Origin of the sequence: Kocuria sp. CPCC 204721 (assembly GCF_040980945.1) — a bacterium.
GTDB classification, from domain to species: Bacteria; Actinomycetota; Actinomycetes; order Actinomycetales; family Micrococcaceae; genus Kocuria; species Kocuria marina.
In genome coordinates this window covers 1-57,671 of record NZ_JAVKPO010000010.1, presented here as the reverse complement: position 1 = coordinate 57,671, position 57,671 = coordinate 1, and the positions used below count along the sequence as shown (strand labels likewise).

Below are 57,671 nucleotides of genomic sequence, written 5' to 3'. Positions count from 1 at the left end.
CCCTTGGCCTCGATGCGGGCCAGGATCTGCCCGGTCAGGCCGCGCTGGACGCCGTCCGGCTTCACGAGGACGAGGGTGCGTTGCGTCATGTGCTTCTCCTTGCTGTGGACCCACGCGGAGTCCTCGGTCGATCAGGTTCCGCTCCGAGCCTAACGGCCTGTGGTCCCCGCGCGGCTACGCCCGGGGACCGCGGCCGGGAGACGGTGATCACGTCAGGGGGTTCTCGACCTCCCAGCGGCGTTGTTCCTCCGCGCGCCGCACGTTCTCACGATCCATCGCGCCACCCTTGACCACGGCGTACCACCAGGCCAGGGCGCACAACACGCCGATCACGAACATTGAGGGCACGAGCACTCCCGTGGCGATGAGCACGACCTGCAGCACCCACCCGAGGGTGTACCCCCACGGCTTGCGCAGGAGGCCGCACGCCAGCAGGAACACCAGGGCGAGCACCACCGATCCGCCCATGAGCCACAGTTTCCCGGCCGTGCTCCAGTCCCGCGCCGTGAGTCCGAACGCCGCGAGGGCGGCGAAGAACACGATGAACGCCTCGATGGAGAGCACGCTCGAGGCGAACATCGTCTTGATCGAGCGTGGCTTCTTGGGTTGGCCAGGGCGCCATTCGCGCTGGGCCTTGGTCAGGCGGGCCATCGGGCTCCTTCCATGGTCGGGGCGGCGGGCTCAGAGTCCGAGCAGCACACGGGCCTCACCCACCACGGTGATGGACCCGGTGACGAGCACCGCGCCGTCGAACTGCTCGCGGGCCGCGGCGTCCTGGATGGCCGCGGCACACGCATCGTCCAGTCGCTCGCTCACGTGCACGGCGTCCTCGTCGAAGCCCATCTCCTCGGCGATCTCCGCGAGTTCCTCGGGTGCCACAGCGCGCGGGGACTGGGAGCGGGTGCACCACAGTTCGAGCTCGAACTCGTGGTACTCGTCCACGAGCACGCGCATCATCTCCGCAGCGTCCTTGTCTCGCAGCACGCCCACCACCAGGTTGAGCTTGGTGAACGTGAAGGCCTCGCGCACCGCGGTCGCCGAGGCCAGCAGACCGTGCGGGTTGTGGGCCGCATCCAGGATCACCGGCGGTGCCTTGCGGGCGAGCTCGAGCCGGCCCGGCGAGGAGACCGCACCCAGTCCCGTGGCCACGAGCTCGGGGTTCAGGGGCTTGTCCCCTCCCCCCACGAACGCCTCGACGGCGGCCACGGCCACCGCGGCGTTCTGGGCCTGATGGGCCCCGAACAGCGGCAACATGAGATCCGGGTACTCCCCCGCGAGCCCCTGCACGGTGATGACCTGGCCGCCCACCGCGGTGGAACGCCCGGTCACGGCGAACTCCACGCCCTCGAACCGGAACGGGTCACCGAGTTCCCGGGCCCGGTCCAGCAGGACCTGCGCGGCCTCGGGTTGCTGCGCCGCGCTCACGAGGAAGCCCTGGGGCTTGATGATCCCGGCCTTCTCCCGGGCGATCTGCCCCACGGTGTCCCCGAGCATGGTTGTGTGGTCCAGCCCGATCGGGGTCACCACGGACACCGCGGCGTCCGCCACATTGGTCGCGTCCCACGTGCCACCGATGCCGACTTCAAGGACCATGACGTCCACGGGTTCGTCCGCGAAGACCGCGAACGCCAGGACCGTAAGGGTCTCGAAGTACGTGAGGCGGGGAGCGCCGTCGGCCTCGAGCTTTCGGTCCACGAGCTCGAGGTACGGGGCGATCTCCGAGTAGATCCGCACGAACGTCTCGTCCGGGACGGGTTCGCCGTCGATGCTGATCCGCTCCGTGACGCGCTCGAGGTGCGGGCTCGTGTACCGGCCCACGCGCAGGTCGTGGGCGAGCAACAGCGACTCGATCATCCGGGCCGTGGACGTCTTGCCGTTGGTCCCGGTCACGTGCACCACGGGTGCGCTGCGGTGCGGATCCCCGAGCGCGGCGACCGCGGCGGCCACGGCGTCCAGCCGCGGCGCCATCCTGTCCTCCGGCGCCCGACTCAGCAGGTGCTGGTAGATATTCTCGACCGATGCGAAGTCCTCGTGCTCCTGGGCCCCGCTCACGCGTCGATCACCGCCACGGTCACGGACGGCTCGTCCGCTTCCAAGAGCTCGACCTCGCGGGACAGGGTCTCGGACTGCACGAGCTCGCGGTTCGCGGCCACGGCGGCCACGGTCTGCGCGTCCGCGGCGACGTGGGTGCGGATCCGGTCCGAGACCTGCAGGTCCGCGTCCTTCCGGGCCTGCTGAATCGCACGGATCATGTCCCGCGCCACGCCCTCGGCGCGCAGTTCATCCGTCAGTTCGGTGTCCAGGACAAGGAACCCGCCGCCGGGCAGAACGGTCACGGCGCGCGCGGAGTCCGCCGCGGCGTCGTCAACGACCGTGACGAGTTCGTACTCGCCCTCCTGCAGGGGCACGGAGCCGGCGACGACGACGCCGTCCGCGGAGACCGACCAGTCACCGTTCTTGGTGGCCTTGATGACCTGCTGGACCTGCTTGCCCAGGCGCGGGCCCGCCGCGCGGGCGTTGACCTTCAACTCCTGGGAGATACCGTGGTCCGCGGCGCTGACCTGCTCCGAGTCCTCGAGCGTGACGGACCTGAGGTTCAACTCATCGGCGATGATCTCCTGGAACGTGCCCTCGAGGGCATGCGCCCCGGGCACGGCCACGGTCATCCCCGCGAGCGGTTGCCGCACGCGCAGGTTGTGGGTCTTGCGCAGACCGGACCCGGCCGAGCAGATGGCGCGCGTGCGCTCCATGGCCGTGAGTAGGGCCTCGTCCCGGGGGAACAGGGAGGCATCCGGCCAGTCGGTCAGGTGCACGGAGCGCCCACCCGTAAGACCGCGCCAGATCTCCTCCGTGACGAGCGGCAGCAGCGGGGCGGCCACGCGGCACACCGTCTCGAGGCACGTGTACAGCACGTCGAAGGCCTGGGTGTCCTCCTCGAAGAACCGCTCGCGGGAACGGCGCACGTACCAGTTGGTGAGGGTGTCCATGTAGGAGCGCAACCGCTCGGCACCGGCCCAGATGTCGTAGTCGTCGAACAACCGCTTGACGTCCGTGACGAGCGCGCCGGTCTCCGCGAGGATGTAGCGGTCCATCACGTGATCGGCGTCGTGGCGCAACTGGGCGTCGTAGCCGGCTCCCCCGTTCGCGGCGTTCGTGTACAGACCGAAGAAGTGGTACACGTTCCACAGCGGCAACATCATCTGGCGCACGCCGTCGCGGATGCCCTGCTCGGTGACGATCAGGTTGCCGCCGCGCAGGATGGGCGAGGACATCAGGAACCAGCGCATGGCGTCCGAACCGTCCCGGTCCAGGACCTCGTTGACGTCCGGGTAGTTCTGCAGCGACTTGGACATCTTCTGCCCGTCCGAACCCAGCACGATCCCGTGGGAGATCACGTTGCGGAACGCGGGGCGGTCGAACAGCGCGGTGGCCAGGATGTGCAGCGTGTAGAACCAGCCGCGGGTCTGACCGATGTACTCCACGATGAAGTCACCCGGGTTGTGGGTCTCGAACCACTCCCGGTTCTCCATGGGGTAGTGCACCTGGGCGTACGGCATGGACCCGGAGTCGAACCACACGTCCAGCACCTCGGGCACGCGGCGCATCACGGACTCGCCCGTGGGGTCGTCCGGGTTGGGCCGGGTCAGGTCGTCGATCCACGGCCGGTGCAGGTCCACCTCGCCCTGGGCGTTGCGCGGAAGTCGGCCGAAGTCCCGCTCCAGCTCCGCGAGGGAACCGTAGACGTCCCGGCGCGGGTAATGGGGGTCGCTCGATTCCCACACCGGGATGGGTGAACCCCAGTAGCGATTGCGGGAGATGGACCAGTCACGGGCGTTCTCGAGCCACTTGCCGAACTGGCCGTCCTTGACGTTCTCGGGGATCCAGTTGATCTGCTGGTTCAACTCGACCATCCGGTCCTTGAACACGGTCACGCTCACGAACCATGAGGACACCGCGCGGTAGATCAGAGGGTTACGGCAGCGCCAGCAGTGCGGGTACGAGTGCTCGTAGGAGGCCTCCCGCAGCAGCGCGCCGCGGGCTCGGAGGTCCCGGACCACGGTGCGGGCCACGTCCTTGTCGAACACGTTGTGCCCGGCGAGTTCCGCGAGCGGCGCGCCCTGCGCGAGGGACTCGTCCGTGAAGAAATCGTAGAACCGTCCGCTCTCGTCCACGGAGAGCACCACGGGGATGTCGTGGGCGGCGCACACCATCTGATCGTCCTCGCCGTACGCGGGGGCCTGGTGCACGATGCCCGTGCCGTCCGTGGTGGACACGTACTCGGCCACGAGGATCTGCCACGCGTTCTGCGTCCCGAAGCGCTCGGCGTCCGTGAAGTAGTCCCACAGCGGCCGATACCGGATCCCGCCCAGCTGCTCACCCTTGCAGTGGGCGGTGACGGCATCCGCGACGGCCGCGGCGTCGTCGTACCCGAACTCCTTGGCGTACCCGCCCGCGAGCTCCGCGGCCACGAGGAAGCGGCGCCCGGCCAGGTCGCCGACACCGGGGACCAGGACGTAGTCGATGTGCGGACCGACCGCGAGCGCCTCGTTGGTGGGCAGGGTCCAGGGGGTCGTGGTCCAGGCGATGGCCTCCGCGCCGGCGAGTTCGGCGGCCACGGCGGGATCGGTGGCCCACGAGGTGTCCTCGGAGAGCGTGAACGCCACGGTCACGGAGGGGTCCTGGCGGTTCTTGTAGACGTCGTCGTCCATGCGCAACTCGTGGTTGGACAGGGGCGTCTCGTCCTTCCAGCAGTACGGCAGCACGCGGTAGCCGGAGTAGACCAGGCCCTTGTCGTCCAGGGCCTTGAACGCGCCGATCACGGACTCCATGTAGTCCACGTCCAGGGTCTTGTAGTCGTTGTCGAAGTCCACCCAGCGGGCCTGGCGGGTCACGTAGTCCTGCCACTCGGACGCGTACTTCAACACGGAGGCGCGGCAGGCGTCGTTGAACTTGTCGATGCCCATGGCCTCGATGTCCTGCTTGTCGGTCATCCCGAGCTGCTTCATGGCCTCGAGTTCGGCCGGCAGTCCGTGGGTGTCCCACCCGAAGCGGCGCTCCACGCGCCGGCCCTGCTGCGTCTGGTAGCGGGCCACGAGGTCCTTGACGTAGCCGGTCAGCAAGTGGCCGTAGTGGGGCAGGCCGTTGGCGAAGGGCGGGCCGTCGTAGAACACGAACTCGTTGGACCCGTGGTCCCCGCGGTCGCGCTGGTCGATGCTCGCCTGGAAGGTGTGGTCCTGTTTCCAGTAATCCAAGACGCGCTCCTCGACCGCGGGGAAACGCGGCGCGGAGGGCACTCCGTGTGCGCTGGGGTCGGTGCTCGCCTTGGGATACACGAAGGATTCGGTCACGGTGCTCCATCCTGAGGGGTGTGTGGTTCAGGATGCGAGGACGCTCGGGCGCGCGGGGCGCCGGTGGCGCGGTACCACCTCGCTTACCCGCGGTGGCATCGGCACAGCCGACGACGCCGCGAGTCGCTCGTTGGGGGCTGTCACGGGCCCGAGTCGTCCGGTTCTACTGGGGCGCGGTGCCTGTTCTTCCGGAAGGGCTCCCCGGTGATGGCCGGATCGACACCCGTGCGCGCAGGGCGCACCCCGCCATGATACCCCGACGGGAGGGACTACTCGCCCTGCTCGCCGCCGCCCTGCTCGCCGCCGCCCTGCTCGCCGCCGCCCTGTTCGTCTCCCCCGGACACCACCACCAGGACCCGGCCGTCCTGCACGCGCACCGGGTGGACGGGCAGCGTGTACTCCGCGCCGGACACGCACCGCCCGGTCGCGAGGTCGTAGGTCTCCTTGTACAGGGGTGAGGCCACCGTGTGGTACTGCCCCGTGCGCCCCACGATCCCGCGCATCCCCGGGGGCGAGATCACTCCCGAGAAGCTGGGCGTGCTGGCCCGGGTGGGTCAGGAGTACGGGCTGTACACCAGGATTACGGGTGCCCAGCGCATCGGGCTCTACGGGGCCCGCCTGGAGCAGCTGCCGCCGATTTGGAAGGAACTCGTGGACGCCGGATTCGAGTCCGGTTCCGCGTACGGCAAGGCGCTGCGCAATGTGAAGTCGTGCATCGGCAGTTCGTGGTGCCGCTTCGGGGTGCAGGACTCGGTGGCGCTCGCCGTGGGCCTGGAGAACCGCTACCGCGGGATGCGCTCACCCCGCAAGTCCAAGTTCGGGGTCTCGGGCTGCAGCCGCGAGTAGGCCGCGACCCTCGCGGATCCCGACCGGTTGTGCCGCTTCCGGGTGTTCGTGAACCACCCCGAGAGTGCGCCGGAGGACGTGGACGCGCGCATGTACGTGCTCGAGCGCGAACAGATCCGCCCGGCCACCCCCGAGGAGATCGCCCGGTCCGAGGCCGGTGAGGGGCACAAGCTGTTGGTGTCCGGGGCGAGGATCCCGGTGGGTCAGCCCTCCTGATCCGACTCCTGGGGGCCGGGGATCGCGGATGACTCGTGCGCGAGCGCGGCGACCCGACCCACCACGATCACCGCGGGAGCAGTGACCTCGCGCGCGCGGGCCACGTAGGCGATCGTGTCCAGCTGCGCCACGGTCGTGCGCTGGGTTGGGGTCCAGCCCCGCTCCACGACCGCGACCGGGGTGTCTGCGGGGTAGCCCGCGGCCATGAGCAGCTCGGCGTTACGTTCGAGACCCCGCACGCCCATCATGAGGATCAACGTGTGCCCGTCCATGTAGGGCACCTGACGCAACTGTTGGTGCGCGGTGATCACCGTGAACCCGTGTGTCATGTCCCGGTGGGTCACGGGGATCCCCGCCGCGGCGGGGACGGAAATCGCCGAGGTCACACCCGGCACCACTTGGGTGGCCACACCATGGGCCCGGCAGAACTCGACTTCCTCGCCACCGCGGCCGAACACGTACGGATCCCCACCCTTGAGCCGCACGACCCGCAGTCCGTGTTTCGCCTGGTCCACGAGGGTCTCGTTGATCCGGTCCTGCGTGTACTTGTGGTACCCGGCGCGCTTGCCCACGTCGATGATGCGGGCGTGCCGGGCGAGCTCTGGTAGGAGGTCCGTGGGGCCGAGCCGGTCCGCGACGATCACGTCCGCGTCCGCCAACAGTTGTCGTCCGCGCACCGTGAGCAGTCCGGGGTCGCCGGGTCCTCCGCCCACCAGCGCCACTGTCCCGGGTTCCTGAGTGACCGGGGCCTGAGAGACCCGATCCTGAGCAACCCGTGTTTCGGTAACCGGCACCTGAGTGACCGGTGCCCGAGTGTCGGCTGCGCGATCGGGCCTGGGCGCGGCGTCGTCCGCGACGCACAGGACCCGACGCTCTTCCGCCGCGAGCACCACCCGCTCCCGTTCCCCGGAGTCCGAGACGTGGAGGAAGACGAGCCACGCGCCGCCGAGGTCGTCGGGGCGGAACGCGCGCTCGTGCCACGTGAGACCGGGTGAGCTCGTGAGGTCCCGCAACGTGTCATGCAGATCAGGTGCCACGAGGTCCACAAGGGCGCCCTCGGCGAGCAGGGACCGCGTCCGACGCGCGGCGTCCGGTCCCCCACCGACCACCAGCACGGCGCGTCCGGCGAGGTTCAGCCCCAGGGGGTAGGTCATGGTCGAGAGCTCTCCTCGGGTGCGGGCGGATCATCGCCATGCTACGCCGCGGGCCGCCTCTCCTGACCTCGGACGTCACATCCGCGGGGTCACTCCGTGGCCGCTCCCTGTTTCCAGTAGCCCATGAACGAGATGTCCGTCTTGGGCACTCCCCCGCTCACGCACATCCGGCGCAGCGACTTGACCGTGGCGGATTCCGCCGCGAAGAACCAGTAGGTACCGCGGCCCTCCGGGCGGGCGACGTCCCATACGAAGTCCGCCTCCTCCGACGGGGCGGCCTCGGGCTCGCCGTGACCGACCTCCCAGTAGCGGCGGGCGCGCTCGGACAACCTGTGCCACAGCCATAGTTCCAGGTCTAGTCCGCGCGGGCGTCCCCGCCGGGGCAGCCACGTCCAGTGCAGTTCGGTGCCGCCGCGCAGCGTCACGGTCAGGGTGTGCCCGTCGGACGACGTCGCCCGGGCGAGGGCGCGCGGGCCGGCCGTGGCCACAGCGTCGTCCTCGGAAGGGACCTCCACCGCGATCGTCACGCTGCGGGGCGGGGCGGAAGGGGCAGGCGCACCCACGTGCACCCCCCGCTCGATGCCGTCGATGATCGCGGCGAGCGCGGGCAGGGCAGTCTCGTCCCCAGCGAGCACGACGTCCTGGTCCGCCGCACGCCGTTCGTCCCACGCGGCCCACCAGGGGGACCCGCCCGAGGGCACGAGCAGCTGCACGTCCTGACCCTCGCGCACGGTGTCACCCCACGCGGCCCCGGGGCCCATCCCATGCTCGGGGTCGTCGTGGAGCACCACGTCGATGGCCAGCTCCGGGACCGTGTGCCCGGCCAGCTCCACCTCGGCCGCATCGCGCACCGTGTACGTGCGCAGCCAACCCCGGCGTTCGGGCGGGGCGGCCATGAACTCGCGCCGCCACCGGGTCATGTCGCTCACGTCCACCGCCACGGTGGCCCCGGGGGTGGGTGGGATCAGCACCTTGAGGTAGGCGTCCGTGCGGGGGCCCGGTCCCTGGTCACCCCACGGCATGATCCGCAGTTCCTGCCCCGCCACACGTACGCGCACGAGGTGTTCGCTGAGCTTCGTGCGTCCCGTGACGGTGGCCGTCACACATGCGAGTTCCGTCATGGTAGTACCTCCTCGGGTGATCCTGGAGTGCTCGGCGGGGTATTCGCCGGTCCCGTCCACGGGATCACGAGCCGGGCGTCCGTGGGGGCGTCGTGGAGCACCCGCGCGGACATGTCGAAGACGTCGCTGACCACCTCATCGGTCATGACCTGCTCGGCCGAACCGGTCGCGGCGACCGCCCCGTCCTTGAGTGCCACGAGCACGTCCGCGTACCGCGCCGCGAGCGAGAGTTCATGCAGCACCATGACCAGGGTGATCCCTCGGGAGCGCTGCAGTGCGGTGAGGATGTCCAGGATCTCGGCCTGGCGCGCGATGTCCAGATACGTCGTCGGTTCGTCGAGCAACAGTACGTCCGTGTGCTGCGCGAGCGCGAGGGCGATCCATACGCGTTGGCGTTGACCGCCGGACAAGTCCCCCACGCGGCGTTCGAGCAGTTCCCCCAGCCCGGTGAGTTCGACCGCTTCCGCCACGGCGTCGTCGTCCTGGGCACGCCACCGTCCGAAGGCGCCGCGGTACGGGTGCCGTCCGCGCGCCACGAGCTCCTGCACGGTCACGCCCTCGGGTGCCACGGGGTCCTGTGGGAGGAAACCCACGGTGCGCGCGAACCGGGTGCGGTGCCACCGACTCACGTCCGCCCCGCTCACGAGGATCTCTCCGGCGGACGGGGTGAGCTGGCGCGCGCACGCCTTGAGCAGCGTGGACTTCCCGCAACCGTTGGCCCCCACGAGCGCGGTCACGGCCCCCGCGGGGAATGTCACGTTCACGTCCCGCAGCACCGGCGTCTCGCCGTAGCCCGCGGTCAGCCCACGCACCGCGAGCTCGGACGGCGACGCCGCGTCCTCGCCGTGCTCGGTCCCCCCGGCCCGGTTCGGATCGGTCCTGGACGTCATGCTTCCGCCTTTCCTCGCCCGATCAACAACCACAGCAGCACGGGCGCGCCGGCCGCCGCGGTGACCACACCCACGGGCAGGGCCAGCCCGGGGATCGTCTCCGCGGCCACGTAGTCTGAGACCACCATGAGCACCGCGCCCACGAGCGCGGCGTGCCGGGCGTGACCCGCACCGCCGCCCAGCCCCCTCGCAATGGGTGCGGCCATGAACGACACGAACGCCACGGGCCCCACGGCGGAGGCCGCCACGGCCACGAGCACCACGGCGAGCCCGAGGGCCGCGAGCCGCGTGGCCCGCACGTGCACCCCGAGCCCGGCGGCCAGGGGATCCCCCGCGCCGAGCGTGTCCACCGCGGGCGCCAACACCGCGCACACGGGCAGCAGGATCGCGAGGCAGATCCCCACCTGCGCGATGTCCACCCACCGGGCAGCGTTGAGTGAACCCGTGAGCCACTGCATCGCGTCCTGGGCGGCATAGATGTCCGCGCGGGTCAGCACCGCGTTGATCGCCGCGGCGGTCAGTGCTCCCGCCGCGACGCCGGTCAGCACGAGTTTGCCGATGTTGGCCCTCGTGCCCCCGGCGGCCAGGACCACCGCGACCATGAGGCCGAAACCACCCGCGAGAGAACTGAGTGTCACCGCGAGCCCAGAGAGCCCGCCCAGCGTGATGGCCGCGACCGCGCCGAGCCCGGCCCCGGAGGAGACACCCATGATGTCCGGGGAGGCCAGGGGGTTGCGCAGCACGCGCTGGAACAGGTGACCGGCGATCCCGAAGGCGATCCCCGTGAGGATCCCGAGCACCGTGCGCGGCAGAGTGATGTCCCACACGATGTACGCGGCGGGGCCGGAGTAGTCGTGGGTGAGCACGGCGACCAGGTCGGGCACGGCCACGACATACTTGCCCAGTGCGATCCGCGCGAAGGAGGCGAGGACCAGGACGAGCACGAGCAGCGCCGTGACCCGGCGGGTGCGGCGTCGGGAGCGGGAGCGTCCCGCGCGCACGGTGGCCACGGTCGCGGGGGCGGGCAGCGACGTCGTCCTGGGAAAAGGGGAAACGGCGGGACTCACGCGGCCACCACTCCCCTGCGTCGGATCACGACCACGAGCGCGGGGGCGCCGATCACCACGAGCGCGATCCCCACCTGGATCTCCCGGTCCGGGACGAGCACGCGCGCCACGACGTCCGCGAGCAGGACGATGAACGGGCCCGCGAGCAGGCACGCCGGGACGATCCTGCGGTAGGAGATGCCCACCAGCGAACGCACCGCGTGGGGTACGAGCAGTCCGCAGAACACGAGCGGGCCCACGAGTGCGGTGGAGGTACCCGAGAGCAGCACCACGGCCAGGCCCGCGAGGCCGCGCACGAGCGCCGGGTTCACCCCGAGTCCGCGACCCAGAGCTTCGCCCAGGGTCAGGGTGTCCAGGGAACGGGCCAGCGTCCACCCGAGCAGCAGGGCCACGAGAATCACGGGGCTCGCGAGCACCAGGAACGTGCCGTCCGGCCGGGTCAGTTCACCGACCTGCCAGCGCCGGAAAGTGTCGAACGTGGCCTGGTTGCTCAACAGCACCGCGCTCGTCAGCGCCGTGAGACCCGCGGAGACCGCCGCCCCCGTGAGTGCCAGGGTCACCGGACGCGCCCCGCCCCGGGCCGCGGAGGCCAGCGCGTACACGGCGGCCACGGCCACGGCGGAGCCCAGCGCCGCGAGCCACAACTGGTGCGTGACGCCGGTCAGACCCAGGAACGCGCCGCCGGCCACGACCGCGAACGCGGCCCCGGCCGTCAGCCCCAGGATGCCCGGATCGCCCAGGGGGTTGCGCGTGGCACCCTGTAGCAACGCCCCGGCCACGGCGAGCGCGGCCCCGGTGAGCAGGCCCGCCCCGGTGCGCCACACGCGGGACTCGACCACGGCGCCGTCGAGCGCGGGAACCCCGGGGACGGCCCCCGGGTCACCCGAGAACACGTGCGGGACCACGTGCCACGTGACCCCCAGCCCGATGGGCCGGGACCCGTACGAGATCGAGAGGAACACGGCCACGAGCAGCAGTGCCGCCATGGCGAGCCAGGACATACCCTGACCCCGCGCGCGCCCGCGCGGGGCGGACGGCGCGGCGTCGGGGCGGGCGAATGTGGAACTGCCGGGCACGAAGGGTCAGGCCCCCAGCGTGGTCTTGATCGCCGGGATGTGGGCGTCGAGCGCGTGGGGCATGGACAGCGGAGAGGACGAGTACCCGGAGAGCACGTCCTGCTTGTCCGTGAGGAACATCCCCCGCCCGTTGGCGATCGCGGGGATGGTCTTGAGGATCGGGTCCGTGCGGAACTTCTCGGCCTGGGCGTCGTCCTCCGCGGCCGCCACGAACAGGTCGCTCGTGAGCTCGTCGGCGCGTTCGCGGGGCCATTCGCGCCAGAACTGATCCTCCGTGATGTTGTCCTTGACCGCGTCCGCGAGATTCATCCCCAGCTCGGTGAAGAAGCGGGGGCGTCCGTCCGCGGGGCCGTAGAACCCCAGGCTCTGGGAGACGTCACCGTAGATGAAGGTCTTGCCCTTGGCCGCGCCGAGTTCGTCGGAGCGCCGGGAGACGAGTTCTTCGGTGCGGCTCACGAGTTCGTCACCGGCCGCAGAACGGCCCAGGGCCTTGGCCGTGACACGCTGCATGTCCTGCCACGAGTTGACCCACGGGCCCGTGGGGTACGCGACCACCGGGGCGATCTTCGTGAGGCGGTCGTACTCCTCCCGGGTGACCCCGGAGTTCACCGCGACGATCAGGTCCGGGCTCAGCTCGGCGATGTCCGTGAAGTTCACACCATCCGATTCGTCCATGGCCTTGGGCGTCTGCCCGCCCAGTTCTGAGACCTTGGCGTCGAACCAGTCGGTGGACCCGTTCGCGTTGCCGCCCCAGGCCACCTTGGTCATGCCCACCGGCACCACGCCGAGCGCGGCCACGAAGTCCTGCGTGTTGCTCGCGCCCACGCACACGACCCGCTGCGGCGCGGCCTCGACCTTCGTGGTGCCCAGGGCGTGTGTCACCTCCACGGGGAACGTGTCCGTGGGGCTCGACGACGCCGTGGCACCGGGGGTCTGCGCCTGCCCGTCCCCGTCCCGCGCGCCCGTGGAACACGCCGCGAGCCCCACGAGGGAGGCCACGGCCAGGCCGGAGCCCAGCAGGGTGCGACGATTGAACTGCCGGGACGCGTTCCCGGACCGGTGAGGGGACATGGACACTCCTGGGTCACTGAATTTGATAAGGCAAGCCTAACCTAATTCATGCTCCCGTTCGGCCGCAACCGCTCCGTGCGCGCTCTCGCGGGTGCGGCCGGACCGAGCAGAGCCAGGGCATTCCGCTGACCGGTCATGGGGCGCCGGGCGGATGGGCAGGACCGGCCCACCAAGGGCAACCGGCCGCCGGTGCTCCGAGGCACCGGCGGCCGGTCACCGCAACGCACGCTGTCAGTTGTTCGTGCGGATCATCTTGTGCGGCGCAGCCTGGGCCACGGGCTTGACCGTGATCGTGTCCAGGTCCACGTGATGCGGCAGTTCCACGGCGAAGGCGCAGACCTCGGCCACGTCCTGGCCCGAGAGCGGTTTCTCCACGCCCGCGTAGATCTTGTCCGCGGCCGCCTGGTCACCACCCAGGCGCATGAGCGAGAACTCGGGAGTGTGCACCAGACCGGGCGCCACCTCCACCACGCGCACGTTGTGCTCAGCCTCCTCGAGGCGCAGCGCCTCGGTCATGGCGCGTTCGGCGTACTTGGCGGCGTTGTACCCCACTCCGCCCTCGTAGGCGCGCTGAGCGGCGATCGAGGTCAGGTTCAGCACCGTGCCCTCACCGTTGGCCCGCAACGCGGGCAGGAACGCACGGACCACCCGCAGGGTGCCCATCACGTTGACGTCGTACATCCACTGCCAGTCCTCGTCCTTGGCGTCGGCCACCGTGTCCGTGCCGCGTGCTCCGCCGGAGATGTTGAGGATCGCGTCCACGGTGCCCTGCTCGCCGAGCACCCGATCGCGCAGCGCATCCACCTGCGCCTGGTCGGTGATGTCGGTGGGCACGGCACTCGCGCCGGTCTCCCGGGCCAATTCCTCGAGACGCTCCGCGCGACGGGCGACGGCGTACACCGTCCACCCGCTCTCGCGCAGGCGGCGCACCGTGGCCTCGCCGATGCCCGTGGAGGCACCGGTGACCACGGCCACCTTGCCGTTGCCGAGCGGCTTGGGATCCTTGTAGGTGGGATGTGTGTTCTGAGTCATACCTTCACCGTAGCGCGCGGAATTATGACTTAGAACAATCCGGATCGGCTCGATTAGGACGTTTCAGAAACCACTGCGGTGATCGCGCAACCAGCCCAGGAGCACAACGGCGTTGTTGTGCTCCTCGTCCTTCGCGTCATAAAGCAGGGTCGCGGAGTCTACGTCCCGCAGCACGCTCCTGAGCTGCGCGACCTCCCCGGAGGCATCCTCGTCGAGTTCCTCGCGGTAGCGCTGCGCGAAGCGGTCGAACTTCTCGGGGTCGTGACCGAACCACTTGCGCAACTCGTCGCTCGGGGCGACCCCCTTGAACCAGTGGTCCAGGGCTGCATGGTCCTTTCTGACCCCGCGCGGCCACAAGCGATCGACCAGGATCCGAGCGTCGTCGTCTCTCGCGGCGTCTTCGCGAATGCGGTGGATGTGCAAACGTGCCATGCCCCCACGCTACGACGGTCCGTGCCCGCGTGCATGAGAGACTGGAGCACATGGCACAGAACCTCGAGGGTACAGACACGCCCGAAATCATCGACAGCGCTGCGTCCACCACCGCGGTGAACGTCCCCGACAAGCCGGCCATGGAGGGCCTGGAGGAGAAGTACTCCGCGCAGTGGCGCGAGAACGGTACGTACGCGTTCCGCGAGGACACCACGCGCGAGGACGTCTACTCGATCGACACTCCCCCGCCCACGGCCTCCGGCTCCCTGCACGTGGGACACATGTTCTCCTACACGCAGACGGACGTGATCGCCCGCTATCAGCGGATGTCCGGCAAGAACGTGTTCTACCCGCTGGGCTGGGACGACAACGGCCTGCCCACCGAGCGCCGCGTGCAGAACTACTACGGCGTGCGCTGCGAGCCCGGCAAGCCGTACATCGAGGGCTACCAGCCTCCGGAGAAGCCGGCCAAGAACCAGCGCGACTGGGACGTGGTGTCCCGCCAGAACTTCATCGAGCTGTGCGAGGAACTCGCGGTCGAGGACGAGAAGGTCTTCGAGCACCTGTTCTCCACCCTGGGGCTGTCCGTGGACTGGACCCGCACGTACCGCACGATCGACGCGCACTCGCGCAAGGTCTCCCAGCTCGCATTCCTCAAGGACTACGAGGCCGGTAACGCGTACATGGCCGAGGCCCCCACCATGTGGGACGTCACGTTCCGCACCGCCGTGGCCCAGGCCGAGCTCGAGGACCGCGAACGCGAAGGTGCCTACCACCGCGTGGCGTTCCACCGACCGGACGGCGAGAAGGTCTTCATCGAGACCACCCGCCCCGAGCTGCTGCCCGCGTGCGTGGCGCTGGTGGCCCACCCGGACGACGAGCGCTACCAGGCGCTGTTCGGCACCACCGTGCGTTCCCCGCTGTTCGACGTCGAGGTCGAGGTCAAGGCCCACCCGCTCGCCAAGCCGGACAAGGGCTCGGGTATCGCCATGATCTGTACGTTCGGTGACCTCACCGACGTCACGTGGTGGCGCGAGCTCGATCTGCCCACGCGCGCCCTGATCGGCCGCGACGGCCGCTTCGCCTCGGAGCAGCCCGCATGGATCGCCGACGGCGCCCCGGCCGAGAACTACGCGCAGCTCGCCGGCAAGACCGTGTTCTCCGCGCAGAAGACCGTGGTCGAACTGCTCGCCGCCTCCGGTGACATGGAGGGCGAGCCCAAGAAGATCACCCACCCCGTGAACTTCTATGAGAAGGGCGACAAGCCCCTCGAGGTCGTCACCTCCCGCCAGTGGTACATCCGCAACGGCGGTCGGGACGCCGAGCGCCGCGACGCCCTGATCGAACGGGGCCGTGAGATCTCGTGGCACCCCTCGTTCATGCGCGCGCGCTACGAGAACTGGATCGAGGGTCTCAACGGGGATTGGCTGATCTCCCGTCAGCGCTTCTTCGGCGTGCCGTTCCCGGTGTGGTACCCGCTGGACGAGTCCGGTGAACCGGATTACGACCACCCCGTGCTCCCCGCCCAAGACCAGTTGCCCGTGGATCCCACCACGGACGTGGCCCCCGGCTACACCGAGGACCAGCGCGATCAGCCCGGTGGATTCATGGCGGACCCGGACGTCCTGGACACCTGGGCAACCTCTTCCCTGACCCCGCAGATCGCAACCGGCTGGGCCGTGGACGAGACCTTGCACGCCAACACGTTCCCCATGGACCTGCGCCCGCAGGGTCACGACATCATCCGCACGTGGCTGTTCTCGACCGTGGTACGCGCCGAGACGCTGGCGCAGACCGTGCCGTGGAAGCACACGGCACTGTCCGGGTGGATCCTGGACCCGGACCGCAAGAAGATGTCCAAGTCCAAGGGCAACGTGGTGATCCCCACCGAGGTGCTCGAGAAGTACGGCTCGGACGCGGTGCGCTACTGGGCGGCGTCGGCCCGCCTGGGCGCGGACACCGCCTACGACGAGGGCCAGATGAAGATCGGCCGTCGCCTGGCGATCAAACTGCTCAACGCATCCAAGTTCGTGCTGGCCCAGGGCGTGACCGAGGCCTCCGTGCTGGGCTCCGGGACGGACGGTTCCGTGGTGACCAACGGTCTGGACCGCTCCCTGTTGGCCCAGCTCGCGGACGTCGTGGAGCGCGCGAGCACCGCGTTCCAGGAGTACGAGTACGCGCGCGCCCTGCAGTTGATCGAGTCCTTCTTCTGGACCTTCACGGACGACTACGTGGAGCTCGTGAAGGACCGCGCATACGGTTCCCGCGGGGAGGCCTCGCAGGCCTCGGTGCACGCGGCCCTCGCGACGACGCTCGACACCCTGCTGCGCTTGTTCGCCCCGTTCATCCCATTCGCCACGGAAGAGGTGTGGTCGTGGTGGCGCTCCGGTTCGGTGCACCGCGCGGCCTGGCCCGTGACTGACGGGTTCGCCGAGCCCGCTCGCGCGGGTGATCCCGAGGTGCTCACCGTGGTGGGCGAGGCGCTGTCCGGGCTGCGCAAGGCCAAGTCCGAGGCCAAGGTCAAGCAGCGTACCGCGGTCACCTCCGCGGTGATCTCGGGCCCGGCCGCTCAGCTCGAGCAGTTGCGCGCCGGGCTGGAGGACCTCCAGGCCGCCGGTAACGCCGCAGACCTCACGCTCACCGACGCCGAGGGTGAGCTGGCCGTGAGTGACGTCCAGCTCGAGGAAGCACCACAGGCCTGAGTCAACTTGGAGGGGCCCCGTCCTGCCTCGTGCGGGATCGGGCCCCTCGGCACATCACGAACGCCGTCGCCCCCGCGGAGCCGTCCTTGCCCGGTCCGATGGGCGGCACCGGCACACCGGGCCCTCCGCGCTGCACCCAGCGCATGAACGAACCCCGCCACGTGCGTGACGGGGTTCGTTCATGCCTGCAGCGGTCGGGCGCACGCGCCGCCGCGGGACGTCAGCTGAAGTCGGGGCCCTTCTCGCGCCCGCGCTTGAGCTCGTAAAAGCCGGGGTAGGACGCCAGCGCCAGGGCGCCGTCCCAGACCTTGCCGGCCTCCTCGCCCTTGGGCGCCGGGGTGAACACGGGACCGAAGAAGCCCACGCCGTTCACGGCGATGCACGGGGTGCCGATGTCCTGACCCGCCACGGCACGGGCCTCGTCCGTGGACGCCCGGATGGCGTCGTCGTACTCGGTGGAGTTCTTGGCCGCAGCGAGGTCTGCCGGCAGACCGACCTCTGCGAGGGACTCGGTGATGATCGCCTCGAGGTCCTGCATGCCACCGGGGTGACGACGGGAGCCCATGGCGTCGTAGAGCTTCTTGTAGTACTCGCCGCCGTGCTGCTCGGCCGCGGCCTGGATCACGCGCACGAGCCACATGGACTCGTCGTGGCCGTGGTGGTGGTTCTCGGGGTTGTCCTCGTTGAGGATACCCAGCGAGATGATCTTCCAGTCCACCTCCACGTCCCGGATGCGCACGACCTCCTCCATCCAGCGGGAGGTCATCCAGGCCCACGGGCACAGGGGATCGAACCAGAAATCGACGTGTTGCTTCTCGGCCATGAGGTGTCCTTTCGGGCGTTCGGTTCTTTCGCTCACGCTGACTTGTGGCGACGCCGCTCGGCGTCGATCATCTCGTGCGTGAAGATCTCGGGGTCGGCCAGTTTGGCCACGGCGTCCTTGGTGACGAGCACCGCGGCGACGTCGTCGCGGCCCGGCAGTTCGAACATGACCGGCATGAGGATGTCCTCGAGGATCGCGCGCAGACCGCGCGCGCCGGTGCCGCGTTCGATGGCCAGTTCCGCGATGGCCTCGAGTGCCTGCGGGTCGAAGGTGAGTTCCACACCGTCGAGCTGGAAGAGTTTGCGGTACTGCTTGACCAGCGCGTTCTTGGGTTCGGTGAGGATGCGTACCATGTCCGCGACGGACAGTTTGGAGAGCGTGGCCACCACGGGCAGCCGCCCGATGAACTCGGGGATCAGTCCGAACTTGAGCAGGTCCTCGGGCTGGACCTGACCCGTGAGATCCACGTCCGCGGTGTCCCGGATAGGCGCACCGAAACCGATGCCCTTCTTGCCCGTGCGCTGCTGCACGATCTCCTCGAGACCCGCGAACGCTCCCGCCACGATGAACAACACGTTGGTGGTGTCCAGGTGCAGGAACTCCTGCTGCGGGTGCTTGCGGCCACCCTGGGGCGGCACGGAGGCCACCGTGCCCTCGAGGATCTTCAGGAGCGCTTGCTGGACCCCTTCGCCCGATACGTCCCGCGTGATCGAGGGGTTCTCAGATTTACGAGAAATCTTGTCGATCTCGTCAATGTAAATAATCCCCTGCTCCGCTTTCTTGATATCGAAATCAGCGGCTTGGATGAGCTTGAGAAGAATGTTCTCAACGTCTTCCCCCACGTATCCGGCTTCGGTCAGGGAGGTGGCGTCCGCGACCGCGAACGGCACGTCCAGCTTCTTGGCGAGGGACTGCGCGAGGTAGGTCTTCCCGGACCCCGTGGGTCCTACCAACAGGATGTTGGACTTGGCCACCTCGATGGCCTCCTCGTCCCCCTCGGAGCCCGCAATGGTGAGCGTGTGCCCGGAGACGCCCGCGCGGATGCGCTTGTAGTGGTTGTACACGGCCACGGCCAGCGCACGCTTGGCGGGCTCCTGGCCGATCACGTACTCCCGCAGGTGATCGTAGATCTGCTGCGGGCGGGGCAGCTCCGTCTGGTCCGTCTCCGTGACCTCGGTGAGCTCTTCCTCGATGATCTCGTTGCACAGCTCGATGCACTCGTCACAAATGTAGACCCGCGGGCCCGCGATGAGCTTGCGCACCTGCTTCTGGCTTTTGCCGCAGAAGGAGCATTTGAGCAGGTCAACGCTCTCCCCGATGCGCGCCATGTATCAGCCTCACAGTTCGTCTTGACGGATGCTGGGTCCACTCTAAGCGAGCTTCTCACGGCCCGCCCAATCATGCCGAGGCGCGTGACGGCCACGCCGCATATCCGTGCACCGTGGCCGTCGGTCCCCTCGTCACCCCCGGAAGCTGCGCCTCCGGGTCGCCGCTCAGGCCTGCGTGACCGTGGAGGGCTTGTTGATCTTGCGGGAGTCCAGCACCTGGTCGATGATGCCGTACTCCTGGGCCTCCTTGGCCGTGAGGATCTTGTCGCGTTCGATGTCGCGGTTGATCTCCTCCGCAGCCCTGTTGGTGTGCAGCGCCATGGTCTCCTCCAACCACGTGCGCATGCGCATGATTTCGTTGGCCTGGATCTCGATGTCCGAGGCCTGACCGCCGCCCTGGCCCTCCATGGCGGGCTGGTGGATCAGCACGCGCGCGTTGGGCAGCGCGAGGCGCTTACCGGGAGTACCGCCCGCGAGCAGCACGGACGCCGCGGAGGCCGCCTGGCCCAGGCACACGGTCTGGATCTCGGGGCGGATGTACTGCATGGTGTCGTAGATGGCCGTCATGGCCGTGAACGAACCGCCCGGGGAGTTGATGTACATGGTGATGTCCCGGTCCGGGTCCTGGGACTCGAGCACGAGCAGCTGCGCCATGATGTCGTCCGCGGAGGTGTCATCCACCTGGACGCCCAGGAAGATGATCCGGTCCTCGAACAGCTTGGTGTACGGGTTCTGGCGGCGGTAGCCGTACGGCGTGCGTTCCTCGAAGTCCGGGATCACGTAGCGGCTGGTGGGCAACTGCGGTGCAGTGGCGTGAGGCAAGTTCATTGGTCCGTCCTGAAAGTCTATGGGTGGTTCTGGCAGCTCGCGCGCTGCTTACTGGGAGTCCTTCATGGTTCCGCCGCCACCGGTCACGTTGCCGGCAGACTGGGCGATCTGGTCGAAGAATCCGTACTCCAGGGCGCGCTGAGCGTCGAACCAGTTGTCACGGTCGTTGTCGCGCAGGATGGTCTCGAGCGTCTGACCGGTCTGCTCCGCGGTCAGTTCCGCGAGCCGCTGCTTCATGGACAGGATCAGCTCGGCCTGCACGCGGATGTCGGACGCGGTGCCGCCCATGCCGCCCGAGGGCTGGTGCATGAGGATGCGCGCGTTGGGGGTCGCATAGCGCTTGCCCTTGGTCCCGGAGGACAGCAGGAACTGGCCCATGGACGCGGCGAGGCCCGTGGCGACCGTGACGACGTCGTTGGGGATCAACTGCATGGTGTCGTAGATCGCCATGCCCGCCGTGACGGAACCGCCCGGGGAGTTGATGTAGAGGTAGATGTCCGCCTCGGGGTCCTCGGCGGAGAGCAATAGCATCTGCGAGCAGATGAGGTTGGCGTTGGTGTCCCGCACCTCGGAACCCAACCAAATGATGCGTTCCTTGAGCAGTCGGTTGTAGACGTAGTCGTCCTGACCGCCCGGCGCCATGTCCTCCATACGCGGAGTGGCCGGTGCGGCACCGTACGGCTGAATGGGAGTGGAGGTCATGAATGCCCTCTTTCTGCTGGACGGGTCCGGGTCGAACGAGCGCCGCCGAACCGAACCCATGAACACGTTCTGTCTCAGCAGCGTAGTGCGCCGTCTCCCCGTGCACGCCCGGTGTTCCGCGGTGTTCGCTTCTGGCGCATGGTGGCACGCGGACAGCGAAACGCCACGACGTCCCCTCGGTGGGGGGCTCGTCGTGGCGTTGCGCGGAGGCCGTTGGCACCCGGTTCACCCGGGTGCCAACGGGTGACTCACTTGGTCTCGGCGGCCTCGTCGGTGGCAGCTTCGTCCGCGGCGGTCTCCTCGGAGACGGCCGGAGCGGACTCGGCCTCGGCACCCTGGTCGGCGGCGGCGTCGTCCGCGGAGCCCACGAACTTGGACAGGTCCACGGCTTTGCCGTTGGAGTCGGTGACGGTGGCGTACTCGAGGACCTTGGCCAGGGCCTTGCGGCGGCGCACCTCACCGACCATCATCCCGGCCTGGCCGGAACCGTCCAGCATCTGTGCGAACTGGTTGGGGTCCATGCCGTACTGCTGGGACATGTTAACGATGTAGTCGATCAGCTCGGACTGCTCCACGCCGACCTCTTCGGCCTCGGCCACGGCGTCCAGAATGATCTCGTTGCGGAACGCGGTCGCGGCGTTCTCACGGACCTCGGCACGGTGCTCCTCGGTGTCGTGACCGGGTTCGGCGGAGGCCTGGGCCTGCGGCGAGTCGAAGTGCTGGGTGACCTGCTCCTCGATGACGTTCTCGGGGACCGGGACCTCGATGAGCTCCACGAGCTTCTCGAGCACCTTGTCACGGGCCTCGATGCCCTGCTCGACGGCGACGGACTCGGCGGCCTGCTTCTTCAGGTCCTCCTTGAGTTCATCGACGGTGTCGAACTCGGAGGCCAGCTGGGCGAACTCGTCGTCCACCTCGGGCAGTTCGCGTTCCTTCACGGCCGTGACCTTGACCTTGACCGTGGCCTCGGCACCGGAGTGCTCGCCACCGGCCAGCGTGGTCTCGAACGTGGCGTCCTCACCGGCGGACAGGCCGGTCACGGCCTCGTCGATGCCCTCGAGCATGGTGCCAGAGCCCACCTCGTAGGACAGGTCGTTGGCGGCGTCCACTTCCTCGCCGTCCACGAGCGCCTGCAGGTCGAGGGTCACGTGGTCACCCTCGGCCGCGGGGCGATCCACGGTCTTGAGGGTGCCGAAGCGACCGCGCAGCTCGTCCAGGGCCTTCTGCTCGTCCTCGGCGGAGGCCTCACGGGCGTCCACCTCGATCTTCAGACCCTTGTAGTCAGGCAGCTCGATCTCGGGACGGATGGCCACGGAGATCTCCACCTGGCTGTCGGCCTCGCGGTCGTCACCCTCCGGCTTGGAAAGCACCTCGACCTGGGGCTGCGACAGCGGGGTCAGCTCGTGCTCGGCGAGGGCCTGCTGATAGAAGTCGTTGAGCCCCTCGTTCAGGGCGTTCTCCACCACGAAGTCGAAGCCCACGCGCTGGTCGATGAGCTTGGAGGGCACCTTGCCCTTGCGGAAGCCGGGGATCTGGATCTGCTCGGCCAGTTCCTTGTAGGTCTTCTGGACGAACGGCTTCAGATCCGCGTAAGCGATGTCAATGGTGATCTTCGCCTCGGTGGGGTTGAGTTTCTCGACGGCGCTCTTCACTTCCGCTGTCACTCCTGGGGTCGATGGGTACTTGCTACAACGGACCGGGGTCGGTCCGGTCGGTCAACGAGCGCCGCAACGCGACGCGCTGCAACGCTCAGACGTCGGGGTGACAGGACTCGAACCTGCGATCTCCTGCTCCCAAAGCAGGCGCGCTAGCCACTGCGCTACACCCCGTGATCACGTGCCCGACACGCGCTCCGTTTCGTCTCCGCCCGTGGACGGAACGAGGTCGACGGCTCGCCCGCGGGCGAGCCGACATCACGACAGTCTATCGTGTCGCGGCCCCGCACCCGGCAACCGGGTGGTAGAACCCGGTGATTGGCACGGTTTCTGGGGCTCGTGTACTCTTTCAACGTCCCCGGGGATGTAGCTCAATGGTAGAGCCCCAGTCTTCCAAACTGGCTACGCGGGTTCGATTCCCGTCATCCCCTCAGCGATCCCCGAAACCCCGCCGTACCCGTGTGCGCCGCGGGGTTTCCTCGTTCCCGCGACCCTTCTCCCGACACCCCCCCGGAAGACTCTCGCAGTACGACGCCGCGTCGAACCGGAGCGGGCACACGGTGGGTGCGAGGCCGCATCACGCCTGGCAGCTCGGGCACCAGTAGAGCCCCCGCCCGTTGAGGTCGCGCTTGAGCACGGTGGTCCCGCACCGCAGGCACGGCTGCCCGTGGCGGTGGTAGACGTAGTTCGCATGCTCGGGCCATGCCTCGGTGTCCGGGATGTCGGGGCGGTCTGCCGGATCCGTGGTGATGATCCGGCCCACGCGCACCCCCACGGCCATGAGCGTCACGTTCTCCTCCCACAGCCCGAGCAGGTCCTCGCGGGTCAGCGAGGCTCCGGGCGTCATGGGGTTCACACCCCGGCGGAACAGGGACTCCGCCCGGAAGATGTTGCCGATCCCCGACACCACGTTCTGCTCCATGAGCAGCACGCCGATCGCCCGCTTGCTCTTGGCCGCGGCACGCAGGAACGGTTCCGGATCGGCCTGCGGGTCCAGGGGGTCCGGTCCCAGCTTGGCCTCCGCGGCCCGCGCTTCCTCCGGTGTCTCCACCGTGCACAGGGCCGGCCCGCGTAGATCCGCCCACCCGTGCTCGCCGGCCAACCGGGCCCGCACGGCACCGACCGGGGGCTCGGGAACGACCCGTCCGGCGTCGTCGTACGCCACTGCCGATTCCTCCGCGGAGCCGGACTCGCGCTCCCCCACGCGGCGCGGGGCGCCGATCGAGGACGCCGCCGCGAACTGCTCGTCCCCCGCGAAACTCCACGCGCCGTAGATGCCGAGGTGCGAACGCATGACCACGACGTCGTCCGGGTCACAGGGCGCCGCGAAGTCCAGGTAGAGGTGCTTGCCGTGGGCGCGGGCGCACGTCAGGACGCGCCCGTCCAGCACGGCGGCACCCGCGGCGAAGCGGCCCTGGGGACTCGTGACGCGCAACCGCTGGCCCACGAACAGGTCCCCGAGCTGACGCCCGAGGCGGTGGATCGAGTGGCCCTCGGGCACGTCCGACGCCCCCGCTCAGTCCTGCGTGTACGGGCGGACTGGGACCTCGGAGAGGTGGCCCACGATGTCCCCGGTGCGCTCGAACTCGGCGAGCTGCTCGATTCGGCGCACGTGCCGGGACTCCCCCGAGAACGGCTCGGCGAGGAAGATCCGCACGAGCTCCAGGGCCTCGTCGTTGCCGTGCTGGCGCCCGCCGATCGCGATCACCTGGGCGTCGTTGTGCTGCCGGGCCAACCGGGCGGTGTCCTCGTTCCACACGAGGGCCGCGCGGATCCCCCGGACCAGGTTGGCCGCCATCTGCTCGCCGTTACCGGAACCGCCCAGCACGATGCCGAGCGAGTCCAGACCGTTCTCGCGGTCCTCGCGGACCCCCTGGGCAGCACTGATGCAGAACGCGGGGTAGTCGTCCGCGGCGTCGTAGACCGCGGGGCCGTGGTCGATCATCTCGTAACCGTCCTCGCTCAGCCGCTGCATGAGGAAGTGGGACAGCTCGAGGCCTGCGTGGTCGGTGGCAATGTGCACGCGCATGGGACGTCAGCAACTCCTGGACGGGGTGGTCGCGGGGCAACCGGCACGTCTGCTCCGCGACGGGGAAAGGGTCGCCTCCACCTTAGCCGCCGATCCCACCGGCGCGGGCGCTCCCCCGGCTCGCGCCCGGGCAACGATCGGACCGGCGGAGGGGCCGTGCCGTCGCGGTATGCGTGCGAGGAAGAACGCGGGCCCGAGTCGGCGGCGTGGGGCCCGCGGCGGGACTTGCGACGGCTGCCATAATGGCAAGATGCCCCGCGCGGGCATCGAATTGTCGTCGAGGAGAGGAACGCCGCTGTGCCCGGAACGAACCTGACCCGAGCGGAGGCCGCCGAGCGCGCGCGGATCATCTCGGTTGAGTCCTACCACGTGGATCTGGACCTCACGGGGGACCCCGAGACCTTCCGGGCGCGCACCACGGTGACGTTCGATGCCGAAGCGGGAGCGCACACGTTCATCAACGCGATCACCGCGTCCGTGGATTCCGTGACCCTCAACGGCACCTTCCTGGACCCCGCGAAGGTCAGCGACGGCGAGCGCATCGACCTGCCCGATCTCGCCGAGCACAACGAGCTCGTGGTGGACTCCCGGATGTACTACATGAACACGGGTGAGGGCCTGCACCGGTTCGTGGATCCCGTGGACGAGCAGGTGTACCTCTACACCCAGTTCGAGGTCGCGGACACCCGCCGGATGTTCCCGGTGTTCGAACAGCCCGATCTCAAGGCCACGTTCCAGTTTGCGGTCACCGCACCCGCCGACTGGGACGTGGTGTCCAACCAGCCCACCCCGGAACCCTTCCCAGTGGCAGACGGCGTGGCCCGGTGGGAGTTCTCCCCCACCCCCGTGATCTCGTGCTATATCACCGCGTTGATCGCGGGCCCCTACGTCAAGACCACGGACAGCCTGGTCTCCTCGGACGGACGCACCATCGAGCTGGGCCTGTTCGCGCGCCGCTCCCTGTTCGAGTACGTGGACGCCGAGGAGATGTTCGAGGTCACCAAGCAGGGCTTCGAGTTCTTCGAGTCCCAGTTCGGGGTGCCCTACCCCTTCGAGAAGTACGACCAGCTCTTCGTGCCGCAGTTCAACGCCGGCGCCATGGAGAACGCGGGCGCGGTGACCTTCGTGGAGTCCTACGTCTTCCGCTCCAAGCCGGCGCAGGCCCGCGTGGAGCGCCGCGCGATCACCGTGCTGCACGAGCTCGCGCACATGTGGTTCGGGGACCTCGTGACCATGCGCTGGTGGAACGACCTGTGGCTCAACGAGTCCTTCGCCGAGTACATGTCCACCCTCGCGTGCGCGCAGAACACCCGGTACACCAACGCGTGGACCACGTTCGCGGCCGGGGAGAAGTCCTGGGGCTACGAACAGGACCAGCTGCCCACCACCCACCCCATCAAGGCCGAGATCCCGGACCTCGAGGCGGTGCTCGTGAACTTCGACGGCATCACCTACGCCAAGGGTGCCTCGGTGCTCAAGCAGCTCGTGGCCTGGGTGGGCCAGGATGAGTTCATGGCGGGGCTCAACCGCTACTTCGGCAAGCACGCGTGGTCCAACACGGAGCTCTCGGACCTCATGGTCGAGCTCGAGGCGGCCAGCGGTCGCGACCTGACCGACTGGTCCGCGCGCTGGCTCGAGACCGCGGGCGTGAACACCCTGGTGCCGCAGGTCGAGGCCGATGACGATGGCGTCATCACATCCTTCCGGATCGAGCAGCTGGGTCAGGACGGCCATCCCACCCTGCGGCCCCACCGCGTGGCCGTGGGCTTCTACGACCACCGTGAGGACACCGGACTGCTGAGCCGCACGTTCCGCGTGGAGCTGGACGTGGACGGCGAGTTCACCGATGTCCCGCAGCTCGTGGGTCGCGAACTCCCGGACCTGGTGCTGCTCAACGACGACGACCTGGCCTACGCCAAGATCCGCCTGGACGAGTGCTCCCTGGCCACGGCCACCACCCACCTCGGAGACTTCGAGGAGTCGTTGCCCCGCTCGCTCGTGTGGGCCGCGGCGTGGGACTCCGTGCACGACGGCGTGAGCCCGGCGCGCGACTACGTGGACCTCGTGCTCTCCAACGTGGGCCACGAGACCGACTCCACGGCCGTGCAGGTGCAGCTGCGCCAGCTGGACGTGGCCCTGGACCGCTACCTCGCCCCCGAGCACGCGGACGAGGTCCGGGCCCGGGCCGCGGACACCCTGTGGGATCTCACGGCCGCCGCGGAGGCGGGCTCCGACCACCAGTGGCAGTTCTTCCGGGCCTTCCTGCGCCGGGCGTGCATAGAGGCGCATTTCGATCGCATCGAGGGTTTCTTCGACGGGGGCGTCCCCGAGGGGATCGAACTGGACACGGACACCCGCTGGGCCGTGCTGATCGCGCTCGTTGCGGCCGGCCGCAAGGGCGCCGAGGACGTCGACCGTGCGCTGGCCGAGGACAACACCGAGACCGGTGCGATCGCCGCGGCCACCGCGCGCGCCGCGATCCCCACCCCGGAGGCCAAGGCCGAGGCGTGGCGGCTCGTCGTGACCGAGGGCGCGCTGCCCAACTCCCAGCAGCAAGCGGCCATCGCCGGGTTCTTCCGCGTGCACGACGACGCCCTAGTCACCCCGTACTCCTCTCGCTACTTCGACGCCGTCACGGGTGTGTGGACCGAGCGTACGCACGAACTCGCGCAGCAGATCGCCGTGGGACTGTTCCCCCGCGCCGTCGGCCAGGACACGGTCGACGCCGCCCAGGCGTTCCTCGACCGGCTGGACCCGGCCCTATCCGGGTTGCGGCGGATCGTGTTGGAACGCCAGGACGCCGCGCGCCGCGCAGTGCGCGCCCAGGCCGTGGACGCCGCTGCGGTGCAGGACACCACGGCCCACACCCCGGAGGCCGACCGATGAGTGGGACGCAGGACTCTTCCCAGCCACTCGACCCGCAGGCCGCTGCTCCGGCGGGGCGGCGCACCTTCACGCTGGGTGCGGTGGGTTCCCGGTCGGCCGCCGGCTCGGTGACCCAGCCCCCGCAACAGGTGGGGGACGCGCGGGGCGTGGCCGAAGCGGCGTCGTCGGACTCGTTCTACGCCCAGGTGGGCGGGCACGAGACGTTCGCCAAGCTCACCCGGGAGTTCTACGCGCGCGTGGCGCAGGACCCCGATTTCAAGGCGCTGTACCCCGAAGAGGACCTGGGACCCGCGGAGGAGCGGCTGCGGATGTTCCTGGAGCAGTACTGGGGCGGACCCACCACGTACTCCGAGCAGCGCGGGCACCCCAGACTGCGGATGCGCCACGCCCCGTTCCCCGTGGACACGTGGGCGCGCGAGACGTGGCTGACGCACATGCGCGCGGCCATGGACACCCTGGAGCTGTCCCCGCTGCACGACGGCATCATGTGGGACTACTTCGACCGCGCCGCCCACGCGATGGTCAACCGCCCCGGCTGAGGCGTTCTCCTCGCGTGCCGGGATCCGGTCCCGGCACCGCCTTACCGGGCGGGGCCGGGTCTCAGCGGGAGACCTTGACGAGCACGTGACCCGCACCCGTGCTCAGGCGCACCCACTGGCCCGAGGCCTCGGCCGCAACGTGCACGTCCGATTCGGACGCCGGGATGAACCCCAGGACGTCCAGGGCGAACGCGGCGCCGTCGGGGATCTCCGGGCCCTCCAGGGGACCCCAACCGGACCCGGCACCCCACACCCGCGTGCGGACCTTCTGGACCACGGCGGCGCCGGAGTTGGTGGGCACGGAATCGGACACGGTCCGGATACCGCGGTGCGCCACGTCGCGAACGCGGTGGGCGGGCACGGACCCCAGGGAGCGCCACCCCGTACGGGGGGCCACGATCCCCGCCCAGGGAGCCGAGACCTCTTGCGGCGGGGCGCTGATCCACACCGGGGCGTCGCCGTCGGACCCGCGAGCGCCCGTCTCGCGCGCGAGCCGGTCCGTGATGGCGGCCGCGGCCACGGTGACGTCCAGGTCGCAGGACTGCGCGAGCCCCATGGTGCGCAGCCCCAGCACCACGGGGGCGGTATCCAGCAGGCCCGCGGGGTGGATCACGGAGACCCACGCGGCGAGCACGCGGTCCAGGCCCTGCAGCCGCACCGCGGCCTGGGGGTCCACGGAACGGGCGCGGCTCACGTAGGTGGCCAGGTCGGCGGCGTCCTGGCGGTCGAGCAGGGTGAAGCCCGCGACGCCGGGCTCTCGGGGGGCGCTCACCGCGCGTGGGAATACTCGACGTCGTCCTCCAGGGAACCCAGCAGGGCGCGGTGGTCCTCGGAGAGCTTCACGCTGCGGCCGGTCCCCGGGTCCATCACCACGATCACGGATTCGCCCTCCGCGTACACGTGGGAGCCGTCCTCCTCCTGCAACCGGTAGGAGATGGTGAACGAAGACCCCCCGATGCGCGAGATCCACGTGCGCACGAACACCGGATCCATGCGGAAGAACAGCTGCTCCTTGTAGTCCACGCTCTGGTGGGCCACCACGGTGCGCAGCTCCCCCACGGACTCGCGGAACGTGGTGTCCTCCGGGATACCGTGGTCCGGGTCCTTTGTGACGGGCGATGCGGTGAGCCGCACACGGGCGTCCTCGAAGTAGCGCAGCATGGTCACGTTGTTGATGTGCCCGTACTGGTCCTGGTCGAAGAATCGCATCTGCACGGGGACATTGAGAGAAGTCATGGTTCCATCACACCACATCCACCCACCGGTTTAGAGTGGATCCATGACTCTGGACCCGACGCAAGACCCTGTGGACGCCCTCATCCGGATGCTCGATCTGGCCGACGGCGGCGGCGCACGCACCACGGAGGACATCTTCGTGGGCCGCACCATCACCACCCCCCGCGCCCGCGTCTACGGCGGGCAGGTGCTCGCGCAGGCCTCGATGGCCGCGATGCGCACCGTGGACCCGGACCGCGCGATCCACTCGCTGCACGCCTACTTCCTGCGCGGCGGGGACATCGAGCTGCCCATCACGTTCGGGGTGGAGCGCGTGCGCGACGGCCGGTCCTTCTCCGCGCGCCGGATCCACGCCTACCAGGAGGGCAAGACCATCCTGTCGATGATCGCGTCCTTCCAGGAGCCCGCCCAGGGGCTCGAGCACCAGGATGAGATGCCACAGGACGTGCCGGACCCCGAGTCTCTGCCCTCCCTGCGGGAGACTTTCGGCGCCCTGAACATCCCCGAGGCGCGTGCCCAGGCCTTCGAGCGCCCGTTCGACATGCGCTACATCACCGAGCCGCTGTTCCTGCCGTGGCAGGGCCCGCACGACTCCTACAACGCGGTGTGGGTCAAGGCGCTCGCACCGCTGCCGGACGACCCTGCGATCCACCGCGCGGCCCTCGCGTACGTCTCCGACTACACGATGATGGAGCCCATCCTGCGCCGTCACGGCCGGTCCTGGGGCGAGCGCGGCATGAACGTGGCCTCCCTGGACCACGCGATGTGGTGGCACCGCTATGCCCGCGCGGACGAGTGGATCCTCTACACCCAGACCTCCCCCAGCGCATCCTCGTCCCGGGGTCTGGCCATCGGCAAGATGTTCACGCGGGACGGCACGATGATCGCCACCACGGTGCAGGAGGGCATGATGCGCCTGCCCGAGTTCCACTGAGCGGGGCCCTCACGGGCGGCGTGCCAGTAGCGGGTGCGACCGGCACACGATCACGCCCGCGACGGACACCGCGAGTCCGAACACGAGTGACGCGCCGTAGCCGGCCATGCCGGCCAGGAACAGGGCCGCCCACGCACCGACGCTCCCGCCGAGCATGCCGATGGAACTCAGGAGCGTGAAGTCGGCGCCGGCGCACCCGGGACGCGCAAGGTCCAGGTTCACCGCGTAGATGCCCGTGTTCATCACGGTGTAGCCCGCGAGCACGCCGCACGCTCCCACCACGCCCAGCGGCACCTGCAGCCACTGGTCCACGCCCGCACCGGGCCACACGACGGGTGCCAGACACACCCCACCGAGCAATTGGATCCCGGCGCCGAGCAACAGCGTGACGCCGCGCCCGCGCCGTCGGCACAACCGGCCGCCCAGGAGTGCCGCGGCCAGGGCGGGCGCCGCCGCGATCATGGAGGTGACCGCGCCGATGAAGGCCAGCGACCACCCCGCGTCCACGAGTGCCGGGGTCACGAGGGACCACACGGCTGCGGAGCCGAACGTCACCAGGGGGACACCACCGAGCGCCCAGGCCTTGGCCCCCGGTACGGCCAGCATGCCGAACATCCCGGAGAGCCCGCGGGGTTGCGCATTCGACGCCGCGCGCTCCGGTTCCCGGTGCCGCAGCACGGGGACCATCGCGGCCGCGGTGCACAGTGCGAGCGCGATCACCGCGGCCCGCCATCCCCATGCGTCGTAGATCAGCAAGGCCAATCCGCCGCCGATCACGGTCCCGATGTAGCTCGCCCCCACCTGGACCCCCGCACCGAGATCGTGCTGGGAGCGATCGAGACCCCTTACGGACAGCGCGTCCGCCGCGATGTCCTGCGTCGCAGAGAAGAGCACGAACGCCGCGGCCAGGATCACGAGGACCCTCAGATCGTCCTGCGGGTCGGCGAACACCGCCATGGCCAGCAGGGCGAGGACCATGAGGGGTTGCAGCACGAGCAACCACGACCTGTAGTGCCCGCGCGCCCGGCCCGGCGCCCACCGATCGATCAGGGGTGCCCACAGGAACTTCACGGGCCACACGAGGGCGAGCAGTTGCAGGGCGCCCAGGGTCCCCAGGTCCGTGCCGCCGTCGCGCAGGATGCCCACCAGGCCGGTGGACAGGAACGCCGCCCCGATGAACTGCGTGGTGTATAGCGCCCACAGCAGCCCCCAGAACCCACGGTTCGTGCGGATCCCCGCGGGCGCGGACAGGGTCATGGTGCTCATACGTTCCTCCAGTAGGCGGTGGCGTCGATGTGTGTGCGGGGCACGCCGTAGCGGGTGCGCAGGGCCGAGGTCAGCAGGCGGTTCTGCTGCGCCTCCACAGCGATCCAGTACCGGTCCCCCGGTGCGGGCGGATGCGTCTCCCAGTGCGCGAGCACGGCCGCGGCCACGTCCTCCCCCGCGCCGATGTGGTGCACCGTGTGCACCTGGTGGCGCTTCGCTGCGGCCAGGGGCAGGTCGGCGTCGCGCGGGTCGCGGTACTCGAACCACACCTCGACGTCGCGGGTTCCCAACAGCGGGAGCATGGAGTTCAGGGCGGGCAAGCTCGCAGGGTCGCCCACGAGCACCGTGCGTCCCGGGAAATCGGCATCGAGCCCCGGAGCGGGTTCGGACCCGTGACCGCGGCGCGGTGTCCTGCGCGGCGGCCAGGGCGGGGTGCTGCCGAGCAGCGACGCCCGGATGGTGTCGCCGGGTGCGCACGTGCGAGCCCAGTCGGAGGAGGCGCCGTCGTGCAGGGCGAACTCCATGTCGAAGACGCCCTCGTCCGGGCGTGGGTCGACCACCGTGAACGCCCGCTGGTGGTCCTTGCCGCGGGACGTGAACCACAACCGCAACCACATGGTCGGGAACGGCGTGTGGCGCGCGAGGAACCCCTCGTGCCGCACGGTGATGCGCGTGTAGGTGGGGCCGACATCGCGGCGACTCACCACCGTGAGCACGGTCTCGGAAGCCCCGAGGGCTCGGACGGCCAGACGTTCCCAGTGGGGCACGGGCGTTCTCCTCGTTCGGCGGGCGGGTCACGGAACACCAGCCCGGAAAGAACCGGCAGGTCGCGAGGTAGTTCTGCGTGTTCCGGGGTGGATCGGGCAGTACACAAGTGCTGAATCTTAGGTTAGCCTAACCTATCAGTAATTAGTTACCACCGTGTAGCTTATTGCATCCGAGTGCCCCCGAACGAAAGCCGAACCGTTCCATGAGTTCATCCCTGCTCCACGCGGACACCGTCACGGACCTCATGCGCGATGTCACCGCAGCCGCGGCCGCCGGTGCGGCGCGCCTGGCCGGCGCGCGACAACCCCACGAACCCGCGAGCCACGACGAGATCGACCGGGCACTGTCGCGGATCGACCTGGACACCCCGCTGCACGACTTCGGCGCCGCGGTGGACGAGCTCGACCGTACGTGGTTGCGCCACGCGGTGTGGTTCCATCACCCCCGGACGCTCGCGCACCTCAATTGCCCGGTGGCGGTGCCCGCGGTCGCCGCGGAGACCCTGGCCGCCACCGTCAACGTCTCGATGGACACGTGGGACCAGTCCAAGGCGGCGACCGTGATGGAACGTTCGCTGCTGACGTGGACGGCGCGGCGCATCGGCTTCCCCGCCGCCGCGGACGGCATGTTCACCCCGGGCGGGACGACCTCCAACCTGCAGGCGCTCATGCTCGCCCGCGACGAATGCCTCGAACGCTCCGCGCGCACCCCGCACGCGGCCCCGCGGCCGGTACGAGCGGCGTCGTTGCGCATCCTCGCGAGCGCGGAGAGCCACTTCTCGGTCAGCACGGCCGCCCGGATCCTGGGACTCGACGACGACTGCGTGGTCCCGGTCCCGGTCGACGCCGCGGGGGCACTGTCCGTGCCGACGCTGCGTCGAGTGCTGGCGGACCTCGCGACCCAGTCGCTGACCCCCATGGCCGTGGTGGCCACCGCGGGCACCACGGACCGCGGCGCGATCGACCCGCTCGAGGACGTCGCGCAGGTGTGTGCGCAGCACGGGGTCTGGTTCCACGTGGACGCGGCCTACGGCGGCGCGCTGCTGGTCTCCCCCTCGCGCCGCGACCGGCTCGCCGGGATCGACCGCGCTAACTCCGTAACCGTGGACTTCCACAAGGCGTGGTTCCAGCCCATCGGGTGCTCTGCCGTGATCGTGCGGGACGGCCACACGCTGCGCCACTGCGCGCATCACGCCGCGTACCTCAACCCGGCGGACACCCCCGAGCCCAATCAGGTGGACCGCTCCCTGCAGACCACGCGCCGCTTCGAGGCGCTCAAGCTGTGGGTCACGCTGCGCACGATGGGCCCGGACGCGATCGGCGCGATGTTCGACGCCGTCATCGACCTCGCGGCGCGTGTGGCCCACGAGCTGCGCTCGGACCCGCGCTTCGAGCTCGTGTGCGACCCGTCCCTGAGCACCGTGCTGTTCCGCTGGACGCCTCCGGATGCGGGGAACGACGACGCCGCGGGGGCCCCGCTTGCCGCGCACGCCTCTTCCGCCGCACACGCCTCCTCCACCACGGGGAACGGCCCGGACGCGGTCGATGAGACCGCGGACCGCTGGGTGCGCCCGATCCGCCGCGCGGTGTGGGACACCGGCCGCGCCACCGTGGCGGAGACCGAGGTGGCCGGGCGTCCCTGCCTGAAATTCACCCTGCTCAACCCGCAGACGACCCTCGACGACGTCCGGGAGGTCCTGGACCTCATCCACGAGACCGCCCTGTCCCTCACCGCCCACGATCGCACCGGAAAGGCCCGCGCATGACCCCCCGCACGACCGCATCCCACCCCGACCGTCGGCACGGAACCGAACCGGCACACGACGACTCCAGGCCCGCGGACCAGGGATCGACGCCGTCGGACGCCGCGTCGACTCCCACTGACGCCCCGGGCACCGTTCAGCGTGGCACCCTGGACGACCCCCTGGACCTGCTGTGCGTGGGGGTGGGCCCGTTCGGACTCGGACTCGCATGCCTCACCGACCCTCTGCCGGACGTCCGCGCCGCCTTCCTGGACGCGGCCCCCGGTTTCAACTGGCATCCCGGGTTGCTGTTCGACGACGCCACGCTGCAGGTCCCGTTCCTCGCGGACCTCGTGACCATGGCGGATCCCACCTCGCGGTTCTCGTTCCTGCAGTGGCTCAAGGAGACCGGCGAGCTGTACCCGTTCTACGTCCGTGAGTCCTTCTTCCCGCTGCGGCGGGACTACAACGCCTACTGCCGGTGGGCCGCGCAGCGAGTCCGCGGGGTGTACTGGGGACACCGGGTCACCCAGGTCACCCGCCCGACGGGTGAGGGTCCGTGGCGCGTCACGGCCCGGGCCCGCGGCGTCGAGCACTCATGGTGGGCGCGCCACCTGGTCGTGGGCACGGGGACGGTCCCCCGCACGCCGGGCGAACTGTCCGGCGTCCCGGACACCACGGTGCACGCAAGTGAGTACCTGTCCCGCCGGGACACCCTGGTGAGTGAGGAGCACGTGACCGTGATCGGCTCGGGCCAGTCGGCCGCGGAGGTGTTCCTGGACCTGCTGCACACCCCGGGCGGGCCGGCCGTGGACTGGTTCACCCGTTCACCACGGTTCTACCCCATGGAGTACTCCAAGCTCAGCCTCGAACTGACGTCGCCCGACTACCTCGACCACTTCCGGTCCCTCCCGGAGGCCGAGCGGGACCGGCTCAACGCGTCCCAACCCCAGTTGCACCGCGGCATCTCGGACGCGACGATCGACGCGATCCACGAGGCCCTGTACGTGCGCCGCAACGACCCGGACGCGCCGCCCGTGCGCCTCGTCGCGGCCACCGAACTCGTGGACGCGTGGCACGAGGCCGGGCGCACCGTCCTGCGCTGGCGCAATTCGGAAAACCACAACGTGCGCGAGACGGTGACCGATGCCGTCGTCGCGGCCACGGGCTACCGGTCCGCGGCCCCAGACTGGCTCGCACCGGTCCGGGACCAGCTCTCGCTCGACGCCTCAGGGCGGCTCAGCCCCGACCGGTACCACCGGGCCAGCCCGGACGGGACCGTGCACGTACTCAACCACGGCGAGCACACGCATGCGCTCACGGCACCCGACCTGGGGATGGGACCGCTGCGCAACGCGCACGTGCTCGCGCACGTCACGGGCCGCACACCGTACATCACCGAGGACCACACGACGTTCCAGAGTTTCGGTCACGTCCCCCAGCGTCATGTCGCCCCCGCCGTGGGGCCCGACGGCACGTTCGAGACCCGCGCTCTCGGGCGCGCGTTCACGCTGCGGCCGGTGGACCCGGACGGGGACGCGGCGCTGTTGCACGCGTGGTTGAGTTCCCCGCGTGCGCACGCGTGGGGACTCGTGGGCGCGGACGAGCAGACGATTTCCCGGGAGTACCACAGGATGACCGCGGCGGACGCAGAGGACGCCTGGATCGTCAGCGAACACGACCGCCCGCTCGCACTGCTCGAGACGTACGACCCCGCCCGCAGCCCCCTGGCCGCGGTGTGGCCGGTCCGCGACGGCGACGCCGGTCTGCACCTGTTCGTGGCCCCCACGTCCCGTCCGGTTCCGGGGACCACGCGAGCCGTGATGGCGGCGGCGCTGAACCTGCTGTGGTCGGACCCCGCGGTGCAGCGCGTTCTCGTGGAACCCGACGTCCGCAACGAGCGGATCCGCGCGATCAACCGCTGGGCCGGGTTCCGTGAGGTGGGCGAGTGCCACCTGGCGGAGAAGACCGCGTCCGTGAGCGTCGTCGTCCGCGGGGACGGACCGCAGGACCACATACGGACCGCGGACACGGAAGCCTCCGTGGCCGAGCGCGCGGAGGTGACCCGATGAGCGCCGTCGTCGAAACCCGCATCCCCGATGAACAGCGGGACGTCGCCCCGACGCCCGAGCCCCGGCTGGACCGCCGGGCCGCACGGCGACTGCAGCGGGACGTGCTCGCCAAGATGTTCTCCGAGTTCAGTCACGAACGGTTGCTGCATCCCGCCCCGCACGGCGACGGTTGGACCGTGGCCGACGCCGCCGGGCGCCCGAGTTGGTACTTCGAGGCCACCCGGCACCCGCTCGAGCACTGGGAGGTGGACCCCGCTTCGGTGCGGCGCATCATCCCCGGGGACGCCGGCGAGGAACCGGACGCCCAGCAGGCCGTGCTGGACCTCAAGGACGTCCTGGGACTCACCGACGAAATGCTCCCGCTGTACCTTGAGGACCTGTCCGCAACCATGTACTCGATGGCGCGTCGTCGTGCCGTACCCGCACCGACCGCCGCGGAACTGGCGACCGCGGACCTCGCCGAAGTGGAACGTTTCCTGGACCGGGGACACCCCGGATTCGTCGCGAGCTCGGGCCGGGTGGGCATGGGCGCGTCCGAACAGACGTCATGGGCTCCCGAGGCGGCATACCCCGCCCGGTTGACGTGGCTCGCCGCGCGCCGCAGTCTGTGCACCGTGTCCCTGGGGCAGCACGTGAACGAACATGACCATGAGGACCGGCACCTCACCGCCGGTGAGCGCGACCGTTTCCGCTCGGCGGTGACCGAGGCCGGCGAGGACCCGGACGAGTACACGTTCCTCCCGGTGCACCCGTGGCAGTGGGAGCACCGCATCCTGCCCGGGATGCTCCCGGACGTGCTGCGGCGCCACCTGATCCTGGTGGGCCGTAGTGAGCACGAGTGGCGCGCGCAACAGTCCGTGCGCACGTTCCTGGACGTGAGCGACCCGGCGCGGGATTACGCCAAGACCGCGCTCGGGGTGCACAGCATGGGGTTCCTGCGCGGACTCTCCCCCGCCTACATGCGCACGATGCCCGCCGTGAGTGACTGGCTGCACGGGATCACCCGGGAGGATCCGTTCCTGCGCGCACGCGGGATCCGGGTGCTGCGCGAGCACGCCGCGGTGGGTTACACCGGGGATGCCCACCACCGCAGCGGTGTGGCCTCCGACCACACCAAACAGTTGGCTGCGCTGTGGCGTGAGTCCCCGGTGCCGATGCTTGAGCCCGGGGAGCACGCCGCCAGCCTGGCCGGGGTATTGCACCGGGACTGCGCCGGGCGGCCCCTCGCGGAAGCGTGGATCGAGCGCTCGGGAGTCACCGCGAGGGACTGGGTGCGCGCCCTGCTCGACGTGTACCTGGTCCCGGTCGCGCACCTCTTGCTGTCCCAGGACATCGCGCTCATGCCCCACAGCGAAAACGTGATCCTGCGTCTGCGCGACGGGTTCCCGGTCGGTGCGTTCTGGAAGGACATCGGGGAGGAAGTCGCGGTGCTCAGCGACCGGCCCCTGCCCGAGGGAATCGAACGCATCCGTTCCGTGGTGGAGCCGGAGCAGCGGGAGCTGTCCATCCACACGGACGTGGTCGACGGCGTCCTGCGGCACCTCGCGGTGCTCCTGCACACCTCCGGTGTGCTCCCCGAACAGGAGTTCTGGGCGCTCGGGGCCAAGGTCCTGGACGAGCACCGCGAGCGCTTCCCCGAACACTGGCGCGAGCTGGACCTGTTCCGGGAGACCTTCGCCCACTCGTGCCTGAACCGGCTGCAACTGCGCAACCCGCAGCGCATGGTGGATCTGGCCGACCAGTCGGCGTCCCTGACCTACGCCGGTCGGTTGACCAATCCGCTGGCCGCGTTCCGCTCCCCTGATGCGGGCCCCGCGTCGTGAGCGCACGGTGTTCCGGCGGCGGATCCGCGGGAGCGCGCACCGACGGTGCTGAGCCGGGGCGTGCCTCTCGCGGGTCACGGAGTGTCATGCTCTCTGCCCCCGCGCGGACCGGTTCTGAGCAGTCTGATGCCGGGCGGCCCGGCCCTGAACGGTCCGGCCCCGGCTGGCGGTTGTGGCGCGATCCCTTCGGTGTGCCCCACGTGCAGGCGGACGATCTCACCGCGCTGGCACACGGCCACGGCTACGTGACCGGTGTGGACAGGGCCTGGCACGTGGAGGTGCTGCGTCACCGCGCCGAGGGGCGCTCGGCGGAGCTCGTGGGACCGGACGGGCTCGACGGCGATCACCTCACCCTGGCCGCGGATGTCCCCGGCACGGCCAGACGGTGGTGGGACGCGGCGTCGGCGCAGGACCGGGAGTTCTTCGCCGCGTACGCGCGCGGGATCAGCGAGGCACTGGCCGAGACCTGGTCAGGGACCCCCGAGGTGCGCGAGCTCGGTCTCACCGAGCGGGCCGTGCGGCCGTGGGACCCCTGGACCCCGATGGCCGTGCACCTCGATGCGCACCTGCTCACGGGGAGTCTCCCCGAGCAGCTGTGGCGACGCCGCGTGCGGCGCGATCTCGGCGACGCCTGGGTCCCCGTGCTCGATGCCGAATCCCCCGCGGCGGCCGGATCCAATGCGTGGCTCGTTCCGGGCGAGCTGTCCGCGAGCGGCGCACCGCTGCTCGCGGCGGACCCGCACCGCGTCGTGGAAGAATCGGGGCCCTATCAGCCCGTGTGCCTCTCCACGCCGGACGTCCGGGTGCGGGGTCTCGCGCTCGCGGGATTGCCAGGGGTCCCGCACTTCGGGCGCACCGAAAGCGCCGCGTGGGCCATTACGGCCGCCATGACGACGACGGAACACATCGCGGACCTAGCTGTCGAGAACCGTGACGGCGCGTGGTACGTCGCGACCACGGGTGAACGGCTCGAGCACCGCTCGGTGGTGCTGCGGGCGCGCGGTAGCGTCGAACGGGCCTGTTTGCTCCGCTCGTGCGCGGCGGGGTTCGTGCTGCCGGGCACTCCCGCGGCGGAAGCAGTGCTCGACGCCGCCGTGCCCGGCACCGCGACCACCGTCACCGTGGTGTTCCCCGCGCCCACGGCGGATCCTGCGCGGGCGTTCTCGGCATGTCGTGAGCTGCTCTCGGCGCGCACAGCGGACGACGTCATGGAGGCGGTGTCCGGGTGGGCCGTGCCGTGCAACGACGTGGTGGCCGCGGACCGCGACGGCTCATGCCGGCACACGGTCACGGGGTCGTTCCTGGGGGCCGCCGAACCGTCCCGACCGCTGCACGGGATCACCGTGCGCGCCAATCAGCGCCCCTCGGACCCCTGCGCTTCGGCCGCGCGGCTCGCGTGCGCGCCCCCGCACCGGGCCCGGCGGGCAACGCACCTGCTCGACGCCGCCGTGGCCGAACACGGTGCCGTGTGTCATGAGGACCTGTTGGCGGCCCAGCTGGACACCGCCGCTCCGCACTGGCCCCCGCTGTTGAGGGAGCTGTTCGCGGACGCGTCTCCGACCGCCGTGTCGGACCCGGTCGCCACCGTGGCGCGGGTGGGCTCCACGGGGCCGGTGCGGACGGCGCCGGAGCCGGACGTGGCGTCGGGACCCGTGGGGGCGCCGTCGGCGGCCGGTGCGGCATCGCAACGGGAGGGGGAGTCCCGAACGACGAATGCATCGGCGGAGGCGGCTGACTCCGTCCGTGCGGCGCTGCTCGACTGGGACGGGTCGATGGCGGCGGGGTCCTGGACAGCGTCGTTGTTCGCCGTGTGGCGGGACGCATTCGTTCACGAGCTCATGCGGACCACCCCGCTATCGGTGCTCTCGGGACCCACAGGCATGCCGACCGTGTGGGACCCGTTCCTGCACGGGCCCGGACGAGTGGGACTCGCGGTGGAGAACATCGTGCGTCACGGCCCTGACCTGGGAGTGGACGTCCGCTGGTGCGCCAGGACGGCCCTCGAACGGGTCGCCCACGAGCACCCGGGTACGGCGCTCCCGCCGTGGGGCGCACTGCATGTGTACACCCCGTGGCGCAGTGACCCGGCCCTGACCGCGGCGGACCCCGTTCCCGTGGGCGGGGACGCGGACTGCCTGCTCGCGGCGGGGACACTACCGGGCACGGGACCCGCGTGCGTGCGTGTCCCCGCTGCGCGGGTGCTGTGGGATCTGGCCGACCCCGCGGCGTCATGGTGGATCACACCCGACCCCGTGGCCCGGGGCGAGTGCACGGAACCGCCGCTGCACCGGTGGTCGCGCGGGGAGACGGATCACGCTCTGCCGTGGGTTCCGGCTGGTTCCGTGGGGAGGTCCGGCGCGATGGGTCCGGCCGGTCCGGCCGGTCCGGCCGGCTCGGCCAGCTCATCCGGCTCGTCCGGTGGATCCATCGACCTGGGCGCACTGCCACCGCTACCCGATCAGTCCGCGCCGGGCCCGCGCGTGACGCTGAGGCCCGTGGATCCGGGGCGGGACGCGGCCGTGATCCACGAATGGGTCCGTGCGCCGCGAGCCCGCTTCTGGGGCATGACGGGGTGGACCCGCGAGTGGGTGCGCGAGGTGTACGAGTACCTGGATGCCTCGCCCACGCATCATGCGTGGCTCCTGGAACTCGACGGTACCCCCATGGGTATCTTCCAGAGCTACGAACCCCACGCTGATCCGGCGGGCGCGACGTATCGGGTGGAACCCGGGGACCTGGGGGTGCATGTCCTGCTGGCGCCCCTGCGCACCCGCCGCCCGGGACTCACCGCGGCACTCGGGCGCCTCATCATCGCGCAGCTCGCACGCTGCGGCACCCGACGAATCGTGGCGGAACCGGACGTGTCCAACGACCGGGCCGTGGCCCGACTCATCGCCACGGGTTTCGAGCTCGGCCCGACCATCCGGTTACCGGGGAAGACCGGGCAGTTGGCGTTCCTTCGCGTTGACGGGCTCACCGAGTCCCACTGAGCACGACCGGCGGTCGATTCGGGGGCTGACGTTGCGAGCCGCCGCATCCTTGTGGGCTGACCGGGCGGTCGCACGAGCCTGGCTTCATGGGTTTCACCCGGGGCAGAGCGGTCCACGGACACCGCGGTCCGGCCCGCTCCCGAACCGACGCCGCCCCCGGTCACCGCGCGTGCGGTGGCCGGGGGCGCCGGGCCGGTGCGGGCACAGGACCCGCGGTGGCGCGAATGTCAGTCGCGCGTGAGACGACGGTGCGTGAGGCGCTTGGGGCGGGCAGCGTCGGCGCCGAGGCGCTCCACCTTGTTCTCCTCGTACGCGTCGAAGTTGCCCTCGAACCAGTACCAGCGGTCGGGGTTCTCCTCGGTGCCCTCCCACGCGAGGATGTGGGTGGCCACGCGGTCCAGGAACCACCGGTCGTGGGAGACGACCACGGCGCAGCCCGGGAACTCGAGAAGTGCGTTCTCCAAGGAGCCCAGCGTCTCCACGTCGAGGTCGTTGGTGGGCTCGTCCAGCAGCAGCAGGTTGCCGCCCTGCTTCAGCGTCAGCGCCAGGTTCAGGCGGTTGCGCTCACCACCGGAGAGCACACCGGCCTTCTTCTGCTGATCCGGGCCCTTGAAGCCGAACGCGGACACGTACGCGCGCGAGGGCATCTCGACCTTGCCCACGTTGATGTAGTCCAGCCCGTCCGAGACGACCTCCCACAGGGTCTTCTCCGGGTCCAGGTTCTCGCGGTTCTGGTCCACGTAGGAGATCTGCACGGAATCGCCGATCTTCAGCTCGCCGCCGTCGAGCGGTTCGAGACCCACGATGGTCTTGAACAGGGTGGACTTGCCCACGCCGTTGGGACCGATCACTCCCACGATGCCGTTGCGCGGCAGCGAGAACGAGAGCCCGTCGATCAGGGAGCGGTCCCCGAAGCCCTTCTTGAGGTTGCTGGCCTCGATGACCTGGTTGCCCAGGCGGGGCCCCGGCGGGATCTGGATCTCCTCGAAGTCCAGCTTCCGGGTCTTTTCGGCCTCGGCCGCCATCTCCTCGTAACGCGCCAGACGGGACTTGGACTTGGTCTGGCGGCCCTTGGCGTTGGAACGGACCCATTCGAGTTCGTCCTTGAGACGCTTGGCCTGCTTGGCGTCCTTCTTGCCCTGGATCTCCATGCGCTTGGCCTTGGTGTCCAGGTACGTGGAGTAGTTGCCCTCGTAGGGGTAGAGGCGGCCGCGGTCCACCTCGCAAATCCATTCGGCCACGTGGTCCAGGAAGTACCGGTCGTGGGTGACGGCCAGTACCGCACCGGGGTAGGAGGCCAGGTGCTGCTCGAGCCACAGCACGGACTCGGCGTCCAGGTGGTTGGTGGGTTCGTCCAGCAGCAACAGGTCCGGCTTCTCGAGCAGCAGCTTGCACAGCGCCACACGACGGCGCTCACCACCGGAGAGCACCTTCACATCCGCGTCCGGCGGCGGGCACCGCAGCGCGTCCATGGCCTGCTCGAGCTGGGAGTCGAGATCCCACGCGTTGGCGGCGTCGATCTCTTCCTGCAGCTTGCCCATCTCTTCCATCAGGGCGTCGAAGTCGGCATCCGGCTCGGCCATCTCGGCGGAGATCTCGTTGAAGCGGTCGAGCTTGGCCTTGATCTCGCCGACGCCCTCCTCCACGTTGCCCAGGACGGTCTTGTCCTCGTTCAACGGGGGTTCCTGCAAAAGGATGCCTACGGAGTAGCCGGGGCTCAGGCGCGCCTCGCCGTTGGAGGGCTGGTCCAGCCCCGCCATGATCTTCAGAATCGTCGACTTACCTGCGCCGTTCGGCCCCACCACGCCGATCTTGGCGCCGGGGAAGAACGACATGGTGACGTCATCGAGGATGACCTTGTCGCCCACTTTCTTGCGGGCTTTGTTCATGGTGTAGATAAATTCCGCCATACCCTCCAGGCTACCGCGCCGCCGCACTCGCGCGAGCCACGGAGCGACGTCGTTCCCTCACCTCCCGGCGTCGCCGCGCCGCGGTCCCCCGGCCGTGCGGTCCCGGTTCCGGAATCGCTCCCTGGTACGACGACGCCGCCCGCCCCCTACTAGTCAGCCACCCGTGGTCGCCCCCTCCAGGTCGGAGGTTTCACGCGTCCGGTCGGCGCCGTCACGGGACTCGTCTTCGGCGTCCTCGTCCACCCCCTCCGTGACACCCAGGGTGTCCCCGACCGCGGCACTGGCGTCGGGAGCGGCCGGGGTCAGGCCGTCGAACGTGTGGTCATGCTCCCCCACCGCGATCACCGCCCCGGAAGTGAGATCCACGAACCCCTCGTCGGACAGTCCCATCGACCGAGCGGAGCGGTACCGATCGTGCCCGGCGGTCCCGGCGTTCTCGTTCGAGTCCTCCCCGGCGCCGTCCATGCCGGTGTCGTCAGACCCCTGTCCGTCACCCGGCGCGGCACTTGCCGTACCGGCCCCCGGATTCCGCCCGCCTGAGCGGGCAAAGTTGGCCGTGCCGAAGCTCAGGTCATGACCCACGGCCGCCGCATCCACCTGCACGATCGTGCGCGGGCCGGAATCCGACTGCCACTCGTTGATGCTGAGCTTGCCGGTGACCACCACGGGTTGACCGCAGTGCACGCTCGCCATGACGTGCATGGCCAGGGCGCGGAAGCACCGGATCGAGTACCAGTTGGTGCCGGAGTCGTGCCACGTCTGGGTGGCGGCGTCGAAACGGCGGGACGTGGTGGCCAGGCGGAAGCGCGCGGCCATCGTGCCGTCGTCGAAGAGGTGCGACTGCGGGTCCTTGCCCACGAATCCGCGCAGTGTCACGTGTTCGCTCATGGGATGCTCCTTCATTCGGTCACCCGCGGCCCGCAGGCCGGCGGGTAAGGGGTGAACCCCGCATCGGGGTGAGCCCAGCCTGACGCGCGGGACGCGGCGTCGGCGGTCCGTTCAAGGAGGTGTGGAGAGCCCGATGCCCGGCCGGGCGACGTCGGCCATCTGTGCAGCCCGGACCGCACGGGGTGGCGGAGCAACTCACGTGCGCGAGCGGCTCGGTGGCGTTGCTAAACTGAGTCGTCGCTTCGGCGACCCGCCTCAGTAGCTCAGTGGATAGAGCAGGAGCCTTCTAATCTCTTGGTCGGGGGTTCGACTCCCTCCTGGGGCACCACGAAACGCCTAGTCAGAGGGGCTTTGAATCGGCCTCGTTGACACGGGGCCGATTTTCGTTGACGCGGTCCCTATGCTCAGGGTCATGGCAACCATCCGAGAGCGCGTGCGTAAGGGCGGCACCACCGGGTGGGCCGTACTGTGGCGTGACGCCGATTTGGGGCGGGACGGGGCCTGACTCGCGCGCGACACGTTGTGGCGGATGTCACGGGCAGGCGTGCACCCCGGTAGGTTTATGCGCACGCACTCGTTTGCTATCGCATGAACGATCCACCACGCACTTAATATCAGGGAGATCAGCATGAGTACCCCCGTCAACGGCCCCGGCCCCGGCCCCGAGGGCCAGCCCGAGAACCACCGCCCGCAGGAGGGCTACCCCCAGCAGGGCGGTCAGCCCTACGGTCAGCAGGGCTACCCTCAGCAGGGTTACTACCAGGAGCCCCCGAAGAAGAAGCGCAAGAAGTGGCCGTGGATCCTAGGCATTATCGCCCTGCTGCTCATCCTGCTCTTCGCCGGGTGCGCCACGCTCATCGGTGGGGCCGCGAAGTCCGTGAACGACTCCATCCAGTCCAATGCCCCGACCGAGGAAGCTCAGGACAACGGAGCCAGCACGGGCGGGGAGTCCGCGCCCGCCGATGCGAAGGCCGCGCAGGGCAAGGATCAGCTCAAGATCAGCACCACCGCTACCGAGGCCGGTTCCGTGTCCTACGGTTCCGGCGGCTCCATGAGCACGGGCGAGTTCACCACCGACTGGACCAAGACGGTCACCGCCAAGCGCATGGACTTCTTCTCCGTCACCGTGCAGGACAGGTCCGGGGCGCCTGACGCCAAGGTCACCTGCACCATGACGCGCGATGGCAAGAAGACCGAGGAGCAGAGCGCCACCGGGGCCTACGCCTTGGCCACCTGCACCGACTCCTACTGATCCCCACCGCAAGGGGCCGGTCCGGGGGTCCCGGTCTGGCCCCTTAAAAGAACGCTTTGGGGCCGCGCAACGCCGGTTGCGACAAGGCGTCCGTGACAGCCTCGACTTCCCAGCCGCGTGGTCCCCAAGATCTGAAACGAGCCCGACGCCACCTCTAGGCTCGCCGAGCTGCAGTGATCAACTTTGATCACAAGACCACATGGTCCGCGGATCCCCTAACTGGAATGAGGTATGACCGACGTGAATGACCACTCTTCAACCCCCTACGAGACCGACTCTTCGCCCCTTCCGAACGCCCTTTCCTTCCGGTATAGGGACGAGGAGTCTGAGCTGTCCACCCTGCGAGCGACCGATCTAGAGCAAGTACTCGAAGGTCTGCGTGAGCTGACGGGCATCTACGCTCGATCTGGTGGTTTCGATGAAGAGAGCGCCGTTGAACCGGAGCTTCGCGTTTCTCCACCGCGTCACGGTTCGTTCTTGTTCGATGTAACCTGGCTGGCTCCTTACCTTCAGGACTACCTCAACAATCAGACAGACGAACTCGCCACCATGGGAGTTGGTGGCATGGGAACCGGTATTCTGCTATTCCTCAAGGCGAAGATCAAGGCAGCGCGCACGGTAGTAACTGCGCAACGCAGGCTGGAGGACGGCAATTGGGAAGTTTCCTTCAACGATGGCTCGACCCTCATCCTGTCTCCTGCTGTCATGGATGCTTTCACTCGGTCTCCGAAACGGAGCAAAAAGGCACTGAACAAGCTCCTCGCCCCGTTGGCACACGACGCAGACTACCTCGAAGTTTCTTCATCTGATGGGGCCGAAGGGGCTCTCGCGGTGAGAGATGACTACGTTGCCACGATCCCTGAGCCGGAGGAAGATGAAGTACCAACGGACTACGATCTGCAGTTCGAGACGCCGGTGCGAAAGGTGGAGTTCGATGGGGACCGCAACTGGTACATACGAATCCCGGAGACGGGGTACCGCAACGCGGCGTTGTCCACCCCTTACACGACACCGATCGGCCCCAACGACACGTTCACCCTCAAGGTCCAGGTCACTCACGTAGAGTCTCCCTCGGGGTACAAAAAGAAGTACTCGATCATCGAAGTGGTTGACCACGTCCCAGGAGACACCGATGACAGTTCACACGACTCGCAGGCCTCCCAGTAGGTCGGAGCAGAGACCCGCCAGAATCGACCTCTGGTCGGTCGCGCTTCTTTTCCTCGCCGTTGCTTGGCTCGTGGTGGCGTTCTTCTTCATGGCGCGCAACCACTCCTCGCCACTCTTCCTCGTTCCAGCTGTAGCTGTAGGGATGTACGCAATCATCAACCTTCGCGAGTAGGCGCCACCGCTGGACTCACGATCGAGGCCCCCACCTGGCAGGTGGGGGCCTTATTCGTGTCTTCGCTCACAACTACATTCGAACACATGTTCGACCCTTGGGCCTTCACCGCAGAACGAGACATCGAGGTTAGCCGCACCCCCTCCGGCACCTCAGTGGGTGCACCGACGGCCGGCGCATCTGGCTGGACCAGAACCTCACCGCCATTGAGGCCCGGTGCACACTCACCCACGAGCTCATCCACCTCGCGCGCGGTCACAACCAGCACCAGCCGCCCGCCGTCGAGGACCGCGTCCGCGCAGACACCGCGCGTCTGCTCGTCCCCTGGGCGGCCATCACCGCCCATGCTGGCTCCCGGCTGAGCATCTGGCAGCTCGCCCAGGAGCTCGGCGTCACGGAGCGGGTACTCAACGACCGACTGCAGCATGCGAACGCGGAGGAACTCGCGGAGCTGCGGGGTGAGGCAGGGTAGGTTCAGGGCGTGTTGACGGCGTCAACGGGCCCGGAGTTTTGGCCCGTGGTGGTTTGGTCGCGTTCCGCGCCGTTCCGGGCCGTATCGTCGCAGGACACGCCCGGAAGGCGTTTTCGACTCCCTCCTGGGGCACCACCATGTGTCCGGCGAGCTGGCCTGGAGAACGGCCTCGTCCGTGCGGGACCGTTCTCCCACGGCTCCCGCACCGTGGCCATGGCTGGATGACGCCGGGGCGGGCGCCGCGACAAGCGATGAGGGATCTGCACCGCATCTGCAGGGGTGTTCGCCGAGCCGCGTCGGTGCGAAAATGACCTCACACTGTCAGCGACGAGAGGTACCCACCATGACCACGTCCCAGCACGTTCACACCTCCACCACCCCAGAGAGCTTGCTGACCCCGCCTATGCGGGCGCTCGAGAATGCAGGTGCCCTGGATCCCGCGGTCACCGCGGCTAATGCGCTCTCCTCCGTGATCACCGGCAACGACAGCATTCGCGATCTGCTGCGCGGCAAGCGGCTGGGGCACGCCCTGCACCCCCTGATCATCGAGGTCCCCATGGGCACCTGGATGAGCGCCCTCGTGCTGGACACCCTGGGCGGCAGTGACGGCCGCCGGGCTGCGCGTTTGCTCACGGGCGTTGGTGTGCTCTCGGCCGTGCCCTCCGCTCTCACCGGCTGGGCCGAGTACTCGGGGCTGCAGCAGCGCGACAAGCGCGTGACCGTGGTGCACGCGGGAGCGAACGGTGCGGCCGCCGCGCTACAGGCCGGTTCGTGGTTCGCCCGCCGTGCGGGCCGCCACGGTCTGGGCCGCGTGCTGGCACTGGGCGGCATGTCCGCGGCTGGTCTCGGCGGGTACCTCGGCGGACACCTGTCGGTGTCCCGTCAGGTGGGTTCGCGTGACGCCGCCTACGACGACGGCACCAACGGGCGCGAGCACTGAGGCCGCGGTGGGCTTCCGCGGCCGGCGGTGCATCACCGGACCGCCCGCGCACGGTGACCGAGCGGCGAACGAAGGCCACGCAGACGGGAGGCGACGGCGCCGTCGCACCCGTGCGCCCCGTGGGGGGCGGCTCAGCGGCCGTAGAACAACCGCTCGAACACCGAGCGGGACTGCCGGGTGATCCGCAGGTAGTCCTCCTCGAGCTGCGCGGCGGAACCGGGTTCGTAGCCGATCCACCGGGCCACGGCCTCGAGGTCCACCCGGCGTGACGGCACGGAATCGGAGGCCCGCCCGGAGCGCAGGACGTTGCCGTTGCGGATGTCCGTGGCAAGTTTCCACGCGTGCTCCAGTACGGCGGCGTCCTCCGGGCCCACGAGGTCGGCGGCCACCGCGGCGTTCAGCGCGGGCAGCGTGGAGGTGGTGCGCAGCTCGGGGACCTCGTGCGCGTGCTGCAGCTGCAGCAACTGCACGAGCCATTCCACGTCCGAGAGCCCGCCCCTGCCCAGCTTCACCTGCCGGGTGGGATCTGCCCCGCGGGGCATCCGCTCGCTCTCCACGCGCGCCTTCATGCGCCGGATGTCCACGAGCTGACGGTCCGTGAATTCGGCCGGGTACCGGAAGCGGTCCACCACACGGAAGAACGCCTGGGCCACGTCCTCGGAACCGGCCATGTACCGGGCGCGGGTCAGGGCCTGGAACTCCCAGGTCTGACCCCAGCGCTCGTAGTACTCGGCGTACGAGGCCACCGACCGCACCATGGTGCCCGAGCGCCCTTCCGGACGCAGGTCGTTGTCGATCTCCAGGACCCGTTCGGCGATCACGGGCGGCGTGCACGGTTGCTTCAGGAGCTTGACCATGCGGTTGAGCACGGTTTCCGCGGCACTGCGCGCTTCCCCGGGGTCCGCGTCCGGGGCGGGTGCGTACGCGTACATCACGTCCGCGTCCGAGCCGAAACCGATCTCGCGCCCGCCCTGGCGCCCCATGGCGATCACGAGCACCTCGGCGGGGACAGCGCCGTCGTGCTCGGCCGCGTACTCGGTGCGGGCAAGGTACAGCGCGGCCATCACGGTGGCCTGGTCCACGTCCGAAAGACCCGTCACTGTGGTCTCCACGCTGGCGACGCCGCTCGTGTCCGCGAGCGCGATGCGCAACTGTTCGCGGCGCCGGATCTGGCGCACGGCCCGGATGGCCTCGCCCGGGTCGTGGTGCCGAGCGACCTGCGCGCGCATCTGTGACACGAGCTCGTCCAGGGACCGGGTGGCCAGCTGCGAGTCGTCGCCCAACCACGCCGTCGCCTCGGGAGAGGTTTCGAGCAGGTCCGAGACGTACCGAGAACTCGAGAGGATGTGACACAACCGCTCGGCCGCGGCGTTGGAATCCCGCAGTAATCGCAGGAACCAGGGTGTGTTGCCCAGAGCCTCGCACACCTTGCGCAGGTTGAGTAGACCGGCGTCCGGGTCCACGCCCTCAGCGAGCCAGTCGAGCAGAACCGGCAGCAGCGTGCGCAGGATCTCGGCTCGCCGGCTCACGCCGCGCGAGAGGGCCTCGATGTGTCGCATCGCGGCCTTGGTGTCCTGGTACCCGAGTGCTGCGAGGCGGTCCCGAGCGGCGTCGGTCGTGAGGGTGGTGTCCGCGGGCGCGTTGGCGAGCGCCGCGAGCATGGGACGGTAGAAGATCCGCTCGTGCATGCTGCGCACGGAGCGCTTGGCCGCGTTCCAGTCGCTCACGAGTTTCTGGGCCGTGGGGTGCGTGCGCTCGGCGGCGCCGTCCACGGACCGGGCGACGACGGCCAGTTCCCGTTCGTCGCGCGGCATCAGGTGCGTCCGCCGCATGCGGAACAACTGGATCCGGTGCTCGAGCAACCGCAGCCATCGGTAGTTGAGGCCGAACTCCTCGGCGTCCGCGCGGCCGATGTAGCCACCGGCGCTCAGCGCCGCGAGGGATTCCGTGGTGGCACGCGTGCGGACGGTCTCGTCCGAACGCCCGTGCACGAGTTGCAGCAACTGCACCGTGAACTCGACGTCCCGCAGTCCCCCGGGTCCGAGCTTGATCTGCCGGTCCCGGTCCGCCTCCGGGATGTTCTCCGTGACCCTGCGGCGCATGGCCTGGACAGATTCCACGAAGCCCTCGCGCTCGGCGGATGACCAGATGAACGGCGCGATGGCCTCCTCGTAACGCCGCCCGAGGTCCTGGTCGCCCGCGACGCACCGGGCCTTGAGCAGCGCCTGGAACTCCCAGGACCTGGCCCAGCGCTTGTAGTAGCGCACGTGGGAGTCCATGGTCCGCACGAGCGGCCCGTCCTTCCCCTCGGGCCGCAGGTTCGCGTCCACCTCCCACAACGCCGGCTCGGGACCGGTGGCCATCATGGCCTGCGCGAGGGTATGGGCCATCTCGGTTGCGATCTCCGTGCTCGTGCTCTCGTCCGGGGTGTCCCCGGCGCCGGAGGCCCGGGTCTCCCCGACGTAGACCACGTCCACGTCCGAGATGTAGTTCAGCTCCCGGGCGCCGCACTTGCCCATGCCGATCACCGCGAGCCGCACCTGTTCCACGACGGCGGGTTCCCAGCGCTCGGCGGCGTGGGCGCGCGCCACGGCCAGCCCCGCTTCGAGGGCAGCGCCTGCGAGGTCCGCGAGTTGCCGGCCGACGGCGGGCATGTAGGCCACGGGGTCCACGGCCCCGACGTCCCGGACGGCCACGCGCGCGAGCCCGCGGCGATAGGCCACGCGCAACGCCTTGTGCGCGTCCTGTCCCGTGAGCGATGCCACCGGGGTGTCCGCCTGCGGATCGGCGCCCACGGATTCGAGCAGCGCCGCACGGAAGACCTCCGCGCGGTCCGCCCTCGGCTCGTCCACGGGCGGGATGTCCAGCAGGTCCAGGTTCTCGGGGGCGCGCAGCAGGAACTCCCCCAGCGCCTCGGACGCACCCAGCAAGCGGAACATGGTCTCGGACTCTCGGGGGTCCCCGTTGATTCGCCGCGCGACCTCCGGGTGGTTCTCGATGAGCCGCACGATGAGCTGCAGCGCCACGTCCGGCGACGCCGCGTGGGCCAGTCCCGCGAGCAGCGCGGACAGGTCCACGCCGTCCAGTTCCCGGAACCCCAGCCAGCGCCGGGCATTCGTGACGTCCGCGAAACCGATCGAGATCAGTTGCTTGGCCGAGATCTTCTCCGCGCGCTCCTTGGCGGTGCCCGGGGTGTCAGTCATGGTCTGCCCCTACAGGATGCCCAGGTTGGTCCGCAGTTCGTAGGGCGAGACCTCCTGGCGGTACTGGTCCCAGTCGCGGCGCTTGTTGCGCAGGAAGTACTCGAAGACCTGCTCGCCCAGCAGCTCCGCCATGAACTCCGATTCCTCGGTCAGCCGGATCGCGTCGTGGAGGCTGCCCGGCAGGGGTTGGTGGCCCACGGCGCGGCGCTCGGCGCTGCTCATGGCGAACACGTCGTCCATCTCCACGGGCGGCAGCTCGTACTCGTTCTCGATCCCCTTGAGCCCCGCCCCCAGCAGCGCGGCGTAGGACAAGTACGGGTTCGTCGCGGAGTCGATCCCCCGGTACTCGATCCGGGAGGACTGCACCTTGTCCGGCTTGTAGAGCGGCACACGCACCAGCGCCGAGCGGTTGTTGTGGCCCCATGACATGTACGACGGCGCTTCGTCACCGGCCCACAGTCGCTTGTAGGAGTTCACGAACTGATTGGTCACGGACGTGAACTCGGGGGCGTGGCGCAGCAGCCCGGCGATGAAGTGCCGCCCGGTCTCGGAGAGCCGGAACTCGGCCCCGGCCTCGTAAAACGCGTTGGTGTCCCCTTCGAACAGGGAGAAGTGCGTGTGCATCCCCGAGCCGGGGTGGCGGGAGAACGGCTTGGGCATGAAGGTCGCGTAGATCCCCTGGGACAGGGCCACCTCGCGCACCACGGTGCGGAACGTCATGATGTTGTCCGCGGTCTGCAGCGCGTCCGCGTAGCGCAGGTCGATCTCGTTCTGACCCGGTCCGGCCTCGTGGTGCGAGAACTCCACGGAAATGCCCACCGATTCGAGCATGTTCACCGCGGTGCGGCGGAAGTCTTGGACCACTCCCCCCGGGACGTGATCGAAGTACCCCTCGTAGTCCACCGGTACGGGTTCGCCGGTGCGCGGGTCCAGCTCGGGCGAGCGCAACAGGTAGAACTCGATCTCGGGAGCGGTGTAGCACGTGAAGCCCATGTCCGAGGCCTTGGCGAGCACGCGGCGCAGAACCCCGCGGGGATCCGCCGCGGAGGGCTCACCGTCCGGGGTCTTCAGGTCGCAGAACATCCGGGAGGTCGGCTCGTCCTCCCCGCGCCACGGCAGCAACTGAAACGTGGAGGGATCCGGTTGCAGGAGCATGTCGGACTCGAAGATCCGCGACAGCCCCTCGATCGAGGAGCCGTCGAACCCGAGGCCCTCCTCGAACGCGGCCTCCACCTCAGCGGGTGCCAGCGCAATGGACTTGAGGGTCCCCACGACGTCCGTGAACCATAACCGGACGAACCGGACGTCCCGGTCCTCGATGGTGCGCAGAACGAATTCTTGCTGACGGTCCATGGGTCCACCTCGGATTCCTGGGGCGTGTGACACAGCGGCTGCGGGCTCACGCGCCGGGGCCATGCCCGGGACGAGCCACGTCACAACTGTATCGGTCGCAGCAGCGTTCCTCGCGCCCGTCTCCCCCATCTGTCCGCTTGCGTGTTCCCGCCCCGGTCCGCACGGAGATCGGGTCGCCGAGTCAGTGCCGCTCCCCGCCCGGAACCCCTGGGCCCGACCGGCCGGTACCCTGACACCATGAGCGAAACGCAGCCTTCGTCCGGTTCCCCCGCCGAGAAATCCCTCGCCCAGATCGCCCGCGTGCGGACCCTGCACCTGCAGCGTGCCAAGGACGCCGGGGAGAAGTTCTCCATGCTCACGAGCTACGACACGCTCACCGCGGGGATCTTCGACCGAGCCGGCGTGGACGTCCTGCTCGTGGGTGATTCACTCGGCAACACGGTGCTCGGACACGAGTCCACCCTGCCGGTCACGCTCGAGCACATGATCACGTTCTCCGCCGCGGTCATGCGCGGCGTACAGCGCAGCCTCGTGGTCGTGGACCTGCCCTTCGGCTCGTACGAGGAGTCCCCGGATCAGGCCGTGCGCAGCGCGGTGCGGATCATGAAGGAGTCCGGCGCGCACGCCGTGAAGATCGAGGCGGGGGAAGCGCTCGCGGAGCACGTGGCCGCCGTGGTGCGCGCTGGGGTCCCTGTCATGGGTCACGTCGGATTCACCCCGCAGTCCGAGCACGCGCTGGGCGGGTTCCGGATCCAGGGCCGCGGCGAGGCCGGGGAGCAGCTACTGCGCGACGCCCGTGCCGTGCAGGACGCCGGGTGCTTCGCCGTCGTCCTGGAAATGGTGTCCGCGGACGCCGCGGCACGAGTGGAGGACGAGCTGCGGATCCCCACGGTGGGGATCGGCGCCGGGAATGTGACCACCGGCCAGGTGCTCGTGTGGCAGGACATGCTGGGGTTGCGCACCGGGAAGATGCCGCGCTTCGTCAAGCAGTACGCGCAGCTCGCTCAGGTCGCCGACGACGCCGTGCGCGGCTACGTGGCCGACGTCCGCTCCGGTGCGTTCCCGGCCGAGGAGCACTCCTACCGGGGGTGACGCCCGGGTCGCCCCGAACGAGAATGGGACCGGGCGACGTCGCCGCCCGGCCCTACAGGGTCAGTCACCCTTGAACGCGGCGTCCTCGTCGTCCCAGCGCTTGGTGTTCTCCGCGGCGCGCTCGAGGGCGCGCGAGGCCTCCTCGCGGGTCGCGTAGGGGCCCATGAGCTTGCGGTAGTCGTCCTTGGGGCCTTCCTCGACCTGCTTGGTGTAGAGGTTGTACCAGTACTCGGCCATGATCTTCCTCCCTGTGCGGCGCCGTGCGCCGTACACCCGCCCCGCGGCGGGGTCGCGAACCTTCCCGGCCGAACGGGCCCGGGACTCAAGGATTAGGCTAGTTGCTGAACCAGGTGTTCGGGGCGCCTTGACGCCTCACAGCACGAACACGCCCGCGATCGCCGCAGGAGGCAATGACCCATCGTGACCACGCACAATCTCGCACCAGCACCCGGATCCACCGCACCGCGCGGCGCGCTGCGCCCCGGGAACCTCACCCCGCGGCGCCACGTCCCGGGCGGGATCGAGCGGCCGGAGTACGTGGGACGCCGGGACGCGAACGAGGGTCACGCCTCCAACGTGTACACCCCCGAAGAGATCGAGCTGGTGCGCGAGGCCGGCCGGATCGCCGCCCGTGCGCTGCAGGCCGCGGGCGCGGAGGCCAGGCCCGGCGTGACCACGGATGAACTGGACCGGATCGCGCACGAGTACATGTGTGATCACGGGGCATACCCCTCGTGCCTCGAGTATCGCGGGTTCCCCAAGTCCATCTGCACGTCACTCAACGAGGTGATCTGTCACGGCATCCCCGATTCCACCGTGCTCGAGGACGGGGACATCATCAACCTGGACGTCACCGCGTACAAGAACGGCATGCACGGGGACACCAATGCCATGTTCCTGGTGGGTGACGTGGACGAGGATTCCCGCCTGCTCGTGGAACGCACGCACGAGGCGATGAACCGCGGGATCAAGGCCGTGCGTCCCGGGCGTGAGATCAACGTGATCGGGCGCGTCATCGAGAAGTACGCCAAGCGTTTCGACTACGGGGTCGTGCGCGACTTCACCGGGCACGGCGTGGGGCGCGAGTTCCACACGGGTCTGATCGTCCCGCACTACGACGCCGCCCCGTCCTACGCCACCGAGATGGTCCCGGGAATGATCTTCACGATCGAACCCATGCTGACCCTCGGTTCCATCACGTGGGACCAGTGGTCCGACGACTGGACCATCACGACCCACGACAAGATGCGCACTGCACAGTTCGAACACACCATGGTCGTGACCGATGACGGCGTGGAGATCCTCACCCTCCCGTAAGATCGAGCGACGGGGCGGGCTGCATCGCGTCCACCTCCGCATAGTTTCCACCGTGAACCGAAGGGACCGTTCATGAGCTCAGGTACTCCGCAGGGTGTCGTATCGCAGTGTGGCATCGGAATCGACATTGGTGGTACCGGCACCAAGGGTGGGATCGTGGATCTCGCCACCGGCCAACTCGTGGGTGAACGGTTCCGCATCCCCACGCCGCAGCCCGCCACGCCGGAAGCCGTGGCCGGCGTCGTCAAGCAGATCGTGGACGAACTGCAGTCCCGCCCCGAGGCCCCGGCCCCGGACAGCCACGTGGGCATCGTTTTCCCCGCCATCATCAAGAACGGGGTGGCGCTGTCCGCGGCGAACGTGGACAAGTCGTGGATCAACACGAACGTGGATGCCCTCATGACCGAGACGCTGGGCCGTGAGGTCGAGGCCCTCAACGACGCCGACGGCGCCGGGCTCGCCGAAGCGCACTACGGCGCGGGCAAGGGCAAGGAAGGCCTGGTCATGGTGATCACCCTGGGCACAGGGATCGGTTCCGCGATGATCCTCAACGGCCAACTGGTCCCCAACGCCGAGCTCGGTCACCTGGAGATCGACGGCTTCGATGCCGAGACCAAGGCCTCGGCCGCCGCCCGGGAACGCGAGCAGCTGCCCTGGAAGAAGTGGGCCAAGAAGCGGCTGCAGCGGTACTTCTCCCACGTGGAGTTCCTGTTCTCCCCGTCCCTGTTCGTGATCGGGGGCGGTGTGTCCAAGAACTCGGAGAAGTTCCTGCCCTACCTCGAACTGCGGACACCGGTAGAGATCGCCGCGCTACGCAACAACGCTGGCATCGTGGGTGCTGCGCTGTGGGCCCAGCAGTGCCGGGACGCCCAGGCCGCCAAGCCGGTCATCGACCCCGTGAAGTGACGGACGCCCGTCCCGGGCCGTGGAGATCCTCCGCGCTCGGGACGGTACCGACCCGCCCCGGACATGGGTGAGACCCCGAAGGTGACCGCGGCTTCCCCTCCGCGGACCCTCGGGGTCTCGTATTGAGAGTCTAAGTACTCAACGCATTCGGATCAAGCCGTCAGGTGTTCGCCCAGGTCGGTGAGGAATTCCCCCACGGGAGCGTCCACCTTCACGGTGGCCATCGAGTCCCCTCCGGTGACGCCGTGGTTGACGATCACCACGGGGATCCCCTCTCGGTCTGCTTGCCGCACGAACCGGCGTCCGGAGTTCACGGTCAGCGACGATCCCGCCACGAGTAGCGCCTCGGACCGCGCGACCAAGCGCCGCGCCAGGGCCACGCGGTGCGACGGCGCGTTCTCCCCGAAGAACACGACGTCCGGTTTCAGCACCCCCTGGCACACGGGGCAGTCCCACACACGGAAACCGCCGGTGTGCTCCACGGTGGCGTCCGCGTCCGGGGCGTATTCGATGTCGTCCGCCGAGGCCATGCCGTCGTAGAACCCGGGGTTCAACTCGTCCAGGTAGCGCGAGACCTGTTCCCGGGGGAACCGGGACGAGCACGAGGTGCACAACACCCACGCGTAGGTGCCGTGCAGGTCCACCACGGCCACGGAGCCGGCTTTCTGGTGCAGCCGGTCGATGTTCTGGGTGATGATCCCGTCCACCAGACCGGCGGCCTCGAGCCGGGCCAGCGCCTCGTGGGCGGCGGACGGTTGTGCCCGGGCCACGAAGTGCCAGCCGTACTGGTTGCGGGCCCAGTAGTGCCGGCGACTCGCCACACTGCCCATGAACTCCTGATACGTCATGGGGGAACGAGGTTTGGCGCCCGGGCCGCGGTAGTCGGGGATCCCGGACGGGGTGCTCACCCCCGCGCCCGTGAGCACCGCGATCTGCTTGCCCCGTAGCACCTCGAGAACGCGCGGCAGACCGTCTCGGGCGTTCAGTGCATGGGGATCGGGGAAGAGGCTCTCGTCCACCGGTGCGCCGTAACCGGCGCGCAGTACTCGCAGGGGCATCAGGACCGGGGCAGGTTCTCGAGGACGCCCCGCAGTCGATCCCATTCCCGGGCCTGGGTGATGTCGGCGGAGCTGACGTCACGGATGATCCCGCGGGCGTCGATGGTGATGGTGTGGCGCTGGGCGCACCCTGCGTCCTCGTCCAGGACACCGTAGCGGCGGGCCACGTCCCCGTGGGGCCAGTGATCGGAGAGCATCTGGAAGTCGTAGGACTCCTGCCGCGCGAACGCGTCCAATGCGAAGTGGCTGTCCGTGGAAATGCACACCACGACGGCGGCGAACTCATCGAACATGTCCGCGTGATCCTGCAGATGGCACAGCTCGTCCGTGCAGATCGGCGAGAACGCGTAGGGGAAGAACACGAGCACGACCGGCGCACCCCGGTAGTCGCCCAGGGAGCGGGACTCGCCGTAACGGTCCTGGAGGGTGAAGTCCGGCGCGGTGGATCCGATGGCACTCATGAGGGCCCTTCCTGCCGCGCGGGAGCGCCGCGGCGCGCGCTCAGAAGTTTCGTTTGGGGGTCAGGCGGGAGACGGACCAGTCCGGGGAGACCCGTGCCGCGCTCGTGACGTGCAGACCGGCGGTCGAGGCCGCTTCCTGGATGTCAGCGGGAGAGACGTGGTCCTGGCGGCCGGCCTTGGGCGTCAGCAACCACACGACACCGCCGTCGTCGAGGGTGGTCTGGACGTCCACGAGCTCGTCCACCAGATCGCCGTCCCCGTCACGCCACCACAGCACGACGGCGTCCACGACCTCTTGCGCGTCCTCGTCGAAGAGCTCCGAGCCGATCGCGTCCTCGATCCGCCCGCGCAGATCCGCGTCGACATCGTCGTCGTAACCGAATTCCTGGACGTAGTCGCCGTCCTTCAGATTCAGTTGCGCCGCAATGCTCTCCTCGGGGGCTTTCGCCTCGCTCACCGTAACTCTCCTTCACTGCTGTCTCGCGCGGGGCCGGACCGTCGGCTCAACGACGCTGCCGGACCTCACCCTCACCGTGACGGGGATGTCAACGGTGCGTAATAAAGACAACACTGGATTGTCCCCGCGTTCAAGCCACACCACGAACCGCGGGGCGAATCGGGTGACTTGTGACACGTTCCACACCCGTGGCGGCCCGGCGCAGGCGGTGTGACGCGTGAAACGGTGTGGCCACTGCCGGTGACGCCATCGCGTGTGACACGATGAAAGGACGGCGGCATCGGCCTGTCCGATCACCCGCCGCCTGACACACCGCTCCGACACCGGGGATCCCGTGACACGGAGCTGACGATAGAGAGGTTCTCGTGTCTTCCGACAGCAATCACCACATTTTGAGTGGGTTGACGAATAATCTTCAGGACGCTGATGTTCAGGAGACGCAGGAGTG

Annotated in this window: 47 protein-coding genes, 3 tRNA genes and 1 pseudogene (1 of these 51 running past the window's edge); 18 read left to right on the top strand and 33 right to left on the bottom strand. The window is 69.3% G+C overall.

Annotated features, from left to right (window positions below):
• The 5 genes from ndk to RF637_RS09975 all read right to left on the bottom strand — a co-directional run.
• Positions 1–89, bottom strand: the start of a protein-coding gene (ndk, locus tag RF637_RS09995) for a nucleoside-diphosphate kinase (protein WP_064846151.1). 325 nt of this gene lie to the left of the window's left edge; the window shows 89 of its 414 coding nt (coding positions 1–89); its start codon is at positions 87–89; its stop codon lies off the left edge, out of view.
• 118 nt (positions 90–207) lie between these two features.
• Positions 208–651 carry a DUF4233 domain-containing protein gene (locus RF637_RS09990; RefSeq protein ID WP_368844746.1) on the bottom strand — a complete coding sequence of 148 codons (444 nt, stop codon included), beginning with the start codon at positions 649–651 and terminating at the stop codon, positions 208–210.
• Positions 652–681: 30 nt separating this feature from the next.
• A complete protein-coding gene (locus RF637_RS09985; RefSeq protein ID WP_368844745.1) occupies positions 682–2,052 on the bottom strand; it encodes a folylpolyglutamate synthase/dihydrofolate synthase family protein in 1,371 nt (456 codons plus the stop codon).
• Positions 2,049–5,348: an isoleucine--tRNA ligase gene (gene ileS / locus RF637_RS09980; protein WP_368844744.1), complete on the bottom strand. Its 3,300-nt coding sequence runs from the start codon at positions 5,346–5,348 to the stop codon at positions 2,049–2,051. Before ileS ends, RF637_RS09985 begins: the two co-directional genes overlap by 4 nt.
• Before the next feature lie 269 nt (positions 5,349–5,617).
• The gene (locus tag RF637_RS09975; RefSeq protein ID WP_368844743.1) at positions 5,618–5,812 is read right to left on the bottom strand and encodes a nitrite reductase (NAD(P)H) small subunit; all 195 of its coding nucleotides are present in this window, start codon (positions 5,810–5,812) and stop codon (positions 5,618–5,620) included.
• A gap of 28 nt (positions 5,813–5,840) precedes the next feature.
• On the opposite strand from RF637_RS09975, the pseudogene RF637_RS09970 reads away from it, so the two are divergent.
• Positions 5,841–6,410: pseudogene (locus RF637_RS09970) on the top strand (hypothetical protein); the annotation flags it as partial.
• Here RF637_RS09970 and cobA read toward each other — a convergent pair.
• The 8 genes from cobA to RF637_RS09930 all read right to left on the bottom strand — a co-directional run bounded on the left by cobA (position 6,398) and on the right by RF637_RS09930 (position 14,253).
• Entirely contained in the window at positions 6,398–7,564 is a 1,167-nt protein-coding gene (gene cobA / locus RF637_RS09965; protein WP_368844742.1) for a uroporphyrinogen-III C-methyltransferase, read from the bottom strand. The pseudogene RF637_RS09970 and the gene cobA overlap by 13 nt on opposite strands.
• A gap of 89 nt (positions 7,565–7,653) precedes the next feature.
• Positions 7,654–8,685, bottom strand: a complete 1,032-nt coding sequence (locus RF637_RS09960; RefSeq protein WP_085107783.1) for a siderophore-interacting protein — start codon at positions 8,683–8,685, stop codon at positions 7,654–7,656.
• On the bottom strand, positions 8,682–9,575 hold the full coding sequence (locus tag RF637_RS09955) for an ABC transporter ATP-binding protein (protein ID WP_368844741.1): 894 nt from the start codon (positions 9,573–9,575) through the stop codon (positions 8,682–8,684). The genes RF637_RS09960 and RF637_RS09955 overlap by 4 nt, the downstream gene beginning before the upstream one ends.
• Entirely contained in the window at positions 9,572–10,642 is a 1,071-nt protein-coding gene (locus tag RF637_RS09950; RefSeq protein ID WP_368844740.1) for a FecCD family ABC transporter permease, read from the bottom strand. Before RF637_RS09950 ends, RF637_RS09955 begins: the two co-directional genes overlap by 4 nt.
• Positions 10,639–11,643 carry an iron ABC transporter permease gene (locus tag RF637_RS09945; protein WP_318281383.1) on the bottom strand — a complete coding sequence of 335 codons (1,005 nt, stop codon included), beginning with the start codon at positions 11,641–11,643 and terminating at the stop codon, positions 10,639–10,641. Before RF637_RS09945 ends, RF637_RS09950 begins: the two co-directional genes overlap by 4 nt.
• Before the next feature lie 81 nt (positions 11,644–11,724).
• Entirely contained in the window at positions 11,725–12,789 is a 1,065-nt protein-coding gene (locus tag RF637_RS09940; protein ID WP_167318418.1) for an ABC transporter substrate-binding protein, read from the bottom strand.
• Between the two features lie 231 nt (positions 12,790–13,020).
• Entirely contained in the window at positions 13,021–13,821 is an 801-nt protein-coding gene (locus RF637_RS09935; RefSeq protein ID WP_368844739.1) for an SDR family oxidoreductase, read from the bottom strand.
• 63 nt (positions 13,822–13,884) lie between these two features.
• Positions 13,885–14,253, bottom strand: coding sequence for a DUF488 domain-containing protein (locus tag RF637_RS09930; RefSeq protein WP_085107772.1), 369 nt, complete (start codon positions 14,251–14,253; stop codon positions 13,885–13,887).
• Between the two features lie 50 nt (positions 14,254–14,303).
• On the opposite strand from RF637_RS09930, the gene valS reads away from it, so the two are divergent.
• Positions 14,304–16,955 (top strand): valine--tRNA ligase, encoded by a 2,652-nt coding sequence (gene valS / locus RF637_RS09925; RefSeq protein ID WP_167318415.1) that lies wholly within the window; start codon positions 14,304–14,306, stop codon positions 16,953–16,955.
• Between the two features lie 220 nt (positions 16,956–17,175).
• Here valS and RF637_RS09920 read toward each other — a convergent pair whose 3' ends face one another.
• The 6 genes from RF637_RS09920 to RF637_RS09895 form a co-directional block, all read right to left on the bottom strand.
• Positions 17,176–17,778 (bottom strand): DsbA family protein, encoded by a 603-nt coding sequence (locus RF637_RS09920; RefSeq protein ID WP_098055016.1) that lies wholly within the window; start codon positions 17,776–17,778, stop codon positions 17,176–17,178.
• Between the two features lie 32 nt (positions 17,779–17,810).
• Entirely contained in the window at positions 17,811–19,106 is a 1,296-nt protein-coding gene (gene clpX / locus RF637_RS09915) for an ATP-dependent Clp protease ATP-binding subunit ClpX (RefSeq protein ID WP_131332780.1), read from the bottom strand.
• A 165-nt stretch (positions 19,107–19,271) separates the two neighbouring features.
• The gene (locus RF637_RS09910) at positions 19,272–19,934 is read right to left on the bottom strand and encodes an ATP-dependent Clp protease proteolytic subunit (RefSeq protein WP_035962208.1); all 663 of its coding nucleotides are present in this window, start codon (positions 19,932–19,934) and stop codon (positions 19,272–19,274) included.
• A gap of 48 nt (positions 19,935–19,982) precedes the next feature.
• Entirely contained in the window at positions 19,983–20,585 is a 603-nt protein-coding gene (locus RF637_RS09905) for an ATP-dependent Clp protease proteolytic subunit (RefSeq protein WP_035962642.1), read from the bottom strand.
• Between the two features lie 299 nt (positions 20,586–20,884).
• The gene (tig, locus tag RF637_RS09900) at positions 20,885–22,288 is read right to left on the bottom strand and encodes a trigger factor (protein WP_368835392.1); all 1,404 of its coding nucleotides are present in this window, start codon (positions 22,286–22,288) and stop codon (positions 20,885–20,887) included.
• 104 nt (positions 22,289–22,392) lie between these two features.
• Positions 22,393–22,465 (bottom strand) — tRNA-Pro (locus RF637_RS09895).
• A gap of 186 nt (positions 22,466–22,651) precedes the next feature.
• On the opposite strand from RF637_RS09895, the gene RF637_RS09890 reads away from it, so the two are divergent.
• Positions 22,652–22,722, top strand: a tRNA-Gly gene (locus RF637_RS09890).
• Between the two features lie 146 nt (positions 22,723–22,868).
• Here the strand turns inward: RF637_RS09890 and RF637_RS09885 are convergent.
• Both RF637_RS09885 and RF637_RS09880 read right to left on the bottom strand, forming a co-directional pair.
• Complete coding sequence (locus tag RF637_RS09885; RefSeq protein WP_131332776.1) at positions 22,869–23,792, bottom strand: Fpg/Nei family DNA glycosylase; 924 nt, start codon at positions 23,790–23,792, stop codon at positions 22,869–22,871.
• A gap of 15 nt (positions 23,793–23,807) precedes the next feature.
• A complete protein-coding gene (locus RF637_RS09880) occupies positions 23,808–24,320 on the bottom strand; it encodes a ribose-5-phosphate isomerase (RefSeq protein ID WP_085107757.1) in 513 nt (170 codons plus the stop codon).
• Between the two features lie 297 nt (positions 24,321–24,617).
• Between RF637_RS09880 and pepN the strand changes: the two genes are divergently transcribed.
• Together pepN and RF637_RS09870 are read left to right on the top strand one after the other, a co-directional pair.
• The gene (gene pepN / locus RF637_RS09875) at positions 24,618–27,206 is read left to right on the top strand and encodes an aminopeptidase N (RefSeq protein WP_368844738.1); all 2,589 of its coding nucleotides are present in this window, start codon (positions 24,618–24,620) and stop codon (positions 27,204–27,206) included.
• 146 nt (positions 27,207–27,352) lie between these two features.
• Positions 27,353–27,745, top strand: a complete 393-nt coding sequence (locus tag RF637_RS09870; RefSeq protein ID WP_035962646.1) for a globin — start codon at positions 27,353–27,355, stop codon at positions 27,743–27,745.
• Positions 27,746–27,806: 61 nt separating this feature from the next.
• Here the strand turns inward: RF637_RS09870 and RF637_RS09865 are convergent, their stop codons facing one another.
• A complete protein-coding gene (locus RF637_RS09865) occupies positions 27,807–28,517 on the bottom strand; it encodes a hypothetical protein (protein WP_368844737.1) in 711 nt (236 codons plus the stop codon).
• Positions 28,514–28,981, bottom strand: coding sequence for a thioesterase family protein (locus RF637_RS09860; protein WP_312918641.1), 468 nt, complete (start codon positions 28,979–28,981; stop codon positions 28,514–28,516). The genes RF637_RS09865 and RF637_RS09860 overlap by 4 nt, the downstream gene beginning before the upstream one ends.
• Positions 28,982–29,024: 43 nt before the next feature.
• On the opposite strand from RF637_RS09860, the gene RF637_RS09855 reads away from it, so the two are divergent.
• Positions 29,025–29,915, top strand: a complete 891-nt coding sequence (locus RF637_RS09855) for an acyl-CoA thioesterase (RefSeq protein ID WP_368844736.1) — start codon at positions 29,025–29,027, stop codon at positions 29,913–29,915.
• A gap of 9 nt (positions 29,916–29,924) precedes the next feature.
• Here RF637_RS09855 and RF637_RS09850 read toward each other — a convergent pair whose 3' ends face one another.
• Both RF637_RS09850 and RF637_RS09845 read right to left on the bottom strand, forming a co-directional pair.
• Positions 29,925–31,181 (bottom strand): MFS transporter, encoded by a 1,257-nt coding sequence (locus RF637_RS09850; RefSeq protein ID WP_144930830.1) that lies wholly within the window; start codon positions 31,179–31,181, stop codon positions 29,925–29,927.
• Positions 31,178–31,948: a siderophore-interacting protein gene (locus RF637_RS09845; RefSeq protein WP_085107743.1), complete on the bottom strand. Its 771-nt coding sequence runs from the start codon at positions 31,946–31,948 to the stop codon at positions 31,178–31,180. Before RF637_RS09845 ends, RF637_RS09850 begins: the two co-directional genes overlap by 4 nt.
• A 203-nt stretch (positions 31,949–32,151) precedes the next feature.
• Between RF637_RS09845 and RF637_RS09840 the strand changes: the two genes are divergently transcribed.
• From RF637_RS09840 to RF637_RS09825, 4 genes are all read left to right on the top strand, one after another.
• Positions 32,152–33,714, top strand: coding sequence for an aspartate aminotransferase family protein (locus RF637_RS09840; RefSeq protein ID WP_368844735.1), 1,563 nt, complete (start codon positions 32,152–32,154; stop codon positions 33,712–33,714).
• Entirely contained in the window at positions 33,711–35,762 is a 2,052-nt protein-coding gene (locus RF637_RS09835; RefSeq protein ID WP_368844734.1) for a GNAT family N-acetyltransferase, read from the top strand. The genes RF637_RS09840 and RF637_RS09835 overlap by 4 nt, the downstream gene beginning before the upstream one ends.
• Positions 35,759–37,585, top strand: a complete 1,827-nt coding sequence (locus RF637_RS09830; RefSeq protein WP_368844733.1) for an IucA/IucC family siderophore biosynthesis protein — start codon at positions 35,759–35,761, stop codon at positions 37,583–37,585. Before RF637_RS09835 ends, RF637_RS09830 begins: the two co-directional genes overlap by 4 nt.
• Before the next feature lie 86 nt (positions 37,586–37,671).
• A complete protein-coding gene (locus tag RF637_RS09825) occupies positions 37,672–40,575 on the top strand; it encodes a GNAT family N-acetyltransferase (RefSeq protein ID WP_368844732.1) in 2,904 nt (967 codons plus the stop codon).
• Between the two features lie 227 nt (positions 40,576–40,802).
• Here the strand turns inward: RF637_RS09825 and ettA are convergent, their stop codons facing one another.
• Both ettA and RF637_RS09815 read right to left on the bottom strand, forming a co-directional pair.
• The gene (ettA, locus tag RF637_RS09820; RefSeq protein WP_035962235.1) at positions 40,803–42,485 is read right to left on the bottom strand and encodes an energy-dependent translational throttle protein EttA; all 1,683 of its coding nucleotides are present in this window, start codon (positions 42,483–42,485) and stop codon (positions 40,803–40,805) included.
• A 153-nt stretch (positions 42,486–42,638) separates the two neighbouring features.
• Complete coding sequence (locus RF637_RS09815) at positions 42,639–43,373, bottom strand: single-stranded DNA-binding protein (RefSeq protein WP_368844731.1); 735 nt, start codon at positions 43,371–43,373, stop codon at positions 42,639–42,641.
• Between the two features lie 252 nt (positions 43,374–43,625).
• Here RF637_RS09815 and RF637_RS09810 point away from each other — a divergent pair.
• From RF637_RS09810 to RF637_RS09790, 5 genes are all read left to right on the top strand, one after another.
• Positions 43,626–43,701: transfer RNA gene (locus RF637_RS09810), tRNA-Arg, on the top strand.
• Between the two features lie 300 nt (positions 43,702–44,001).
• Positions 44,002–44,625, top strand: a complete 624-nt coding sequence (locus RF637_RS09805) for a hypothetical protein (protein WP_368844730.1) — start codon at positions 44,002–44,004, stop codon at positions 44,623–44,625.
• A 231-nt stretch (positions 44,626–44,856) separates the two neighbouring features.
• A complete protein-coding gene (locus tag RF637_RS09800) occupies positions 44,857–45,792 on the top strand; it encodes a hypothetical protein (RefSeq protein ID WP_313362300.1) in 936 nt (311 codons plus the stop codon).
• 350 nt (positions 45,793–46,142) lie between these two features.
• Complete coding sequence (locus RF637_RS09795; RefSeq protein ID WP_368844761.1) at positions 46,143–46,436, top strand: ImmA/IrrE family metallo-endopeptidase; 294 nt, start codon at positions 46,143–46,145, stop codon at positions 46,434–46,436.
• A gap of 343 nt (positions 46,437–46,779) precedes the next feature.
• Positions 46,780–47,376 carry a DUF2231 domain-containing protein gene (locus RF637_RS09790; RefSeq protein ID WP_313362299.1) on the top strand — a complete coding sequence of 199 codons (597 nt, stop codon included), beginning with the start codon at positions 46,780–46,782 and terminating at the stop codon, positions 47,374–47,376.
• 131 nt (positions 47,377–47,507) lie between these two features.
• Here the strand turns inward: RF637_RS09790 and RF637_RS09785 are convergent, their stop codons facing one another.
• Positions 47,508–50,579, bottom strand: coding sequence for a bifunctional [glutamine synthetase] adenylyltransferase/[glutamine synthetase]-adenylyl-L-tyrosine phosphorylase (locus RF637_RS09785; protein ID WP_368844729.1), 3,072 nt, complete (start codon positions 50,577–50,579; stop codon positions 47,508–47,510).
• Positions 50,580–50,588: 9 nt separating this feature from the next.
• A complete protein-coding gene (locus RF637_RS09780; RefSeq protein ID WP_035962238.1) occupies positions 50,589–51,932 on the bottom strand; it encodes a glutamine synthetase family protein in 1,344 nt (447 codons plus the stop codon).
• A 237-nt stretch (positions 51,933–52,169) separates the two neighbouring features.
• Here RF637_RS09780 and panB point away from each other — a divergent pair, with 237 nt between their 5' ends.
• Positions 52,170–53,024, top strand: a complete 855-nt coding sequence (gene panB / locus RF637_RS09775) for a 3-methyl-2-oxobutanoate hydroxymethyltransferase (protein WP_368844728.1) — start codon at positions 52,170–52,172, stop codon at positions 53,022–53,024.
• A gap of 60 nt (positions 53,025–53,084) precedes the next feature.
• On the opposite strand, the gene RF637_RS09770 is transcribed toward panB, so the two are convergent.
• On the bottom strand, positions 53,085–53,261 hold the full coding sequence (locus RF637_RS09770) for an SPOR domain-containing protein (protein ID WP_121544375.1): 177 nt from the start codon (positions 53,259–53,261) through the stop codon (positions 53,085–53,087).
• 183 nt (positions 53,262–53,444) lie between these two features.
• Here RF637_RS09770 and map point away from each other — a divergent pair, with 183 nt between their 5' ends.
• Both map and ppgK read left to right on the top strand, forming a co-directional pair.
• Positions 53,445–54,341: a type I methionyl aminopeptidase gene (gene map, locus RF637_RS09765; protein WP_368844727.1), complete on the top strand. Its 897-nt coding sequence runs from the start codon at positions 53,445–53,447 to the stop codon at positions 54,339–54,341.
• Between the two features lie 72 nt (positions 54,342–54,413).
• Positions 54,414–55,247, top strand: a complete 834-nt coding sequence (gene ppgK, locus RF637_RS09760; protein ID WP_064847240.1) for a polyphosphate--glucose phosphotransferase — start codon at positions 54,414–54,416, stop codon at positions 55,245–55,247.
• 152 nt (positions 55,248–55,399) lie between these two features.
• Here ppgK and RF637_RS09755 read toward each other — a convergent pair whose 3' ends face one another.
• Genes RF637_RS09755 through RF637_RS09745 form a run of 3 tightly spaced genes read right to left on the bottom strand, consistent with a single transcriptional unit; the run spans position 55,400 to position 57,223 of the window.
• Positions 55,400–56,305: a Sir2 family NAD-dependent protein deacetylase gene (locus RF637_RS09755; RefSeq protein WP_368844726.1), complete on the bottom strand. Its 906-nt coding sequence runs from the start codon at positions 56,303–56,305 to the stop codon at positions 55,400–55,402.
• The gene (locus RF637_RS09750) at positions 56,305–56,766 is read right to left on the bottom strand and encodes a redoxin domain-containing protein (RefSeq protein WP_167318399.1); all 462 of its coding nucleotides are present in this window, start codon (positions 56,764–56,766) and stop codon (positions 56,305–56,307) included. The genes RF637_RS09755 and RF637_RS09750 overlap by 1 nt, the downstream gene beginning before the upstream one ends.
• A gap of 40 nt (positions 56,767–56,806) precedes the next feature.
• On the bottom strand, positions 56,807–57,223 hold the full coding sequence (locus RF637_RS09745; RefSeq protein ID WP_144996474.1) for a DUF3052 domain-containing protein: 417 nt from the start codon (positions 57,221–57,223) through the stop codon (positions 56,807–56,809).
• Positions 57,224–57,671 lie beyond the last annotated feature (448 nt).

What these genes read in the sequence shown, in the direction of transcription:
- RF637_RS09825 (WP_368844732.1), top strand. Translation starts at nt 37,672, where the DNA reads ATGCTCTCTGCCCCCGCGCGGACCGGTTCTGAGCAGTCTGATGCCGGG.
- RF637_RS09880 (WP_085107757.1), bottom strand. Translation starts at nt 24,320, where the DNA reads ATGCGCGTGCACATTGCCACCGACCACGCAGGCCTCGAGCTGTCCCAC.
- RF637_RS09755 (WP_368844726.1), bottom strand. Translation starts at nt 56,305, where the DNA reads ATGCCCCTGCGAGTACTGCGCGCCGGTTACGGCGCACCGGTGGACGAG.
- RF637_RS09840 (WP_368844735.1), top strand. Translation starts at nt 32,152, where the DNA reads ATGAGTTCATCCCTGCTCCACGCGGACACCGTCACGGACCTCATGCGC.
- RF637_RS09855 (WP_368844736.1), top strand. Translation starts at nt 29,025, where the DNA reads ATGACTCTGGACCCGACGCAAGACCCTGTGGACGCCCTCATCCGGATG.
- RF637_RS09945 (WP_318281383.1), bottom strand. Translation starts at nt 11,643, where the DNA reads ATGTCCTGGCTCGCCATGGCGGCACTGCTGCTCGTGGCCGTGTTCCTC.
- RF637_RS09785 (WP_368844729.1), bottom strand. Translation starts at nt 50,579, where the DNA reads ATGACTGACACCCCGGGCACCGCCAAGGAGCGCGCGGAGAAGATCTCG.
- RF637_RS09940 (WP_167318418.1), bottom strand. Translation starts at nt 12,789, where the DNA reads ATGTCCCCTCACCGGTCCGGGAACGCGTCCCGGCAGTTCAATCGTCGC.
- clpX (WP_131332780.1), bottom strand. Translation starts at nt 19,106, where the DNA reads ATGGCGCGCATCGGGGAGAGCGTTGACCTGCTCAAATGCTCCTTCTGC.
- RF637_RS09830 (WP_368844733.1), top strand. Translation starts at nt 35,759, where the DNA reads ATGAGCGCCGTCGTCGAAACCCGCATCCCCGATGAACAGCGGGACGTC.
- RF637_RS09835 (WP_368844734.1), top strand. Translation starts at nt 33,711, where the DNA reads ATGACCCCCCGCACGACCGCATCCCACCCCGACCGTCGGCACGGAACC.
- RF637_RS09850 (WP_144930830.1), bottom strand. Translation starts at nt 31,181, where the DNA reads ATGAGCACCATGACCCTGTCCGCGCCCGCGGGGATCCGCACGAACCGT.
- RF637_RS09780 (WP_035962238.1), bottom strand. Translation starts at nt 51,932, where the DNA reads ATGGACCGTCAGCAAGAATTCGTTCTGCGCACCATCGAGGACCGGGAC.
- RF637_RS09905 (WP_035962642.1), bottom strand. Translation starts at nt 20,585, where the DNA reads ATGGAGGACATGGCGCCGGGCGGTCAGGACGACTACGTCTACAACCGA.
- RF637_RS09750 (WP_167318399.1), bottom strand. Translation starts at nt 56,766, where the DNA reads ATGAGTGCCATCGGATCCACCGCGCCGGACTTCACCCTCCAGGACCGT.
- RF637_RS09990 (WP_368844746.1), bottom strand. Translation starts at nt 651, where the DNA reads ATGGCCCGCCTGACCAAGGCCCAGCGCGAATGGCGCCCTGGCCAACCC.
- RF637_RS09770 (WP_121544375.1), bottom strand. Translation starts at nt 53,261, where the DNA reads ATGGCCGAGTACTGGTACAACCTCTACACCAAGCAGGTCGAGGAAGGC.
- cobA (WP_368844742.1), bottom strand. Translation starts at nt 7,564, where the DNA reads ATGACCTACCCCCTGGGGCTGAACCTCGCCGGACGCGCCGTGCTGGTG.
- RF637_RS09910 (WP_035962208.1), bottom strand. Translation starts at nt 19,934, where the DNA reads ATGAACTTGCCTCACGCCACTGCACCGCAGTTGCCCACCAGCCGCTAC.
- RF637_RS09955 (WP_368844741.1), bottom strand. Translation starts at nt 9,575, where the DNA reads ATGACGTCCAGGACCGATCCGAACCGGGCCGGGGGGACCGAGCACGGC.
- ettA (WP_035962235.1), bottom strand. Translation starts at nt 42,485, where the DNA reads ATGGCGGAATTTATCTACACCATGAACAAAGCCCGCAAGAAAGTGGGC.
- RF637_RS09930 (WP_085107772.1), bottom strand. Translation starts at nt 14,253, where the DNA reads ATGGCACGTTTGCACATCCACCGCATTCGCGAAGACGCCGCGAGAGAC.
- ppgK (WP_064847240.1), top strand. Translation starts at nt 54,414, where the DNA reads ATGAGCTCAGGTACTCCGCAGGGTGTCGTATCGCAGTGTGGCATCGGA.
- RF637_RS09800 (WP_313362300.1), top strand. Translation starts at nt 44,857, where the DNA reads ATGACCGACGTGAATGACCACTCTTCAACCCCCTACGAGACCGACTCT.
- RF637_RS09790 (WP_313362299.1), top strand. Translation starts at nt 46,780, where the DNA reads ATGACCACGTCCCAGCACGTTCACACCTCCACCACCCCAGAGAGCTTG.
- panB (WP_368844728.1), top strand. Translation starts at nt 52,170, where the DNA reads ATGAGCGAAACGCAGCCTTCGTCCGGTTCCCCCGCCGAGAAATCCCTC.
- RF637_RS09960 (WP_085107783.1), bottom strand. Translation starts at nt 8,685, where the DNA reads ATGACGGAACTCGCATGTGTGACGGCCACCGTCACGGGACGCACGAAG.
- RF637_RS09815 (WP_368844731.1), bottom strand. Translation starts at nt 43,373, where the DNA reads ATGAGCGAACACGTGACACTGCGCGGATTCGTGGGCAAGGACCCGCAG.
- valS (WP_167318415.1), top strand. Translation starts at nt 14,304, where the DNA reads ATGGCACAGAACCTCGAGGGTACAGACACGCCCGAAATCATCGACAGC.
- RF637_RS09935 (WP_368844739.1), bottom strand. Translation starts at nt 13,821, where the DNA reads ATGACTCAGAACACACATCCCACCTACAAGGATCCCAAGCCGCTCGGC.
- RF637_RS09860 (WP_312918641.1), bottom strand. Translation starts at nt 28,981, where the DNA reads ATGACTTCTCTCAATGTCCCCGTGCAGATGCGATTCTTCGACCAGGAC.
- RF637_RS09805 (WP_368844730.1), top strand. Translation starts at nt 44,002, where the DNA reads ATGAGTACCCCCGTCAACGGCCCCGGCCCCGGCCCCGAGGGCCAGCCC.
- RF637_RS09920 (WP_098055016.1), bottom strand. Translation starts at nt 17,778, where the DNA reads ATGGCCGAGAAGCAACACGTCGATTTCTGGTTCGATCCCCTGTGCCCG.